Raw genomic sequence first — 56463 nt, forward strand, 5'->3', positions numbered from 1 at the left:
GCTCATAGATCCCTTCCCCGGCCTCGATGAGATAGATAAGGCTACCGTCCGGGGCGCAGATCGCCGGGATCGGCGTTTCGTTCGGCCCGGCATCGCCCTGCCAGGTGGCATACCCCAGCGCGCGGGCGCGGGCAACAATCGGCGCACTGCGATCGACCCGCAGCGCCATGGCGCAGAGCGAAACGCCGTGGCGTTGATAGAAATGATCGGCCCAGCTGTGGGGCTGATGGTTGATGACGATCCGCGCCCCGCCGTTGCGCCACAGCGTCACCTGTTTGGAGCGGTGGCTTCCCTCGCGCTGAAAACCCAGCGCCTGCAGATGCTGCCCCAGGCGCTGCGCCTCGGCGGCGCTGGCGGCAAACTCGATAAACTCCAGCCCGTGATAGACCGGCAGCGGCGGCGGTGAAAACAGATCGGCATCGCACGTCGGGAGCCGACGGCGGGTTTGCTCCTCCAGCCACAGCAGCGAACGATAACCATCTTTGGCCGTCGCGCCGTTCGGCGAGGCGCGAAAACCGTCATTAAAGATCTCCAGCGACCAGGGGCCGCGATAGCCGCAGCGGGTGACCTGCTCGGCAAACGGCTCCAGCGGCAGCTCGCCCTGCCCGGGGAAGCAGCGGAAATGGCGACTCCATTCCAGGAGATCCATTTTCATGTACGGCGCATCGGCGAGCTGAACAAAGGTGATTTTCTCCACCGGTACCGACGGCAGCGCGTCCAGCGTGTCGCCGCGGGCCAGAATATGGAAGCTGTCGAGCACCAGGCCCAACGCCGGGCTGTCCACCCGCCGCACCCGCTCCCAGGCCTGCTGCCAGCGGTTCACATGGGTTCCCCAGGCCAGGGCCTCATAGCCGATGGTGATCCCCTCTTCTTCCGCCAGCGTGGCCAGCGCCCGCAGATCCGCGACCTGCAATTCGCTATCCGCCGAGCAGTCCGGCTGCACATTGCTGCACAGCAGCAGCGTGTCACAGCCCAGCTCGTGCATCAGGGCAAACTTGCGCCGAGCGCGGGCCATATTCGCCGCAAACTGCGCCCGGCTGGCGCCTTCAAAATCGCGAAAGGGTTGAAAAAGCGTGATTTTTAACCCTAAATCGGCGGCAAGCTGGCGGATTTCCGCCGGCGTCCCCGTATAATAGAGCAGATCGTTCTCGAAAATTTCCACACCCTGATAGCCCGCCGCCGCAATAGCGTGCAGCTTCTCAGGCAGGGTGCCGGAAATCGAAACGGTGGCGATAGAGCGCAGCATAAGGTCCTCGGGTCAACAACTGACGTGAGCCTTGAATATGTATCATTTGGTTCATTTGCGCCATACTAGGTTGCTAAATTGTGATCATTATGTGTATTTTTTGTCACCCAAGAAAAAGGAGTTGCCATGACCGTCGTTGCTCATGATGAAGCACAATCCCTGAAGGCGCGGATTTTCAGCGCCGCTATCGCTGTTTTTGCTGAACACGGGCTGTCAGGCGCCCGCATGGAGCAGATCGCCACCGAGGCGCAGACCACCAAGCGCATGGTGGTTTACTACTTCAAAAGCAAAGAGCAGCTCTATCAGGAGGTGCTGCAGTATGTGTATGCGCGGATCCGCGAAACCGAGCAGCAGCTGGGGCTGGAGAATGTGCCGCCGGTGGAGGCGCTGGTGCGGCTGGTGCGCTGGAGCGTGCGTTATCACGCCACCCACGCGGACTATATGCGGGTGATTTGCATGGAGAATATGCAGCGCGGCAAGTGGTTACAAACCTCGGGTGAACTGAAACCGCTGAATCGTACCGCCCTGTCGATTCTGGAAGACATTTTACAGCGCGGCCAGCAGCAAGGCGTCTTTCAGGCGGGGCTCGAAGCACGCGATGTGCACCGGTTAATCAGCAGCTTCAGCTTTTATCAGGTGTCGAATTTCTACACCTTCAGCAGCCTGTACCTGGACGACCCGTTGCCCGCCATCGACGACGAAGCGATGGTGGCCCACCACTGTGACATTGCCGTCCGGGCGGTGATCCGCTTCGTGATTTCCTGACCCGCCGGCGAAAGACGTTAATGCCCTGAAAGGGCGTGAATGACTTTCTCCATGGCCTCCACGGTGAGCGCCGAACGCTGAATTTTGGCGTTCGCCAGCGAGGTGCGCAGTACGCCGGCAATGACAATGTGTTTCGGCTCCTGGCCCAGGTCTCGCATTTCCAGCACCACTTTACCCACCACGCGGCACATTTCCTGGTACAGCTCGTCGTCTTTGGCTTTATTTCCCATCTGGTTTTGCTCGCACTTTATTATTATCAATCAATTCATTATTGATAGATTTTTTCCGCAACGCAAATTATCCCCGGCGGAATGGGCCAATGGCGCATTTTACTGGTTCATCACGCGAGAAAAAGCGCCTTCCGCTGCCCCTTTGCCTGCCCGGTGATGAAAAAATGTGTTGCGTACTTTTATGCATAACGTGCCGGTTTTGTTACGCGTTTTGTCCATAATTTGAAACGAGGTTTTTATTTTCCTTTTTGATTTCGGCAGCGTATAATGCGCTTCGATTCTTTCTTGAATGGTTTCAGCGCATTGGACTGCATGATAAAACGCATAACACCTTGCCACATTTCATGGGCTGAACCGCCAGCACACATTCTTCTGCACGCTCCGGGGTTGTCACCTATCCTTAGGGCGTGGCTTAGCAACTTTCGTAATACAGGTTTGGCTCCCCGGCAGTGCGCCCGCGGAGCGAGAATTCCATATCCTTCACAACTTAAAGACTAAAACTGTCATGAAAAAGACCAAAATTGTTTGCACCATCGGTCCGAAAACCGAATCTGAAGAGATGCTGACCAAAATGCTGGAAGCCGGCATGAACGTGATGCGTCTGAACTTCTCCCACGGTGACTATGCGGAACACGGTCAGCGCATCCAGAACCTGCGCAATGTGATGAGCAAAACCGGTAAGAAAGCCGCTATTCTGCTGGACACCAAAGGCCCGGAAATTCGTACCATCAAGCTGGAAGGCGGCAACGACGTCTCATTGAAAGCAGGCCAGACCTTCACCTTCACCACCGATAAATCCGTCGTCGGCAACAACGAAATCGTTGCTGTGACCTACGAAGGCTTCACGTCTGACCTCACCGTCGGCAACACCGTTCTGGTGGACGATGGCCTGATCGGCATGGAAGTGACGGCTATCGAAGGTAACAAAGTTATCTGTAAAGTGCTGAACAACGGCGACCTTGGCGAGAACAAAGGCGTAAACCTGCCGGGCGTCTCCATCGCCCTGCCGGCGCTGGCTGAGAAAGACAAACAGGATCTGATCTTCGGTTGCGAACAGGGCGTGGACTTTGTCGCGGCCTCCTTCATCCGTAAACGTTCCGACGTCGTCGAGATCCGTGAGCACCTGAAAGCCCACGGCGGCGAAAACATCCAGATCATCTCCAAAATCGAAAACCAGGAAGGCCTGAACAACTTCGACGAAATCCTCGAAGCTTCCGACGGCATCATGGTTGCTCGTGGCGACATGGGCGTTGAGATCCCGGTTGAAGAAGTTATCTTTGCCCAGAAAATGATCATCGAAAAATGTATCCGCGCGCGCAAAGTGGTTATCACCGCGACTCAGATGCTGGACTCCATGATCAAGAACCCGCGTCCGACCCGCGCTGAAGCCGGCGACGTGGCCAACGCCATCCTCGACGGTACCGATGCAGTGATGCTGTCCGGCGAATCCGCGAAAGGTAAATACCCGCTGGAAGCCGTCACCATCATGGCCACCATCTGCGAACGTACTGACCGCGTGATGACCAGCCGTCTGGACTTCAATAACGACAACCGTAAACTGCGCATCACCGAAGCGGTGTGCCGCGGCGCGGTAGAAACCGCTGAGAAACTGGAAGCGCCGCTGATCGTTGTCGCCACCCAGGGCGGTAAATCCGCACGCGCTGTGCGTAAATACTTCCCGGACGCCACCATCCTGGCCCTGACCACCAACGAAACCACCGCTCGCCAGCTGGTGCTGAGCAAAGGCGTTGTGCCACAGCTGGTGGAAGAGATCGCCTCTACCGATGACTTCTATCATCTGGGCAAAGATCTGGCGCTGAAAAGCGGCCTCGCGCGTAAAGGCGACGTGGTGGTGATGGTTTCCGGCGCATTAGTGCCGAGCGGTACCACTAATACGGCTTCCGTACACGTGCTGTAATAATTTACAGGTTAATTGGTTTTTTTTAATAAAGCGCCTCTCGGGGCGCTTTTTTTTATTCATTGATTAGCTCTTCCTATTAAAAATGCAAATCGGAATTTACTATTTAATAAGAGATTATCTAAGATGAATCCGATGGAAGCGCGCTGTTTTCACTCGCCTTTTTCAGCGATTTTGTCCAATTCGATGCTTCTTTGAGCGAACGATCAAAAATAAGTGCGTTCAGGTAAAAAAAATATTCTCATCCCAAAAAACTTTGTGTAATACTTGTAACGCTACATGGAGATTAACTCAATCTAGAGGGTATTAATAATGAATCGTACTAAACTGGTACTGGGCGCGGTAATCCTGGGTTCTACTCTGCTGGCTGGTTGCTCCAGCAATGCTAAAATCGATCAGCTGTCTTCTGACGTTCAGACTCTGAACGCTAAAGTTGACCAGCTGAGCAACGACGTGAACGCAATCCGTTCCGACGTTCAGGCTGCTAAAGACGACGCAGCTCGCGCTAACCAGCGTCTGGACAACCAGGCTCACTCTTACCGTAAGTAAGAGTTCTGGTAATAAAAATGGCGCACTCTGTGCGCCATTTTTTTTGCCCTCAGCATGAGGGCTACTGGGTAAGCAGGCTGTTGTCTGACGGCGTGTTCTGCGCCGACAGCGTAGCTGGCGCACTCCCCGTCCCCGTGGACACCACCACCGGATATCCCGCCCTTCTCGACATCGCTTTTTTCAGCTGTGCATCATCGACCGCTTTATCCTCTGCGAAGGCGTGAAACGCCGCAGGCAGCGTGTAGGCGATGGTCCGGGTGTTTTCCCCTTCCGTCTGCGAAAGCGGCCTGTGGACCTCGACATAGCGTTTACCATCCGGTTCGACGGCAAACTTCACCGGCTGATTGATAATCCGTACCGGCGTCCCGGTTTTCACCTGGTTGAACAGCGCTTTGATGTCATCGGCGTTCATTCGCATACAGCCTGAGCTGACGCGTAAACCGACGCTGTCCGGCGCGTTGGTGCCATGAATCAGATATTCGCCGTTGCCATAGGCCAGACGCAGCGCGTAGCGCCCCAGCGGATTGTACGGCCCGGCCGGGACCACCGCCGGTAACGTCACCCCTTTCTCCAGCGAACGCGCCCGAATGCCCGCGGTGGGCGTCCAGGTCGGGTTGGGGATCTTCTGCCCGATGCGGGTGGTCATCTCAGGCGTTTCCAGCCCTAACTGGCCGATACCCAGCGGATAGACCTGCACCTGATTCTCTCCCGGCGGGAAGTAATACAGCCGCAGTTCCGCAAGGTTGACGACAATCCCCTCTCGCGGTACGTCGGGGAGCAGCATCTGGGAGGGGATCAGGACCTGAGTACCAGGCTTCGGCTGCACCGGCGCGATGGTATCGTTGGCTTCGAGGATCAGCATCGCCGCGGTATCGAAATGGCGGGCGATCGCCTGCAGGTTGCGGTCTCCCTCCTGTACGGTCCAGTACTGGTTCTGGCCAATCAGCCGGCTGTTGGCGGGAGGAAGCGGGTAGTCGACGGCCCAGGCGGCCGAGGAGACGCCAAGCGCGCTGAGAAGGGCTAAGGTGATCATCGTTTTGCGTTTCATACTGAGATTCCTTCTTTCGCTGATAAAACGCCAGGAGACTGAACGGCGGCAGGAGCAGAACCCCTACCGGACGTAACAGAATGAAATCTACCTGTTTATTCTAGCTAATATTTGCGGCTTTCGCGCGGATCGCACGGATCATGGCTTCAAGCCCTTGCGAGCGGGAAGGCGTCAGGTGTTGGGTGAGCGCCATTTTTTCAAACCACGGGCGCACGTCGAACTCAGTGATGTCCTGGGCGGTCATCCGATCATAAAGGATAAACACCACCGCAATCAGCCCTTTGACGATCGCCGCATCGCTGTCACCGCGCAGGGTGATAACGCCGGAGGGGTCCTGCGCCATCACAATCCACACCTGGCTTTGGCAGCCCTGAATAATGTTCTGCACGCTATGTTCTTCCGGGCTTAGCGGCGCCAGCCGCTGGCCCAGCTCAATGATATAGAGATACTTCTCTTCCCAGTTGGCGCAACGGCTAAAATTGCGCAACAGTTTGTCTTTGTCTGGTAGTGCCGCCATCGTCACGTCCTTTACCCTAATAATTTGTGGATCCGCTGCAGGCCGGCCACCAGGCGGTCCACCTCTTCCGTGGTATTGTACATCGCCAGCGAGGCCCGACACATAGCCGGTACCTGATACCGGGCCATCAGCGGCATGGCGCAGTGGTGCCCGGTTCGCACGGCGATACCGTAGTTGTCGAGGAAGCTGCCGACGTCATAGGCGTGATGCTGGCCGAGGTTAAAAGCGATCACCCCTTTGCGCTGCGCCGGCCCGTAGAGGATCAGATCCGGCACGGCGCGCAGAGCCTCCAGCGCATAGCGCATCAGGGTCTGCTCGTACTCCGCGATCTGCGTCAGCCCCAGTTGGCTGACGTAGGTCAGCGCCGCGCCGAGGCCAATGATCCCCCCGGTATTCGGCGTACCGGCCTCAAAGCGCCACGGCGCCCGGTTCCAGGTGGTGCCTTCCGTCAGGCTGACGGTGGCGATCATCGACCCGCCGCCTTCCCATGGCGCCATCGCCTGCAGTAGCTCGGAACGGCCATAGAGCACGCCGATCCCGGTCGGGCCATACAGCTTGTGTCCGGAGAAGACGTAGAAATCGCACCCCAGCGCCTGCACATCTACCGGGTGGTGCATCACCGCCTGGGCGCCATCCACCAGCACTTTCGCGCCATGCTGATGCGCAAGGGCAATCAGCGCCGCCAGCGGGTTTTCCGTCCCCAGCACGTTGGAGACCTCGGTTATCGCCAGCAGGCGGGTGCGCGGGTCAAACAGTCCCGGGACAACATCCAGTTGCAGTGTGCCGTCCGGGTTCAGGGGGATCACCCGCAGCTCAGCCCCGACGCGGGCGCACAGCATCTGCCACGGCACAATGTTGGCGTGGTGCTCCATTTCGCTGATGATGATGTTATCCCCGGCGCCGACGTTGGCGTTTCCCCAGCTGTTGGCCACCAGGTTGATACCCTCGGTGGTGCCGCGGACGAACACCACTTCCTCCGCCGACCCGGCGTTAAGGAAGGTGGCCGCCTGCTGACGCACGGCTTCCATCCGCGCGGTGGCTTCCGCGCTGAGGGTATGGATGCCGCGGTGCACCGCCGCGTAGCCGTGGCGATAGAATTCCGCTTCGGCGCCGATCACCGCCTCCGGCTTCTGGGCACTGGCGGCGCTGTCGAGATAGGCCAGTGGCTGACCGTTGACCTCCCGGTTCAGTACCGGAAAATCGGCGCGAACCCGTTCTACTGAAAATGTCATACAGTGCCTCCCGGCAAACGCTGTCCAATCCGCGCCAGCACCTGCTCTCTGAGCGCATCGCTGCGGATAGCCTCGGTGAGCTCGGCGGCGAAGGCGTAGAGGATCATCTGCTGCGCCGCCTGCTGTTCGATACCGCGCGAGCGCAGATAGAACAGCTGTTCTTCATCAATGCGCCCGACGGTCGCCCCGTGGCTGCATTTCACGTCATCGGCGTAAATCTCCAGCTGCGGTTTAGTGTCGACCTCCGCCAGCCGCCCAAGCAGCAGATTGTTATTGGTCATCTGGCCGTCGGTTTTCAGCGCGTGCGGCGCGACGTTGATCAGCCCGTTAAACACCGCCCGACCCTTATCGCTGACGATGGTTTTGTGCAGCTGGCGGCTGTTGCAGTAGCCGACCTGATGGTCGAGCCAGGTGCGGCTGTCGCAGACCTCATTTTTCACCGGCATCGCCAGCGAATTGAGGCGCAGGTTGCTGTTTTCACCGCCCAGGCGGGTGCTGGTGTGATGACGCAGCACCTGGCCGCCGAGCAGGAAACTGCTGCTGAAGGCCGAGGCGTCGCGGCCCAGCAGCAGGTCGTTATGGGCGAAGTGGTAGCTGAGCGCGTTCTCAAACGCCAGCTTGATATGCTGGAGGTGCGCGTTATCGGCCACCGTCATGGTCAGTCGCCCGCCGGTGAAGTGCGGCTGCTCATTGAGGCTCAGGTAATGTTCGACCACAGTCGCCTCCGCCCCGCTTTCCAGCGCCAGGTGATGGCGATAATGGGCGGTATTCAGCGCATCGCCGGCCAGACCGCGGGTGATATGCATCAGCAGCAGCGGCTTATCCAGGCGGCGGTTGCGCGGTACGCGAAGGCGGGTCACCGTCTGCGCCAGGCTTTCGGTCAGATGGAGAAACACCTCCGGATGCAAAGCATCCGGCAGATGCTGGCGTTGGTTATCGACGCTGACCTCCACGCCGCTGGCGGCGAGATCGTCGCTCAGCTCAGGATGATAGCGGCCATCGATAAACACCAGCCGCCAGGCGTCCAGCGGCAGCGCCAGCGCATCACGCTGTTCAGCGCTGAGCGATGCCCCCTCGTCGGCGACAAAGTGACCGTTCAGTAGCGCATCCAGCGGGGTGTATTTCCAGTCCTCGTGCTTACGTGTCGGCAGCCCCAGGCGCAGCAGCTGCTGCAGATGCTGGGTGGCCTCCGCCGTACGCTGGCCGCCCTGCGCTTCAAACAGGTGGTGCCACTGCTGCAGCGCGTTACTGCTGTTCGGTAAGCCAGCCATAGCCCTGCTCCTCCAGCTGTTTGACGAGGGTGAAATCCCCCGACTTCACAATCCGCCCCTGATACAGAACATGGACGTAGTCCGGCTTGATATAGTCAAGAATGCGCTGATAGTGGGTGACAATGATGAAGGCGCGTTTGCCGTCGCGTAGCGAGTTGACACCTTCCGAGACAATCTTCAGTGCATCAATATCCAGCCCGGAATCTGACTCATCAAGAATGCACAGCTCCGGCTCCAGCACCGCCATTTGCAGAATATCGTTACGCTTTTTCTCACCGCCGGAGAAGCCAACGTTCACCGAGCGGGTCAGCAGATCTGCCGGCATCTGCAGCAGCCTGATTTTCTCTTCCATCAGGTCCTGGAAGTCGAAGCGATCCAGCGGCTCCTGGCCGCGATAGTTGCGCACGGCATTCAGCGCGGTCTGCAGGAAGAATTGGTTGCTGACGCCGGGAATTTCCACCGGATACTGGAAGGCCATAAAGATACCTTCTCCGGCGCGATCTTCCGGGGCAAGTTCCAGCAGGTCTTTACCCTTAAATTCGACGCGGCCGCCGGTCACCTCGTAATCCTCACGCCCGGCCAGGGTGGCCGAAAGCGTACTTTTCCCCGAGCCGTTTGGCCCCATAATGGCGTGGACCTCCCCCGGGCGCACCTCAAGGTTCAGCCCGCGCAGGATCGCTTTATCTTCGACGGCGACGTGTAAATCTTGAATACTTAACATCTTTTTTCCTTAATTATCAGCCGACGCTATGTTCAAGGCTAATGGCCAGCAATTTTTGCGCTTCGACGGCGAACTCCAGCGGCAGTTCGGAGAAGACGTCTTTACAGAAACCGTTGACGATCATCGAGATGGCATCGTCTTCGCTGATCCCGCGCTGTAAACAGTAGAACAGCTGATCTTCGCCAATCCGCGAAGTGGTCGCTTCATGTTCCAGCTGGGCGCTGTTGTTGCGGCATTCCACATACGGGAAGGTATGCGCCCCGCAGTCCGGGCCGATCAGCATCGAATCGCACTGGGTGAAGTTGCGGGCGTTAGTCGCGGTCGGCATGATTTTGACCAGCCCGCGATAGCTGTTCTGGCTGTGTCCGGCGGAGATCCCTTTCGAGATGATGGTCGAGCGGGTGTTCTTGCCGATATGGATCATTTTGGTGCCGGTGTCCGCCTGCTGGTGACCACTGGTCAGCGCTACCGAGAAGAATTCGCCGATCGAGTTATCGCCGCGCAGAATGCAGCTGGGGTATTTCCAGGTGATGGCCGAGCCGGTTTCCGACTGGGTCCATGACATCTTGCTGTTCTCCCCTTCGCACAGCGCACGCTTGGTGACGAAGTTGAGAATGCCGCCGGTGTTGTTGTCGCCGGGGAACCAGTTCTGCACCGTGGAGTATTTCACTTCCGCATCTTTATGGATGATGACTTCAACGACCGCCGCATGCAGCTGATAGCTGTCGCGCACCGGCGCCGAGCAGCCCTCAATATAGCTGACGTAGCTGCCTTCATCGGCCACCAGAATGGTACGTTCAAACTGCCCGGTCTTTTCGGCGTTGATGCGGAAATAGGTCGACAGCTCCATCGGGCAGCGGACGCCCTTCGGCACATAGATAAAGGTGCCATCCGAAGCCACTGCGGCGTTCAGCGCGGCGAAGAAGTTGTCATTGCCTGGCACCACGGTACCCAGATACTTTTTCACCAGTTCCGGATGGTCGTGGATCGCCTCGCCGAAAGAACAGAAGATGATCCCCTGCTCCGCCAGCTTTTCGCGGTAGGTGGTCGCCACCGACACGGAGTCGAATATGGCGTCCACCGCCACCTCGCGCCCTTCACGTACCGGCACGCCCAGCTGGTTAAAGGCTTCTTCCACCTCGCTGGTCAGGAAGGTGTTGGCCCCGGTCTGCTGCACCGCGCCCGGCTCTGAAGCGCAGGTCTCATCGCAGTTGCCGCAGGAGGGGGCGGAATAGTAGCTGTAGTCCTGATAATTCAGCTTATCGTAATGCGCCTTCAGCCAGTGCGGCTCCTCCATCTCCAGCCATGCCCGGAAAGCATTGAGCCGAAACTCCAGCATCCACTGCGGCTCATTGCGACGGGCGGAAATGGCCCGGACCACCTCTTCATTAATCCCTTTGGCCAGCTCATCGGTCTGCAGCCGGGTGAAAAAGCCCTCTTTATAATTGAGCGGGCCGCCGGTCCAGGTTTTGACATCGTCAGTTGCTTCAGTATTACGCGACATAGTTACTCCGCCTGCACCCCAAAACTTTCGCCACAGCCGCACTCGTGCTGCGCTTTCGGGTTATGAAATTTAAAGATTTCATTTAAACCTTCCCGGACGTAATCGAGCTCCGTGCCGTCAATGAACGGCATCGCCTGCAGCGGCGCCCACAGTTTCGCCCCGTCATGTTCAAAGAGCAGATCGTCGGCTGCCGGCTCGGCAATCATTTCGAGCACATAGCCAAAACCGGCGCAGCCGCTGGTTTTTATCCCCAGCCGCAGCCCTTTTTTGTCCGGTTGCTTGCGCATCAGATCGCGAATATGCGCGGCAGCGGCCGGCGTCATGGTCAGTCCCTGCCAGCTAAAATCGGCGGGATTAAAGGTTCCTGCTTGTACTTCCATCGATAGACCTCCAGGTTGGCGCCATCAAGGCATACCGCCATGTTAGTGATAATGATTATCACTTCAACCCATCTGCAGCAGGGGTATTGCCCCATTTAGCGCTTTTTATAAGCATAGACCCTCGCCCGGGGATTATCAGGGTGTGCAGGGTGAACTTAATCTTTTGATTTATAATATGTTATTCTGAAATCGTTCTATATTCGCACGCAATGGTAAAGATGTATCGAAAATACCGATTTATGCAATAGCAGATGACCCGGTTCCTGTTTATCGCACAGCCTGGAGAAGGAAAAGTGACAGTGTCACCTAAAGGCCAACAAGGCCGAGAAGGCGCAGGTTCTGTGGTTCAGGATAAGAAAGCGCCGGTCCGTGACGCTTTCGGAAAGCAACAATCGCCGCTCGCCAGGCCGCGATCAAGGGAATGAAAACTGTGATGAAACGGGTAAATGGATTGCCAGGCAGGGTCGCGGTTGGCTAGGTGCCTTTTCTGACCAGGCGGGCGGCCTGAACAAAAACCTCATCTTCCACCCCGTCCCCCTTCTGTCTGCCCAGTCTCACCAGTTCATCCACGATACTCCCCTGATTAATCTGCTTCTGTGTAGCCACTAAGCTAATGACCGCCGCGCCGATGGCCATGCCAATCAATGCCGTTTGTTCATCTTTATCTTTCATGGTGTCGCTCCGTCTGTCCTCCAGAGAAAGGCTAGCAAAAGATACCACCAGCTCAATTTCAAATTCATCTTCTTTACACCCCCCGGAAAACGCAGGCGCCGCGCTGACCTCTCCTTCCCCCTGGTGGCGATGGCGCAAAGCGCTGTCGCCTCATACCGGGTCTTTATTTTGCCAGCTTCACGTTGCGCGGAAATAAATAAAAATAACGCGCGCGCCGAAGAGTAATAAAAGGAAATAACAGCCTCAGCGATAAAACCAGATTATTCCAGCAGGGAATAGCTGGGATGCTAATATTTCATTTCCCCACCGGTTTTTAGAAGCCTATAGTTTTTTTGCCTGCAGAACATCCACTTAGGTTAAAAGACATAAGGACATAATAATGATTGTTTCAGCCCCCAGCGATTATCGCGAAGCCGCTCGTCGCCGTCTGCCCCGCTTCCTTTTTGATTATATTGACGGTGGCGCGGTGGCGGAAAATACCATGAACGCCAACGCCACCGAGCTTGCCTCGGTAGCCCTTCGCCAGCGCGTGCTGTGCGGGGCGGGCGAACCGACGCTGGCCACCACGATCCTTGATGCTTCATGGGCGATGCCCGTGGCGCTGGGGCCGGTCGGCGCCACCGGGATGTACGCCCGCCGCGGCGAAGTTCAGGCGGCCCGCGCCGCCTCCCACGCCGGGATCCCGTACACCCTGTCCACGGTGTCGGTCTGCTCCATTGAAGAGGTGGCGAGCCAGGCCAGCGGCGCACTCTGGTCCCAGCTGTACGTGCTGAAAGATCGCGGCTACATGCGTAATGCGCTGGAGCGCGCGTGGGCCGCCGGCATGAAAACCCTGGTATTCACCGTCGATATGCCGATCCCCGGCTCGCGGTATCGGGATAATCGATCAGGCATGTCCGGGCCGCACGCCACCCTGCGACAGTATCTCCAGGCCTGTACTCATCCACGCTGGGCAATGAGCGTCGGGCTGGCGGGCAGGCCCCTGTCGTTCGGTAATATCGAAGCCTACACCGGCCACAAAATGACCATGGACGACTACATGGGGTTCATCAGCAACAACTTCGACCCGTCCATCGCCTGGCACGATCTGGAGTGGATCCGCGACAGCTGGCAAGGGAAATTAATCATCAAAGGGATCCTCGATGCCGACGATGCGCGCAATGCCGTGCGCCTCGGCGCCGATGGCATTGTGGTGTCGAATCATGGCGGCAGACAGCTCGATGGCGCCATCCCCACTGCCCGGGCGCTACCAAGGGTGGTGGATGCGGTCGGCGACGATCTGACGGTGCTTGCTGATTCCGGAGTGCGCTCCGGCGTGGACGTCATTCGCCTGCTGGCCCTCGGCGCGAAGGGCGTGCTGCTCGGGCGGGCCTATATTTATGCCCTGGCCGCGGCGGGCGAAGCGGGCGTGGCGCATCTGCTGCGCTTATTTGCCGAGGATATGAAGGTCACCATGACCCTCACCGGCGCGACCTCGCCATCGGCCATCAGCCTCGATTGCCTTGACCGTCTCGAACAGGATCAACATCGCACTCATGCGGTGCCGGTATCCTTACCCGCCTGACGCTGCCCAGGGCCGGGCCTGACCGCGTTTATCGGCCAGGTCCGGCAAGAGGGAATTACCCCTGCGGGTGCAGCGCCGGGTGTTGCACTGCGTCAGCCGGGGGCTGAGGTCGGATGCGGAACCAGATCGCGTACATGGCCGGCAGGAAAATAAGGGTCATGATGGTTCCCCCCAGCGTCCCGCCAATCAGCGTATAGGCGAGCGTTCCCCAGAAGACCGAATGGGTGAGCGGAATGAACGCCAGGATCGCCGCCAGCGCGGTCAGCAGAACCGGGCGGGCGCGCTGTACTGTCGCCTCCACCACCGCGTGGAACGGATCGAGCCCTGCCTGTTCGTTATGGTGGATTTGGCCAATCAGGATCAGCGTATTGCGCATCAGGATCCCCGACAGGGCGATCAGGCCCACAAGAGCATTGATGCCAAACGGCTGATTGAACAGCAGCAGCGTCGGCACCACGCCAATCAGCCCCAGCGGCGCGGTCAGGAAAACCATGACCATCGCCGACAGCGAACGCACCTGCAGGATAATGATCAGCAGCGTGAGGGCGATCATGATGGGAAATAACGGCACCATCGCCCGCGTGGCTTTGCTTGACTCCTCGATCGACCCCGCCGTCTCGATGCGATACCCCGGCGGCAGCGAGTCGATAATGGGCTGCAGCGATTTCATCAGCGCGGTGGAGACATCCGGCGGCTGCAGGTTATCCGCGACATCTCCGCGGACGGTGATGGTCGGCGTGCGATCGCGACGGCGAAGCAGCGGGTCCTCCATTCTGATCGACACGTCGCCAATCTGTGACAAGGGAACCCGCTGCCCGCCGCTGCCCACCAGAGTGAAGTCGGCGATTTTCGCCGGATCCAGACGGATATCGCCCGCCGCGCGGCCGATGACCTGCACGGCGCGAATATCTTCCCGAACAGTGGTGATGGGGATCCCTGACAGCAGGAACTGCAGCTGCTGGGCGACGGACTGGGAGCTGAGTCCGCTCGCCTGCAGCCGGTCCTGATTGAGGCTGAAATGCATCACCGGCACCCGCGAACCCCAGTCGCTATTGACGGTGCGCATCAGCGGACTGGCCTGCAGCACCGATTTAACCCGTTCGGCGATGTCGAGCAAGGTGTGCGGATCGGGCCCCATCACCCGCCAGGCAACCGGATAGGGCGAATAAGGGCCAAAGACCAGCTGAGTGACGCGCACCCGCGCTTCCGGCGCCAGGCCATTGGCCACCGCCTCCCGCAGCCGCCGCTTGAGCGCCTCGCGGGCGTCCTGACCGTCGGTCAACACCACCAGTTTGGCAAAGGAGGGATCGGGCAACTCCGGGGCCATCGCCAGGTAAAAGCGCGGCGCGCCCTGGCCGATATAGCTGGTGACAATCTTCGCCTCCGACTGCTGCTGCAGCCAGTGCTCAATTTTCGCCGTCGCGGCGCTGGTCTGGATAATCGACGACCCGTAAGGCATCTGTACTTCAACCAGTACTTCCGGACGATCGGAGGTGGGGAAAAACTGCTTTTTCACCACGCTCATTCCCAGTATCGCCACCATAAACAGCACCACCACGCTGGCGGCCACGCGCCATTTGCGGGCGATAACCCGGGTCAGCAGCCGACGGAAACGCTGATAGCGCGGGGTGTCATACAGCGCGGCGTGACCTGCCGTCGCAGGCTTTCTGTCCGGCAACAGGTGCACCCCCAGCCAGGGGGTAAAAATCACCGCCACAATCCAGGAGGCAATCAGCGCGATACCGACGATCCAGAACACGTTGCTGGCGTACTCCCCGGCGGTGGACTGCGCAAATCCATTGGGCATAAAGCCTACGGCCGTTACCAGGGTACCGGCCAGCATGGGCGCCGCGGTATGGCTCCAGGCATAGGCGGAGGCTTTGAGGCGGTCGTACCCCTCCTCCATTTTGACCACCATCATTTCGATGGCAATGATGGCATCATCCACCAGCAGGCCCAGGGCGAGGATCAGCGAGCCGAGAGTGATACGGTCGAAGTTTTTGCCGGTCGCCTCCATCACCACAAACACCACGGCCAGAGTTAAAGGCACCGCCGCCGCGACCACCACGCCCACGCGCCACCCCATGCTGACAAAGCACACCGCCATCACCACCAGCAGGGCGACAAAGAATTTGATCATGAACTCATCGACCGCGGCGCTGATATTCACCGACTGATCGGTCACCTTGGTCAACGACATGCCGAGCGGCAGGCTCTGATTGATGCTGGCCGTTTCGGCGTCCAGCGCTTTCCCCAGCGCCAGACCATTCCAGCCCTCGCGCATCACCACCCCCAGCAGCAGCGCCGGTTCGCCCTGATTGCGGATCAGGAAGGTCGCGGGATCTTCATACCCTCGCTCAACCGTGGCGACATCGGCCAGTTTCAGCGTTCTGCCCCCGGCAATAATCGGCGTGTCGCGGATCTGCTGCAGGCGGTCGAACGCCCCGTCGAGGCGGATAAAGATCTGCCCGCCCCGGGTCTCAATGGCCCCGGCGGCGGTCAGCACATTCTGGCTGTTCAGCGCGGCAAAAATCGCCTCTGGCGAAAGGCCCAGGGTGGCGAGACGATCATGAGAAAAGGAGAGATAAATGCGCTCCGCCTGTTCGCCGAGGATATTCACTTTTTTCACCCCGGGTACATGTAGCAGCTGCTGGCGCAGGGCTTCAGCGTCACGCACCAGCTGCCGCGGCGGCTCTCCCCGCGCTTTCAGAGCAAAGAGGGCAAAGGTGACATCGGCGAATTCGTCATTCATCATCGGGCCGGAGACGCCGGCAGGCAGGTTTTTCGCCTCATCCCCGAGCTTTTTGCGCGCCTGATAAAACTGCTCCGGCACCTCGGACGGCGGGGTCTGATCCTGCAGCGACAAGGTGATCAACGCCATGCCAGGGCGGGTATAGGTCTCCGTGCGATCGTACCACTTCAGCTCCTGGAGCCGTTTTTCCAGCGGCTCGGCGACCTGATCCTGCATCTCCTGCGCGGTGGCGCCGGGCCAGACGGTAATGACCGTCATTTGCTTGACCGTGAAGGGCGGATCTTCCGCCCGCCCGAGTCCGAAGAACGCCACCAGCCCGGCGACGGAGATGAGGATAATTAAAAACAGGGTCACCGACCGCTCGCGGACGGCCAGCGCGGAGAGATTAAAACGCCCGGCGCTCATGGCTGGCTCCCGGCGGCATTATGCTCGCGTCGTTCCGCCAGACGCACCGCCTCGCCCTGGTGCAGAAGATGGGCGCCCAGGGCGACGATGGGCTCGCCGGGCTTCAACGGGCCGGTCACCCGCGCCGTTTCATCATTCAGGCCGAGCACAGTTACCGGTTGCCAGGAGACGGTGGCCGGACGGGAGGCAATGCGCCAGACGCCAGGGCCGTTGCCCGGATCGTAGACCGACGCCAGGGGCACCTCCAGCACCTGGCCTGGCGCCTGGTCGCTGCCGATACGCAGGGTCACGGTAGACCCCAGCGGCGCATTCGCCAGCGCCCCGTTCAGCACATAGCGCGCTTCAAAGGTGCGGGTGGTGGCGTCAGCCGCGTCCGAAAGCAGTCGCAGGGTCGCCGTGACCGGCTGAGATTCGCTGCCATAGCGTGTCGCCAGCGCCTCGCTGCCGACCGCCGGGCGCAGCGTCTCCGGAAGCTGCACCCGCGCTTCGCGCTGCCCCGCCCGCGCCAGGCGGATCACCACCTGTCCGGCGCTGACCACCTGCCCCGGTTCGGCAAGCGTTTCCACCACCACGCCGTCAGCGTCCGCCAGCAGTCCGGCATAGCCGGTGGCGTTTTGCGCCACATTGGCCTGCGCCTGGGCCGCGCTGAGGTCGGCTCTCGCCGCCTCTGCCGCTGCGTTAACCTGGTCGAATTCCGCGGCCGAGACGGCGCCGCTCGCCACCAGGCCGCGATAGCGGGCCAGATCGTTGGTCGCCTTTTTGGCTCGCGCCCGCGCGGCATCCACGGCCCGCTGTTGAGACTGCGCCTGCAAGGTTAAATCAGCCGGATCCAGACGCAGCAGCAGTTGACCGCGCTTGACGCTCTGCCCGGTCTCCACCAGCCGGGCAAGGATTTTTCCCGATACCCGGAAGCCGAGATCGCTTTGGGTACGAGCGACCACCACGCCGGTAAAGGCCCGCGAGCTGGCCTCCGCGCGCTCGACGGTCGCCACCCGGACCAGCGGCGGCCGGGTGCGGGGATCGTCATAATCGGCAGGTTCGCCGCAGCCCGCGAGGGCCAGCGGCAGGAGGCAGACGGCAAGATGGACGGCATTGAGCCTGAGCATGGGTCACCTTAATGAAAAGACCGGACAGTGACCGCATTCTCAGACTAGTGACCAATAAAGTCAATAGTCACTAATCAGGGGGAGAGACTTCTCAGGATCAGGGAGGCAAGCAGCACCGCCGCGGTGGGCGCGGTGTCGAGATTGTATTGCAACTGCACCGGGTTGATGAAAGGACACATCACCATATAGACCGCCAGGGTTGCCTCATCCAGCGGGGTTTTGCGCTCGAACTCACCCGCCTGGCGGCCTTCGACAAGGATTTGACCAATCAGCTGCTGCAGATGACCGGCATACTGTTCCGTTGAGGGCCATTTATCGCGCGCCGCGACGGCGGCGATGTCGTACAGTTTGCGATCCTCGAAAAACAGTTCACTGCCGGCCTCGGTCAGTGCCCGGAACAGGCGGCGCAGTTTCTCGCTGGCGGACGGCGCATCGGCGATAGCCGCGCTGACGGCCACCATGATCTTCTCCAGCCGGCTGGCGCAAATCGCCTCGCCAATCGCCTGCTTGGAGTCAAAGAATTTATAGATATAGGCTTTGGAAAAGCCTATCGCTTTGGCGAGATCGGTGACCGTCGTTTTCTCATAGCCATAGCGACTAAAGTGCGCCATGGCCGCGTCAAGAATCTGGTCCCGAACGCTGTGGTCATGGGGACCACGGCTTGCAGGGGTGGGGGTATTTTTCGTCATCCGTTTAGCTTAATGCGATCGCTATCGTTTGACAACGAGTGACGTTATTATGATTTGGTCACAATAACGTCCGTTCTGTGAACCTCTCGCCGCGTCACGCCTCGCGCACCTCGGTGTTTATCGCGCCGGCGGGCAGACAACCCAGGCCTTGCAGCGTCTGAAGCACCGCGCTGTCGAGTGGGGTATGCGGCTCCGCGCCTAAAAAATCAACCAGTTTATCGTTGCGCAGGCGTACCGGCAGACGCCAAAGATAGTGCATCTCGACCATTTCGCGCAGGGTGGCGTTGAAGGGCGCCGCCAGCTTTACCAGCCACCAGGGAAAAGACTTCACTGCCGCTCGGCCGCCATAGCGGGCGACCACCCGCTGGATCGCCTGACTCATTTCGCGGCCGTCCGGGTCCCAGTGGCCCTGCATATGAAAGCGAGCAAACGGCTCAAGCTCATGCCTGCGGGCCAGCAGCGCGGCGATGGTGTCGGCGACGTCGGGCAGATAAGCCCACTGATGCCCGACGCCGATCGCCCCCGGGCGGCTAATGACGCGGGGAAGCTGACCAGGCTTGACCAGCCCCTGAGAAAACCAGTTATTTCCGGCGCGTGGACCAAAAAAATCGCCCGCCCGAACAATCAACGCCCGGCCACCGCGCTGCACGTAATCCTCCAGCGCCAGCTCCATCTCCACCCGGATGGCACCTTTGCGGGTCACTGGCTGTTGTGCGGCCTCTTCAGCAATCAGCGGAAAGGCATCCGGTCCATAGTTATAGACCGTGCCGGGCAGGACAACTAACGCCCGCTGTTGTTCGGCGGCCTGCAGGGTGTTGTGCAGCATGGGCAGTACCTGCTGCCGCCAGTGCCGGTAGCCCGGCGGATTGACCGCATGGACGATAACGTCGCAACCGGCAGCCGCCGCCGCAACCTGCCCGGCATTCAGCGCGTCGCCGGCTATCCACTGCATGCCATCTGCGGGACCGCGAATCTGAGCGCCGCGCTTCAGCGCCCGAACCTGCCAGTTGTCCGCCACCAGCCGGCGCGCCACTTCCCCGCCAATGCCCCCGCTTGCTCCCAGAATAAGTACCTTGCCGCTGCTGTTCATCCTCTTTCCCCGTTCGCTAATGGATGCTTGACAGCCTACCTGCCGCTCATATCAAATGAAATTGCATACCATCATCGAGCAGCTATACATTTTTGTATGAATACCTCTATTCACTGGGAGTGGTACCGAACCTTTCTCGCCGTCCTGCAGGAAGGTTCCTTATCGGGCGCATCGCGCACCCTGAACATCACCCAGCCGACGGCGGGGCGCCATATTGCCGGGCTGGAGGCCGCGCTCGGCCAGGCCTTATTTACCCGCTCGCAGACCGGCCTGCTGGCGACCGACGCGGCGCTGGCGCTGCGGGTGCACGCCGAGGCGATGGACAATACCGCCCGGGCGCTGGAACGCACGGCGGCCAACTTCAGTCGCGACAAAACCGATCTGCGTGGCGTGGTGCGGGTGGCAGCCAGCGAGGTGGTCGGCGCCGAGGTGTTGCCGCCGCTGGTTGCCCGGCTCAGGCAGGCGTGCCCGAATATCGTCATCGAACTGATGCTCTCCAATCGGTTTCAGGATCTGCTTCACCGGGAGGCGGATATTGCGGTGCGGATGGTCGCCCCGCAGCAGGAGCAGCTTATCGCCCGCCGTCTCGGCAGGATCGAGCTTGGGTTACATGCCACCGCCGCCTACCTGACGCGCCAGGGGCTGCCCGCAACCCTCGACGATCTGGCCAGCCACGCGCTGATTGGTTTCGATAGCGCCACCCCACTTGTTCGCCGGGCCCTGCAGGCTTACCCCCGATTTCAGCGCGAAGCGTTCGCGATGCGGACCGATAGCGACCTCGCCCAGTTGAGCCTGATCCGCGCCGGGGCGGGGATCGGCATCTGCCAGGTGCCCCTTGCGGATGGCATTATTCCCCTGCAGCGAGTGCTGGCGGCCGACTTTTCCCTGAATCTCGATACCTGGCTGGTAATGCATGAGGATCTGCGCCACAGCCCAGCCTGTAAGCGGGTATTTGATTTTCTCGCCCAGGGGTTGCAGGCGTATATTCGTGGCCCACTGGCGAGCTGATCCGCCCCATCGCGCGGGCATTTCATTGCCTGCCGAAATAGTCACTCATTGACACTGTAAATATGGCATTGTATAAAACCCCGCCCCAATAATGAGTTTCATTTGCATTACTCCCATTTGCTGGTCATCCACTCGCCTGTTTACAAGGATAGCGTTTAATGAAGAAGGTCCTCTGCGCGTTAGGCTTGATGTTCACCGCCGTCAGTTCCGCGCTGGCAACAACCTACCCCCTGACGATTGAAAACTGTGGCTATCAGGAGACCTTCACCCGGCCGCCGGAGCGCGTGGTCGCGCTGGGGCAAAATACGGTCGAAATTCTGCTGCTGCTCGGGCTGCAAAAGCAGGTGGTCGCCAGCGCCTTCTGGCCGACCAGCGTTTTACCGCAGCTGGCTGAGCAAAACGCGAAGATTAAAACCCTGACGGTGGAAATTCCGAGCCTGGAATCCGTGCTGGCGCAAAATCCCGATTTCGTTCCCGCCCAGTTACCTCTGCTACTGGGGCCGGAAAGCAAAGTCGCTAAGCGTGAAGATCTCGCTACCGTCGGCGTAAACAGCTACGTCTCACCGGGGATGTGCGCCACCAAAAAGGCCACCGGCGATATGTATGGCAGCCGGCAAAAGCTGTGGGATATGACCTGGCTGTATCAGGAAATTAGCGATTTTGCCCGCATTTTCAACGTCGAAGATCGTGGTCAGGCGCTGATTGCCGATTTCAAAAAACGTGAAGCCGACCTGCGCCAGGAGTTTGGTAAAAGCAAAAAGGATCTCTCCTTCGTCTTCTGGTTCTCCAGCGCCTCACCTTCAGCCGATGCCTATGTTGGCGGCAAAAACAGCGCCTCCGGTTTTATCGCCAGCGTGCTGGGCGGCCATAATGCGATAACCTCCGAGACCGAGTGGCCCACGGTGAGCTGGGAGAGCATCATTGCCGCCAACCCGGATGTGATCGTGGTCTCCAGCCTGGATCGTAACCGCTGGGCGCTGGATAAGGCCGAGGAGAAGATCAAATTCCTCAAAAGCGATCCCGCCGTCAGCCAGCTGGAGGCCGTGAAAAAAGGCCATATCGTGGTCATGGACGGTCAGGCGATGAATCCGACCATCCGCACGCTTTATGGCGCGGAACAGGTGGGCGAACAGCTGAGAAAAATGGGGCTGAACTGATGAGCGTCGCCGTGCTTCAGACACGCCGCAGCATGCTGCTCACCGGCTGGTGTTTACTGGCCGTGATCGTGCTGGCGCTGGTGATAGCGGTGGGCGTCAGCGTCGGCGAGCTGGCCATCCCGCTGCAGAATGTTTTTTACGCTATCAGCAACAGAACCGGCTTAACCGCTGAGCCTCTCAACCGTATCTATGAGAGCGTTATCTGGGATTTCCGCCTCAGCCGCGCGCTGGTCGCCGCCTGCTGCGGCGCAGGCCTCGCTATCTGCGGCGTCGTGCTGCAAAGCCTGCTGAAAAATGCCCTCGCGGAACCCTACGTCCTCGGCGTCTCCGCCGGAGCCTCCACCGGCGCGGTGTCGATCGTGGTGTTGGGCCTTGGCGCTGGCGCGATTTCCCTCTCGGCAGGCGCCTTTGCCGGGGCCTTCGCTGCCTTCGCCTTTGTCGCCTTGCTGACTAACGGCGCGCGCGGCGGCAATGAGCGTACGATTCTGGCGGGCGTTGCCGCATCGCAGTTATTTAACGCCATCACGGCTTACACCATCAGCACCTCCGCCAGCGCGCAGCAGGCGCGCGATGTGATGTTCTGGCTGCTGGGCAGCTTCAGCGGCGTCCGCTGGCCCGAATTCCAGTTGGTCATCGTGGTGGTGCTCGCGGGCCTGGCGGTCTGCCTGTGGTATGCCCGGGCGCTGGATGCATTCACCTTCGGCGATGATGCCGCCGCCTCGCTGGGGATTGCCGTGCCACAGGTACGCCTGATCCTCTTCACCACCGCGGCGCTGATCACCGCCACCATCGTCAGTATGGCCGGCTCGATCGGCTTTGTCGGCCTGGTGGTGCCGCACGTGATGCGCTTCTTCTTTGGCCCGCTACACCGGACGTTGCTGATCGCCAGCGCGCTGGCAGGGGCGATATTGATGGTACTGGCGGACATTGCGTCGCGCCTGCTGATTGCCCCGCAGAGTCTGCCCGTTGGGGTGGTAACCGCCCTGGTTGGGGTGCCTTTCTTTGCCGTGATTATCTACCGCTCAAGGAATAAGTGATGAGTATTTGCGCTGAAAATATCACCTGGAAGGCAGGCAAAAAGGTCATCGTCAATAATGTCTCGCTGCGGGTGTCGCGCGGCGAAACGGTCGGACTGCTGGGGCCCAACGGCTGCGGCAAATCCTCGCTGCTGCGCGTTCTGGCGGGCCTGCGCCGCCCGGATGCGGGTCGCGTCACCCTCGACGGCCAGGACATCACCCGGATGGCGAAAAAGCAGCTCGCCCGCCGCGTGGCTTTCGTCGAGCAACACGGCATGACCGAGGCCAATATGCGGGTGCGCGACGTCGTGCGCCTGGGGCGCATACCCCACCACTCCCCGTTTTCAAACTGGAGCGCTCAGGATGACGAGGCGATCACCGCCGCGCTGCAGCGGGTGGCGATGCTGGAAAAAAGCGAGCAGGGATGGTTAAGCCTCTCCGGCGGCGAGCGGCAGCGGGTGCATATCGCCCGCGCGCTGGCGCAGAGCCCGAGCGAAATCCTGCTGGATGAGCCTACCAACCATCTGGATATACACCATCAGATGCAGTTAATGCAGTTGATCAGCGAGCTGCCGGTGACCAGCATTGTGGCCATTCACGATCTGAACCATGCCGCGATGTTCTGCGATTCGCTGATCGTGATGCAGCAGGGGCAGATCCTCGCCAGCGGGACGCCGGAGGAGATTTTGTCCGAAGCGCTGCTGTGGGACGTTTTCCGGGTGAAAACCAAAATCGAGATCTCCCCTTACCACGGTAAAAAACACATTCATTTCATCGTTTAGGTTGGGCGGATATGCCTCTCTTCTCCCTGCGCCCTGCGGCAACCCTCTGGCCTCCCGTGTTACTGGGAAGTCAGTTCGTTTTTAATATTGGCTTTTACGCGGTCGTTCCTTTCCTCGCCCTCTTCCTGCGCGACGACATGCTGCTCTCGGGGGGACTTATCGGCCTGATCCTCGGGCTGCGCACCTTCTCTCAGCAGGGCATGTTTATCATCGGCGGGACGCTGGCCGACCGCTATGGCGCTAAGGCCATCATCCTCGCCGGCTGCGTCGTTCGCGTCGCCGGTTATCTGCTGCTGGCGTGCGCTACGTCGCTGTGGCCCATTATCCTCGGCGCCTGCCTGACCGGCGTCGGCGGCGCTCTGTTTTCCCCGTCGATCGAGGCCCTGCTGGCGCGGACCGGTACCCACAGCCAGGCCAACGGGAAACGCAGCCGCGCCGAGTGGTTTGCGCTGTTTGCGGTGTGCGGTGAGCTGGGGGCGGTTATCGGCCCGGTGGCCGGAGGGCTGCTGAGCGGGATCGGCTTTCGGCATATCGCCCTCGCCGGCGCGGGAATCTTTCTCCTGGCGCTGCTGGTGCTCTTTTTCTGTCTGCCCGCCGACGGGCACACGACAACAACGCGCAGACGAGTCCCATGGTGGATGCCTTTGCGCCAGCCGCGCTTTGTCGCGTTTATTCTCGCCTACAGCTCCTGGCTGTTGAGCTACAACCAGCTGTACCTCGCCCTGCCGGTGGAGATCCAACGTTCCGGCGGTCGTGAGCAGGATCTGGCGCCGCTCTTTATGCTGGCCTCGCTGTTGATTATCACCCTGCAGCTCCCTCTCGCCCGCTTCGCCCGACGAATTGGCGCCGTGCGCATCCTGCCGGTGGGCTTTCTGCTGCTGTCGGCTTCTTTTGTCAGCGTGGCGTTATTTGCCGCCACCCCGCCCGCCGAAGGCTGGTTGCGATTAGTACCGTCGGCCTGCTTTGTCACGCTGCTCACCCTCGGCCAGATGCTGCTGGTGCCCTCAGCCAAGGATCTGATCCCGCTGTTCGCTGAGGAGTCGACGCTGGGCGCCCACTACGGGGCGCTCGCCACCGCGGGGGGGTTCGCGGTGTTAGCCGGGAATTTGCTGCTCGGTCATTTGCTTGACCAGGCGCTCACCCCCTCGTCGCAGGCGGTTTATCCCTGGCTCCTGCTGGCGCTGTTTCCACTGTGCAGTGCCGTGGCCCTGCGGACGATCTGCCGCCCACTGGCGGCAACATGACGCTGAGCGGGCAACAGCCCGCTCAGGAGGTGAACCGGCGATGAGTGACACCGCCAGGGGAAGATAACGGGAATGCGCCCCGCCTTACTTTGCCGCCAGCTCGCGGCGAACGATTTCGGCGCCGGCGCTCAGGGCATGCAGTTTGCCGGTCGCGACATGGCGCGGCAGCGGCGCCATACCGCAGTTGGTGGACGGGTAGAGTTTGTCGGCATCGACGAACGCCAGCGCCTTGCGCAGGGTTTCAGCCACCTCTTCCGGGGTTTCGATAGCATGACTGGCGACATCGATCGCCCCGACCATCACCTTTTTACCGCGGATCAGTTCCAGCAGATCCATCGGCACCCGCGAGTTGTGGCACTCGAGAGAGATAATATCGAGGGAGGATTTCTGCAGCTGCGGGAAGGCCTCCTCATACTGTCGCCACTCAGAACCCAGCGTTTTTTTCCAGTCGGTATTCGCCTTGATGCCGTAGCCGTAGCAGATATGCACCGCCGTTTCACACTTCAGCCCTTCGGTCGCTCTTTCTAAGGCGGCGATCCCCCAGTCGTTGACTTCATCAAAGAAGACGTTGAAGGCCGGCTCATCGAACTGAATAATATCGACTCCGGCGGCCTCTAACTCTTTCGCTTCCTGATTAAGGATTTTGGCGAACTCCCAGGCCAGCTTTTCCCGGCTTTTATAGTGGTTGTCATACAGCGTGTCGATCATGGTCATTGGGCCTGGCAGCGCCCATTTGATCGGCTGGCTGGTGAGCTGACGCAGATAGCGCGCGTCCTCCACGAAGACCGGTTTCTGGCGCTCCACGGCGCCCACCACGGTTGGAACACTGGCCTCATAGCGGTTACGAATTTTCACGATCTCGCGTTTGGCAAAATCAACGCCGCTGAGGTGCTCAATAAAGGTGGTGACAAAGTGCTGCCGCGTTTGCTCGCCGTCGCTGACAATATCGATCCCGGCACGCAGCTGGTCGTCGAGGGACAAACGCAGGGCATCGCGCTTGCCGGCCAGTAATTCCTCGCTGGACAGTTTCCAGGGCGACCACAGGGTCTCTGGCTGCGCCAGCCAGGACGGTTTCGGTAAACTGCCGGCGGTCGATGTCGGAAGCCATGTTTTCATAATAAGTAGCCTTTTATTTTGGTTTAGCAAAGCGCGAAGTTAGCAGACCATTGCTCAAGCAACGTCTTGTGCGGGTTGATAAAATGTTGTTGTGTAAATTTACCCTGCTCTATCGCCAACAGGCTGCGCTCTTCCCGGTCATAAACAATTTTTGTTAATGAATGATCCAGGTGGTTGAGATTGGGTTGATAGTATTGCCCCGCCGAGGAATTGGCATTGTAGATCTCCGGGCGGTATATTTTCTGGAACGTCTCCATCGTGCTGATGGTCGCGATCAGCTCCAGGCTGGTGTAATCGCTGAGCAGATCGCCGGTAAAATAAAAGGCTAACGGCGCGACACTGTGCTTCGGCATAAAATAGCGCACCTGCAGGCCCATTTTGCTGAAATAGCGCTCCGTCAGCGACACGCCATCCTGAGCATATTCAATGCCGAGGACCGGATGTTCATTACCGGTACGCCGGTAAACATCTTTGCTGGAGACGCTCAGGCAAATCACCGGCGCCTTGCTGAAGCTGGCCTTATAGGCGCTGGATTGCACGAAATCCTTAAAGATATTGCCATGCAGCTCGCCAAAGTTATCGGGCACGCTAAAGCTACCCCGGTTTTTATTATGTTCCAGCAGCAGCACGCTAAAATCATAATCCCGCACATAGGAGGAGAAGTTATTACCGGCGATACCGGCATGGCGCTCTCCGCTCTTTTTATCGACAATATGCGTTTGCAGGATCTCTATCACCGGGAAGCTGGCGCCATTCTGAGCAATATTCATCTCGACAGAAATAATATCCAGTTCCACCGCATAGCGATCGTTATGAGGATTATCCCAGTGCGCCAGGGTATTAAACCGGTTATTCATCATGATTAACGTATTGCGCAGATTTTCCTGACGGTTCTCCCCTCTGGCTAAATTGGCAAAGTTGGTGGTAATACGCGTATTTTCCGCGGGGTTATAGTTTTCATCAAAACGACTGCGCTTAATCGTATAGGTAAATTCGTTAGTCATGGCGATTGTCCATTCTGGTGTTGGGTATGAAGCTGAATGAGCAGATTGCCATTCCACAAGCAACGCGGGGTCAGGCCTGGCGCGCTTCAACCGATAAATGTTGTTGATTCGTTAATGAGTCTATTTTTGCCAGAGTCGGCGGTGGAGGGAAAGCGACTTAAATTCATTGCAACATGAGCCATCCTCATGTTGCTCCGCTGAGCGCTGGTTGCAAGGTGTGGAACCGGTCGTGGTCATGGCGCTATGGTCAGGCGCGGGCAACTCAGGCAACGTCTGGCGAATAATCATTTGTCCAGTGAATATATGCCAGGGTACAATCTTTAACCACTATAATACGTGCTTTGACGTCGCCGCCGTGCCGTACCCGTTTGCTGGAGCTTTTGTCGTAAAGAATGATTGTTGATATCAGTATTATGTCGATGTGCATGGCCGTGCTGCTGATTATGAGCGTACTGCTGAACTAAAATGCTTCCCCAATGACACAAGCTCTCATCTGACCTTCACATTCGCGAAGAAAAAAGGAGATTCAGAGGATTCGCGTCGCATGGGATTGTCCCGCCTGCCGCCGCCCTCTACTCTTTTGGTACTTGCTAATCGAGGAATACCAGATGAAAAAAGCTTTGACTGCCCTGTTCGCCATCGCCGCGGTTGCCGCCGCCAGCGCCTTTGCGGCCGATAAAACCGACGTCCCGGCGCCCGCCGTTGATAACGGGGCCCGCCCCCCGCTGGAGATGGGCCGTGGCCCCCTGCCGCCGTTCCCGCCGCAGCTTCCGCCGCACAGACCGGTGCTGTTTTCGGCCACGGTAGCGACCGATACGCCGGCAGAAACCATTAACAAACTGACCGCGCTGATCCCGGCCAGCCCGGCGAAGCACTACGAAGTTCACGTTGAGGTGGTGCCCGTTACCGGGGATGCCGACGGGCAATAGCCCTTGCGCGGGTCGCCTGACCTGGGCACTGCAATAAAAAAAGCTGCCGCTTATCGCGGCAGCTTTGTTAACGAGAATGAAACAGAATGGCAGAGATTTAACTGCGCACTTTCCGGTAGATAAACAGCACGACCAGCGCGCCGATTACCGCGACCACAAAGCTGCCGAAATTAAACCCGTCGACCTTGCCAAAACCAAACAGGGTACTGATCCAGCCGCCAACCACGGCGCCGATGATCCCCAGAATAACGGTCACAATAAACCCGCCGCCGTCTTTCCCCGGCATAATCCACTTGGCTAAAATACCGGCAATAAGTCCAAAAATGATCCAGGAAAGAATACCCATGGTTAACCGTCCTCTTGTTACCTTTAAGCATTTAGTATTGAAAAGAGTAGCATATATAACGCGAGTGGATCGGCAATAATATATTTATTAGATAATTCCTTGCCGCTGCAGGGTGGTCCGTGCGACAAAATCTCTGGTCCTGACAAACCCGTTACCGTTTATTACCCTGAAAAAAGGGAGGCTATTCGCCTCCCGGTCATGGCTTATATTACTGCGGTGGTTAGCCGCGATGAACAGCATAATCGCGACTGTTCGTCGAAGATTTCGATTTGCCAGACCTGATGACGAGTGCCGACATGCAGCGCTTTACAGACCCCCCGCACCCGGCCCCCGCGCGCCGAACGAATGTGGTTGGCGTTAACCTCCAGCCCCACCACCTTCTGTTCGCCTTCGCTGCACAGATAACCCGCTACCGACCCCAGGGTCTCCGCCAGCACCACCGAGGCCCCGCCGTGCAGCAGGCCAAACGGCTGCTGCGTACGGCTATCCACCGGCATCGTGGCCTCCAGCGTATCGTCGGTAAAGGTCTCAAAGCGAATATCGAGCAGCCCTACCATGTTTCCCTCACCGAGCCGGTTGAGCTGCTCCAGCGTGGCCTGACGTTTCCAAATCATCCTATTATCTCCAGTAACGCCTGCAGCGGATGGCGAACGCCGCTGCCTTCAATGCGCTTCACCTGACTGCGGCAGGAGTAGCCCGTCACCAGACAGCGGTTACGCGGCAGCCGCTGCATCGCCTGCTGCCAGGAGAGCGCGTAAATGGCCAGCGAGTTGGCATGGTTTTTCACTTCATGGCCATAGGTCCCTGCCATCCCGCAACACCCAACGCTGACGTTTTCCAGTTTCGCGCCAAAGTGGGCAAAAATCTCTGCCCACTGTTTTGTCGCCGCCGGTAGCGCGGTCACTTCCGTACAGTGACCGAACAGGTACCAGGGCTCGCCTCCCTGTTCGGGACGGGCGGCGGTCGTCAACGCCTTCGGCAACCACTCATGGACTAACAGCACCTGGAAATCGCCGCGCTTGTCGCCAAGGGTTTGCTTATACTCATCGCGGTAGCAGAGCACCAGCGCCGGGTCGACGCCGACCAGCGGCATGCCAAGCTGCGCCACGCGATTGAGGAAGTCTGCTGTCTTCTGCGCGGTGCGCGCAAAGCGGGTGAGGAATCCTTTAATATGCTGCGCCTTACCGTTCGGAGAGAACGGCAGCAGCACCGGCTGATAGCCTAACGCTTCGACGAGGCGAATAAAGTCAGCCACCACCTGGGCGTCGTAATAGCTGGTGAAGGGATCCTGCACCACCAGCACCATCTTCGCTTTTTGTTCGTCGCTCAGCGTTTCGAGCTGCTCAAGGGTCATGTTGGCGGAGCGGTGGCCGGCCATCTGCTGCTTCAGCGACGGCGCCGAAAGCAACGGCAGATCAACCATCCCGATGTGCTTCTCCGACAGCTTTTTCAGCCACGGCTGGTTAATAAAAAAGTTAAAAGTCTTCGGCGCCTGCGCCATCAGCGGCGCATAGGATTCGACCGAGGCCACCAGATGGTCGCGTACCGGGCGCAGGTAGCGGCTGTGATACAGCTGCAGGAAGCGCGAACGGAACTCGGGCACATCGATTTTGATCGGGCACTGGGTCGAACAGGCTTTGCAGGCCAGACAGCCGGACATCGCCTCTTTGACCTCGTGCGAGAAGTCATATTCCCCTTTACGCGCATGCCAGCTGTTCCGCGTGCGCGCCACCAGCGAACGCAGGCTGACGCCCTGCTCCGGCAACGCCTTCTCCAGCTGGTTGGGATCGACGCCGCGGTCGGCCAGCAGGCGCAGCCATTCACGCACCAGCGTCGCGCGCCCTTTCGGCGAGTGGATGCGCTGGTTGCTGACTTTCATCGACGGACACATCGGACTCTTGACGTCAAAGTTGAAGCACAACCCGTTGCCATTACACTCCATCGCCCCGCGCCAGCTGCTGCGCACCGCGATAGGGATCTGCCGATCCCAGGTGCCGCGCTTCACCGCATCGACTTTCATCATCGGCGCGTCGACCCCTTCCGGAGGACAGATTTTCCCTGGGTTCAGGCGGTTATCGGGATCGAAGACCGCTTTGATCTTCCTAAGTTCGCCGTACAGCACCTCGCCAAAGAAGGCCGGGCTGTACTCCGCGCGGAAGCCTTTGCCGTGTTCGCCCCACAGCAGGCCGCCATACTTCGCCGTCAGCGCCACCACGTCATCGGAGATCTGCTTCATCAGCACCTCCTGCTGCGGATCGCACATATCCAGCGCCGGGCGCACGTGCAGCACCCCGGCATCAACGTGGCCAAACATGCCGTAGCTCAGGCCGTGGCTGTCGAGCAGCGCGCGGAACTCGACGATGTAATCCGCCAGATGCTCAGGCGGTACGCAAGTGTCTTCAGCGAAAGGAATAGGCTTGGCGGCGCCTTTGGCATTGCCCAACAGGCCGACGGCCTTCTTGCGCATGGCGTAGATCCGCTCTACGCCATCGAGATCGTGACAGACCTGCCAGCCGATGACGCCCGCCTCGCTGCCGGCCATCAGCTCATCCAGCCGCTGGCACAGGGTAGTGACTTGCTGGTCAATCAGCGTAGCGTCATCCCCGGCGAATTCGACGATATTGAGCCCGAGCATCTCTTTATCCGGCACGTCGGTGATCAGTTCGCTTACCGAGTGCCAGACGATATCCTCGCGCGCCAGATTCAGTACCTTGGAGTCGACAGTCTCCACCGACAGCGCTTTCGCCTGCACCATAAAGGGCGCATTACGCAACGCGGAGTCAAAGGAGTCATATTTAACGTTGACCAGACGGCGCACCTTCGGCAGGCGGGTGATATCCAGCCGCGCTTCGGTAATAAACGCCAGCGTGCCTTCCGAACCGGTTAAAATACGGGTCAGATCGAACTCGCTCATCTCATCGTTAAAGACATGGCGCAGATCGTACCCGGTGAGGAAGCGGTTAAGTTTAGGAAACTTATCAATGATCAGTTCACGCTGCGTCTTGCAGCGCTGGTAGACCGTGTTATAGATCCGGCCAATCGTCGATGGGGTGTTGCCCAGCGTCTCCGCCAGCGCTACTGGCACCGCCTGGGTGTCGAGGATATCGCCGCCCATCAGCACCGCTCGCAGACCGAGCACGTGATCCGACGTTTTACCGTACACCAGCGATCCCTGTCCGGACGCGTCGGTGTTTATCATCCCGCCCAGCGTGGCGCGGTTGCTGGTGGAAAGCTCAGGTGCAAAGAAGTAACCATAGGGTTTAAGAAACTGGTTCAGCTGATCTTTGATGACCCCGGCTTCAACGCGCACCCAGCCCTCTTCGGGGTTAATCTCAATGATGCGATTCATATAGCGGGACATATCGACAATAATCCCGCCGTTCAGCGCCTGGCCGTTGGTGCCGGTGCCGCCGCCGCGCGGCGTGAAGACCAGCGATGTAAAGCGCGGTTCGGCGGCGACGCGCGCCAGCAAGGCCACGTCCGCCGTAGAACGCGGGAAAAGGACCGCATCCGGCAGCAGCTGATAGACGCTGTTGTCGGTGGCCATCGTCAGCCTGTCGGCATAGCTGGTGGCGGTATCGCCGGTAAAACCCTGTTGCTCCAGTACCTGCAAAAAATTCAGCACCAGCTGAACTACCCCTGGTGCCTGAGAAATTTGTGGGATCATCACACTTGACCCTGCCTGACTATGTTGTGTTTGAAAATATTGTGTTGGTGCTAACTAAACGTTTGCGTAGCGCATTCAACTTTTTATCACATTTTTTTCATATGCGCCCACGTGTTTTCTGTGCAAAATCAGCCCGGCAATATTATTGATATTATTATCAGTACATGGATTTACGCGGCGCCAGCTTTTTGGCGCGACTGGAAAGGTAAAATTTCTCTATGATAAACCCCCATCAGCCTCGGGACATTCCGCAAATACTGCTGTCGGTGCTGTTCCTGGCCCTGATTATCATATCCTGCCTGTGGGTTGTGCAGCCGTTTATTCTGTCCTTCGCCTGGGCCGGTACGGTGGTGATCGCCACCTGGCCGGTGCTGCTGCGTCTGCAGCGCGTGCTGTTTGGCAAACGACTGCTGGCGGTGCTTGCGATGACCCTGCTGCTGTTTTTGTTATTCGTTATTCCTATCGCTCTGCTGGTCAACAGCCTGGTGGATAACAGCGTCCCGCTGATCAAACTTATCAGCAGTGGAAATGTGACGCTGCCGGATTTCGCCTGGCTGAACAGCGTGCCGCTGGTCGGCGATAAGCTGTATTCCGCCTGGCATGGTCTGCTGGATATGGGCGGCTCGGCGATTATGGCCAAGGTTCGCCCCTATATTGGCACTACCACCAGCTGGTTTGTCGGGCAAGCGGCGCACATCGGCAAGCTGCTGGTCTACTGCGGTCTGATGCTGTTGTTCAGCGCGCTGCTCTACTGGCGCGGCGAGCAGGTGGCCTATGGTTTCCGCTACTTCGCTACACGCCTCGCAGCCAAACGCGGCGATGCGGCGGTGCTGCTGGCCGGCCAGGCCGTGCGCGCCGTGGCGCTGGGCGTGGTGGTGACGGCCCTTACTCAGGCGGTGCTGGGCGGGATCGGCCTTGCCATCTCCGGCGTGCCCTACGCCGCTCTGCTGACCGTGGTGATGATCTTTACCTGTCTGGTCCAGCTCGGCCCTTTGCTGGTTCTGGTGCCGTCGATTATCTGGCTTTACTGGAGCGGGGACACCACCTGGGGCACCGTGCTGCTGGTGTGGAGCTGCGTGGTTGGCACCATGGACAACGTCATTCGTCCGGTGCTTATCCGTATGGGCGCCGACCTGCCGATGATCCTCATCCTTACCGGCGTCATTGGCGGACTGATCGCCTTCGGCATGATCGGTCTGTTTATCGGTCCAGTGCTGCTGGCCGTCTCCTGGCGTCTGTATGACGCCTGGGTACACGAAGTGCCGCCGCCGCCGAAAGACCCCGATGTCGTCCTCGAAGAGCTTAGCGAGCTGGAGGCTGGGCGCAAGTAATGCCCTGGCAGGCGGGGAGACCCGCCTGTTTCCTTGCCCGCCTATTGTTAAGCAAAATTTATTGATCGCCGGCAAAGCGCTGGCCCTGAGCGCCATTCCCCTCGCTTTCCTCCCCCGGTCCTTCACAACAATTTAACTATTGAGAGGAATCTGATCGACGGCAAAGGCCCCGCTGCCTACTATTAGCTCACGGTTATAAATCAACACCTTGATTTATAAGCATGGAAATCCCCTGAGTGAAACAACGAATTGCTGTGTGTAGTCTTTGCCCATCTCCCACGATGGGCTTTTTTTTGTCCTGCGCATCGCCACAGCGGACAGCCTGCAACAGGCAAAAAAAATCCCCGGCATCGCTGCCGGGGATCGGTGCTGTCAGGGCGAACTTATTTTTTCAGTTCCGCCAGACCTAACCAGGTTTGCACCACGGTATCCGGGTTGAGGGACAGACTGTCGATCCCTTCTTCCATCAGCCAGGCGGCAAAATCTTCATGGTCAGACGGCCCCTGGCCGCAGATGCCGACGTATTTGCCCTGTTTTTTCGCTGCGCGGATCGCCATCGACAGCAGGGCTTTCACCGCGTCGTTGCGCTCATCAAACAGCTCAGAGACCACGCCGGAGTCGCGATCCAGACCGAGCGCCAGCTGGGTCATGTCGTTCGAACCGATGGAGAAGCCGTCGAAGTACTCGAGGAACTGCTCGGCCAGCAAGGCGTTCGATGGGATCTCACACATCATAATGATCTTCAGCCCGTTCTCGCCGCGCTTCAGCCCCTGACGCTCCAGCTCTTCGACCACCGCTTTCGCCTGGGCGACGGTACGCACAAACGGCACCATCACTTCAACGTTGGTCAGCCCCATGTCGTTACGCACGCGCTTCATCGCTTCACACTCCAGCGCGAAGCAGTCGCGGAAGCTTTCGGAAACGTAGCGTCCGGCGCCACGGAAGCCGAGCATCGGGTTCTCTTCTTCCGGCTCATAACGCTCGCCGCCCACCAGGTTGGCATATTCGTTCGACTTGAAGTCCGACAAACGCACGATGACGCGTTTCGGGTAGAAGGCGGCGCCAAGGGTAGCGATCCCTTCGGTCAGACGGCCGACGTAGAACTCTCTCGGCGAATCGTAGCCTTTCATCAGCTCGCGGATTTCGTTCTGCAGGCCCGGCTCCTGGTCGTCAAACTCCAGCAGCGCGCGCGGGTGAACGCCAATCATGCGGTTGATGATAAATTCCAGCCGCGCCAGACCCACGCCTTCGTTCGGCAGGCAGGCAAAGTCAAACGCACGATCCGGGTTGCCGACGTTCATCATCACCTTCAGCGGCAGATCCGGCATCTCGCCAACGCTGGAGCTCTTGACGCTGAAGTCCAGCAGCTCGGCGTAAACGTAGCCGGTGTCGCCTTCGGCGCAGGAGACGGTCACGTTCTGGTTTTCCTGAATGCGATCGGTGGCATCGCCGCAGCCGACCACCGCCGGGATCCCCAGCTCACGGGCGATAATCGCCGCGTGGCAGGTACGTCCGCCGCGGTTGGTGACGATCGCCGAGGCTTTCTTCATGATCGGTTCCCAGTCCGGGTCGGTCATGTCGGTGACCAGCACGTCGCCAGGTTCGATGCGGTTCATCTCGCTGATATCGTGGATCACCTTCACCGGGCCGGCGCCAATGCGGTGGCCGATGGCGCGCCCTTCGGCGATGATCTGCCCCTGAGCGTGGAGGGTATAACGCTCCATCACCTGGCCGCGGGAACGCACGGTTTCCGGACGCGCCTGGACGATAAACAGCTTACCGGTGTGGCCATCTTTCGCCCACTCGATATCCATCGGACGGCCGTAGTGCTTCTCGATCTGCACCGCCTGCTTCGCCAGCTCCTGCACCTCCTCGTTGGTTAACGAGAAAACATCGCGCTGCGCCTGCGGCACATCTTCGATACGCACCTGCTTGCCGTGTTCCTGAGTCGGCGCGTATACCATGCGGATCTTTTTCGACCCCATGGTGCGGCGCACGATGGCCGGGCGGCCAGCGGCCAGCGTCGGCTTGTGGACGTAGAATTCATCCGGGTTCACCGCGCCCTGCACCACCATCTCGCCGAGGCCCCACGCCGAGGTGATAAACACCACCTGGTCAAAACCGGACTCGGTATCGATAGAGAACATGACGCCGGAGGAGGCCAGATCGGAGCGGACCATCCTCTGCACCCCGGCGGAAAGCGCCACGCCGCGGTGATCGTAACCCTGATGCACGCGATAGGAGATCGCGCGATCGTTAAACAGTGAGGCAAACACGTGCTTCACGGCAACGAGCACGGCGTCAAAGCCCTGCACGTTGAGGAATGTCTCTTGCTGCCCGGCGAAGGAGGCGTCCGGCATATCTTCCGCAGTAGCGGAAGAGCGCACGGCAAATGAGGCCTCGGCGTCATCGGCGGACAGCAGGTCATAAGCATCGCGAATCGCGTTTTCCAGTTCGCTCTGGAAAGGGGTGTCGATGATCCACTGACGGATCTGCGCGCCCGCTTTCGCTAATGCGGAAACGTCGTCAATGTCGGTTTCATCCAGCAGTGCATAAATGCGCTGGTTAACACCGCTTTGGTCCAGGAACTGATCAAAAGCATCAGCGGTGGTGGCAAACCCGTTAGGCACGGAAACACCCATACCGGACAGGTTTGTAATCATTTCACCAAGGGAGGCATTTTTGCCCCCAACTCTGTCTACATCATTCATGCCGAGTTGGTTATACCAAAGCACCAGCGGTGACGAGCCATTGTTGGACATCGAGACAATCCTTTTGTGATTTAATACCAGTGAAAAAAATTTCACGATCGACTGCAGGATTATCCTGACATATTTATGGGGCTGAAAAAAACGGTGAATCGTTCAAGCAAATTATTTTTTCATTTTTCGGACTGTTCCCGCGATATAGCTAACTTGATGATTTTTAGGAATTATGACGAAAAACGCTGGAAATAACGGCAAAAAGAAGAAAATGAACCACCCTTTTCATAAAAAACAAAAATAGCGTTTCAATTTTAACAAGAGACAAATCAAACAGGGATATGCTTAAATTTAATATCCGTATTCAGGCAATTAAACTCATTATACCGGATGGTCAAAATGGAAAGTGCTGTAGATCGCCACGTATTTTATATTTCTGACGGTACCGCCATTACGGCAGAAGTGCTGGGGCATGCCGTGATGTCGCAATTCCCGGTTGCCATCAGCAGCGTGACTCTGCCGTTTGTCGAAAACATCAGCCGCGCGCGGGCGGTAAAGGAGCAGATCGACGCCATCTATCAGCAAACGGGTATTCGCCCGCTGGTGTTCTATTCCATCGTGATCCCGGAAATCCGCGACATTATTCTGCAAAGTGAAGGTTTTTGTCAGGACATCGTGCAGGCGCTGGTGGCCCCGCTGCAGCAGGAGCTAAACCTCGACCCGACGCCAGTGGCCCACCGTACTCACGGCCTGAACCCCGGGAACCTGATCAAATACGATGCGCGTATCGCCGCCATCGATTACACCCTCGCCCACGACGATGGCATCTCCCTGCGTAACCTCGATCAGGCCCAGGTGATCCTCCTCGGTGTGTCGCGCTGCGGCAAGACGCCCACCAGTCTGTACCTCGCCATGCAGTACGGCATTCGCGCCGCCAACTATCCGTTTATCGCCGACGATATGGACAATCTGGTGCTGCCGGCGTCGCTGAAACCCCTGCAACATAAGATGTTCGGCCTGACCATCAACCCCGAACGGCTGGCGGCCATCCGCGAAGAGCGTCGGGAAAACAGCCGCTACGCCTCTCTGCGTCAGTGTCGGATGGAGGTGACCGAAGTGGAGGCCCTGTATCGCAAAAATAAAATCCCGTGCCTGAACAGTACCAATTATTCTGTTGAGGAAATTGCGACAAAAATCATGGACATCATGGGACTGAATCGCAGAATGTACTAACACACTAGTACATTATTAAAAATTTGTTTATGCTATCACCCGTGGCCTATACAGGATCATGCCCTGCTCTTGCAATAAGCAGGGATTGGTTTATCGTGATGCGCATCACTTCCCGGCATTTTCGCCGCGGAAGAAACAGATTTTTGAGACCCCAATGAATAAAACAGACGAATTGCGTACCGCGCGCATTGAAAGCCTGGTAACGCCCGCGGAACTGGCCCAGCGCCATCCCGTCACGGCCGACGTGGCCGCCCACGTTTCGGCCTCCCGCCGCCGAATTGAAAAAATCCTCAACGGCGAAGACCGCCGCCTGCTGGTGATTATCGGCCCCTGCTCCATTCACGATACCGACGCGGCGCTGGAGTATGCCCGCCGCCTGCAGGGCATGCGCGAGCGCTACCAGCCGCAGCTGGAGATCGTGATGCGCACCTACTTTGAAAAACCGCGTACCGTGGTGGGCTGGAAAGGCTTAATCTCCGATCCGGACCTCAACGGCAGCTACCGGGTCAACCACGGAATTGAGCTGGCGCGGCGCCTGCTGCTGCAGGTTAATGAGCTGGGGGTACCGACGGCCACCGAGTTTCTCGATATGGTGACCGGTCAGTTTATCGCCGATCTCATCAGCTGGGGGGCCATCGGGGCGCGCACCACCGAAAGCCAGATCCACCGTGAGATGGCCTCAGCGCTCTCCTGCCCGGTCGGGTTTAAAAACGGCACCGATGGCAATACGCGCATTGCGGTGGACGCCATCCGCGCCTCCCGCGCCAGCCATATGTTCCTCTCTCCGGACAAGCAGGGGCAGATGACGATTTACCAGACCAGCGGCAACCCGTACGGGCATATCATTATGCGCGGCGGCAAACAGCCAAACTATCATGCCGAGGATATCGCTGCCGCCGGCGAGGCGCTGCGTGAATTCGATCTGCCGGAACAGCTGGTCGTTGATTTCAGCCATGGCAACTGCCAGAAGCAGCACCGCCGTCAGCTGGAGGTGTGCGCCGATATCTGTCAGCAAATTCGCGCGGGCTCCACCGCCATCGCCGGGATTATGGCAGAGAGCTTCCTGCAGGAAGGCACCCAGAAAGTGGTCCCCGGCCAGCCGCTGACCTGGGGCCAGTCGATCACCGACCCCTGCCTGAGCTGGGATGACAGCGAAAGATTATTGAGCGAGCTGGCCGCCGCCACCGCTACCCGTCTGTAACCGCTCCGCCCGTCGCGCCTGCGGCGGGCAATTTCCTTCGGTGACTCCCCTACCAAATCCGGTAACACGATAAATAACGCTTGCCGTCAAAAACAACATTATTGATAATGATTATCATTGTTGCTTTGATTTTTATTTTGAGAGCTATGACGCGTATGGATAACACTGCCACAGCTGAAAAACCAAAAGACAATGCCCCCTATCCCGTGGCGACGGACAGGCAGATTAGCAGTCGGGTGCTGTTAGGTAGCGAAGGACGGGTAGTCATCGAACATGGCGGCCAGCGCTATCTGCTGCGCCAGACCAACGCCGGGAAGTTAATTCTGACCAAGTAAGCGCCCCGCTGAGCGCGGGGCGAGGCGAGTTAGCTCGAACAGCTGACTTCCAGACGTTTCCCCCAGTCCGGAGGGCGGCGGACGTAGTCGTCCTCGCGATCGGTAAAGGGGTCTGCCAGCGCGGCATGCAGGCGCTCCAGCTCGCCCATATCGCCCGCCTCGGCCTGCTCTATCGCCCGCTGCGCCAGCCAGTTGCGTAACACCAGCGCCGGATTTACGCCCTGCATCCGCTGCTGGCGCTGCGCGTCATCCACCTGTTCATCACGCAGGCGCGCACGATACCCGGCAAACCAGCTGTCGAAAGCCGCCCGATCGATAAACTCGTCGCGCAGCGGCGAGGCGGCGCTGAGCTGTTCGCTGTGGCTCAGCAGGCGGAACGTTCGGGTATAGTCGCTCTTCTCACGGATCATCAGGGCAAACAGCCCGTCCAGCAGGTCGTTATCCCCTTTCTGCTGGCTGAACAGGCCGAGTTTATCGCGCATCCGCTGGCCATAAGCGGTCAGCAAGGCGTGCTGATACTCATCCAGCGCCGCGTTTAACGCTTCAGCGCTGATAAACGGCGACAGCGATTGGGCGAGACGCTGCAGATTCCACAGCCCCACCGCCGGCTGGTTTTCAAAACTGTAGCGCCCCTGATAATCGGAGTGGTTGCAGATGAAGTCCGGTTGAAAATCGTCAAGGAAGCCATACGGGCCGTAGTCGATGGTCAGACCGAGAATCGACATGTTGTCGGTATTCATCACCCCATGGGCAAAGCCCACGGTTTGCCAGCTGGCGATGGTCTGCGCGGTGCGCGTGACAACGTCACGGAACCATAACAGATACTTGTCTGCCTCATCCTGCAGCTGCGGCCAGTGGTGGCGAATGACATAGTCGGCCAATTGCTGGACCTTCTGCGGCTCACGGCGATAGTAAAAATGTTCGAAATGGCCGAAGCGGACATGGCTCTCGGCCACCCGCATCAGCATCGCGCCAGGCTCCACGCGCTCGCGGTAGATCGGGGTATCGCTGGTCACCATCGCCAGGGCGCGCGTCGTCGGGATCCCCAGGGCGTGCATCGCCTCTGACGCCAGACTTTCTCGGATCGTCGAGCGCAGTACAGCGCGCCCGTCCCCCATCCGCGAATAGGGGGTCAGGCCGGCGCCTTTCAGATGCCAGTCGTAACGGCGACCATCCGCAAGCTGCTGCTCACCGAGCAGGATCCCGCGTCCGTCGCCCAGCTGGCCGGCCCAGGCGCCAAACTGATGGCCGCTGTATACTTGCGCCAGCGGCGACATGCCCGGAAGCAGCGCTTCTCCGCCCCAGACACCGGCCCCATTTTCAGGCGCGAACAGGGCGTCGGGCACCCCCAACTGTTGCGCCAGCGGGGCGTTACGCCAGATGAGTCGGGCGTTATCCAGCGGCGTCGGTGACAGGGAAGTGTAAAAATCCGGCAGTTCATCCCGCCAGTGGGTGGTAAAAGAAAGGGTCATGGTTCCTCCTACCTTCAGTGTAGTGCCTCAAACAGCGGATTAACACGGGCGGAGTGCAGGGTTATCGGCATAAAAAAGGGAAGCGCTCGCTTCCCTCTTGCTTCTGAATGACGTCAGATACGCCGCGCCTGCCAGAACTTTTTGTTCCAGTAGACGTTATCCAGCGAGGAACGGGTGACGCCCTGGCTGGTGGAGGCATGGATAAACTGGTTGTCGGTATCGTAGATGCCAACGTGCAAACCGCTCTCCCCTGAGCCGGTTTTGAAGAACACCAGATCGCCGGGCAGCAGATCGCGCTTATCGATACGGGTGCCGATTTCCGCCTGCTCGCGGGTTTCACGCGGCAGCTGGAGGGCAAATTTATCGCGAAACGTGCGCACCACGAAGCCGGAGCAGTCGACGCCGCGCGGCGTCATGCCGCCGTAGCGATACGGTGCGCCACGCCAGCTACGCAACTGCTCGTTCAGATTCGCCACCACCGTGATGGAGTCAGCCAGCCGTGGATTCGGCGGCGGTGCCCGATGGCTGCTGCAGCCGGCTAAAATTAACGCCGCCGCCAACATGAACCAGAAGCGCATTTCAGATGATCCCTCTGTCCCTAGTCTCTTTATCGCAATAATTTAGCTTGTTTATCAATATAGTGACAAGATAACTGCGTGCTACTGTGACGCGATGAGCATAATATGACCGGCCACCTCCACGCGCTGGAACGGGATCGCATAGGCAGCGGTTAAATTTTCCTCATTCAGCACCTCGGCGGTCTCTCCGCAGGCGATGGCTTCCCCCTGGCAGAGCAGCCAGCTTTGTCCGGCATGGCGCAGGGTATGGTTGAGATCGTGGCTGCTCATCACCACCGCAATCCCCGCCGCGCTCAGCTCACGTAACAGCCGATCCAGCGCCGCCTGCTGGGCCACATCCAGACTGTTCATCGGCTCATCCAGCAGCAGCAGTTGACCCGCGGGATGACTCAAGGGATCGATCTGCAGGATCACTGCCGCCAGCCGCACGCGCTGCCACTCACCGCCCGAAAGCTGATTAACCTGACGGTCCAGCTTATTGTCCAGACCAAGCCTGGCCGCGATATCGCTCAGACGGGCGCTATCGCCCTGCTGCTGCATATGCAGCGCCAGGTAGTGCCACACCGGCATGGCGAACGGCGGGGTCTGGTGTTGACATAGATATCCGCGACGGCGCGCCAGCTCCGTCGCCGGCCACTCGTCAAGCCGCCGTCCGTTAAAATGAACCGTGCCGGGGCCGTCGGACAGCCCCGCCATGCGGGTCAGCAGCGTGCTCTTCCCTGCGCCGTTCGGCCCCACCAGGTGGACGATCTCCCCGGCGCGAAAGGCCGCAGAAAACGGGGCCAGACGCCCCGCCGCTTCTACATCCTGTAGCTGCATCAGAAACGCCATTATTTCGCCAGCGCTCCTTTAATCGCCGCCACCAGCTGCGGATCGTCCGGCGTCATATCCGGAGAGAAGCGCTCAATAACGTTGCCCTGGCGATCGACGAGGAATTTTTCGAAATTCCACAGAATGTCGTCCACATACAGCGGCGCCCGGCCTTTGCTGGCCATCCGCTCATAAAAACCGCTGCCTTCCGGGGCCACCGCTTTCGGCGCGGCGGCAATCAGTTTTTGATACAGCGGCGCGCGATGTTCACCGTTGACGTCAATTTTGCTGAACAGCGGGAAGGTGACGCCGTAGGTGGTGCTGCAGAAGGTCTTAATCTCTTCTTCACTGCCCGGCTCCTGGCCGAGGAACTGGTTGCAGGGGAACCCCAGTACGCTAAAGCCCTCGCCGGCAAATTGCTTTTGCAGATCCTCGAGTTGCTCATACTGCGGCGTCAGGCCGCATTTCGAGGCCACATTGACGATCAACAGCACCTTGCCGGCAAAGGATGCCAGGGTGGTTTTCTCGCCATCAATGGTCGTCACTTCGGTATTCAGAATGTCATGTTGCATAGCCTGTCCTCAATGGATAAACCGGTTTCCGGTGAAGGTGATCCCTATCTACTGTAGCGGATTCAGCGGCCGCCATTCTACTGCCAATCCCCCCGAGTTGTCGCATGATGTAACAGCGCTTCGCTGGCCGCCGGCAACATGAAATCCTCTCAATTGGGCAGTCGACCATTTCCGTGTACAGTGTCCCGGTAATGTAATATGGTTTCGTTACTTGTTAATTTAAGAGAGTTTTATTGATGAAGAAGTTGTTTAGCCTGGCGTTAATCGCCACCTCTGTCGCCCTGCTGAGCGCCTGCTCTCCGGATGAAGATAATAAAGTGAAAGTCGCTATCAATACCGGGCCGGACGAAGCCATCTGGAAAGTGGTGGAGCAGGTTGCGAAGGATAAATATCATCTCGACGTCGAAGTGGTCTCCTTCAATGATTATGTGCTGCCCAACGAAGCACTGAACAACAAAGATGTGGATGCCAACGCCTTCCAGACCCTGCCGTACCTTGAGGCGCAGTCGAAAGAGCGCGGCTATAAATTTGCGGTGGTCGGTAAAACCTTTGTCTTCCCTATCGCCGCCTATTCTCACCGGATCAAAAACATCAGCGAACTGCCCGAAGGGGCGACGGTGACCATTTCTAATGAAACCACCACCCTGGGCCGCAGCCTGCTGCTGCTCCAGGCGCAGGGGTTACTCAAGCTGAAGCCGGGCGTCGGCTATTTACCGACCACGCTGGATATCATCGACAACCCGAAACAGCTGAAAATTGTTGAAGTGGATACCCCACAGCTGACCCGTACCCTTGATGATCCGAACGTTAGCTTGTCAATCATTAACACCAACTTCTCCGCCCAGGCGGGCCTGTCGGCCGCCCGCGACGGTCTGTTTATGGAGGGGCCGGATTCTCCTTACGTGAATGCGATTGTCGCCCGCGAGGATAATAAGGACAGCAAGAAAATTCAGGAGCTGAAAGCCGCCTTCCAGACCAGCGAAGTCGCGGAAAAAGCGAAGGAAGTCTACAAAGGCGACGCGATCAAAGGCTGGTAAGCCTGAACCGGCGCCGTCCCTGCCGACGGCGCCGCGCTATCCCCGCCCCCGCGAACGCAGCAGCAACCAGATAAAGACCGGCGCGCCCAGCGTCGCCGTCACCACGCCAATCGGCAGCTCTGCGGCGGAAAGCGCCAGTCGGGCAATGATATCCGCCCCCAGCAAGGCGCTCGCCCCGGCCAGCATGCAGGCTGGGAGCAACACCCGGTGATCGCTTAAACCACATAGCCGCAGAATGTGCGGGATCACCAGGCCGATAAAGCCAATGGCTCCCGCCAGCGCGACGCTAACGCCGACCAACCAGCCGGTCGCCACCACCAGCAGCTTGCGCCATAGCCACAGCGGCAGCCCGAGCTGACGAGCGGAGACTTCGCCCAGCGCCAGTAAATTCAGGGGTTGCGACTGCAGACAAACCCAGCAAAGCACCGGCAGGAGGGCTATCATCAGCCACAGCTGCTGCCAGTCGACGCCGCCAAACCCGCCCATCATCCAGTACATCAGCTGACGCAGGTCAAAAGAGGTGGAGAAGTAGACCGCCCAGGTCATCAGGGCACTGCAGATGATCCCCAGCGCCACCCCCGCCAGCAGCAGACGGCTGGTAGAGAGATGGCGGCGGGCAAAACGCAGCAAAATAAAGGTGATCAGCAGCGCGCCGAGGATCGCGCACAGGCCGAGCGCCCAGCCGGGCAAGACTCCTTTGCCCAGCAGGACGGCGGCAATCAGCCCGACGCCCGCCCCGTTGGAGACGCCCAGCAGACCCGGCTCCGCCAGCGGATTTTCAAACAACGCCTGCATAATCGCCCCGGAGAGCGCCAGCGCCGCCCCCACCAGCACCACCGCCAGGGTTCGCGGCAGGCGGATCTGCCAGATGAACAACTGGCCTTTCGCGCTCAGCCATTCCCCAGGCGGGATCCATTGATCGCCCGCGCACAGGCTGACCAGCAGGGTGACCAGGAGCAACAGCGTTAATCCGAAGAGCCAACGCCGGCTGCGGCGCTGTTGAAGATGGGCGAGAGTCAGCATAGATTCCATTACGCAGTGGGAACAAGAGGCTGATTTTACGGTGGGTGTCGCGGTGAGAAAAGGAAAACCTCGCGGCCGTTCGTCGACGCGGAGGAAGACCTCCCCCGCGTCTGCGTTCGTTCGTTACACCAGGATCTGAAACAGTAGCGCAAAGAGAATGATATTCGCCACCACGATTGCCCAGCCGTTATAGAGCATATATTTCAGATGCGTGGACTGCGCCAGCCCCATCTGGCCGAACATGTCCGATGAGGGAAACGGACCGAACCAGTCCACCTGAGAAGAGGCGAGCAGCACCGCGGTGGTCCCCTGCGGCGGCACGCCGGCGGCCATCAGCATCGGGCCAAAGATTTTATGGGTAAACGTCATTTGCGCCACCGCCGCACCGGGCACATGGCCGATAATATTGAACGCGAAGATGCTAAAGCACAGCCAGGCCGGGGAGATCCCCTCGAGCAGCGGTTGGGTATACTCCAGCAGCCCCTGATAGGCATGCAGACCATCCATCAGTTCAAGGATTGGGTTATACAGCCAGTAGAGGATAAACATCCACACCAGACGGCCGCAGCCGTGATACAGCGCCTGCAGGATCTGCGTCGGTCGCAGGCCACCTACCAGCCCGGTCATCAGCGCCACCAGCAGCATCACGATAATCGCAAAGCTGAAGCCAGCTTTGATCACCACGCCAACGACCGCCATCACAATGATCGTCGCGGCGAAGGCCAGCGCGCTTAATTTACGCCGACGCTGCTGCGCGGCGCTGAGATCGTCTTTTGGCTTCTCCGAAAGATCGACGTCATAGCGCAGTTTGCCTTCAGTCATCTTCTGGATCCGCCCCGCCATTATCCAGCCGGCCAGCAGCGTCACCGCACTCATCGGCAGACCGACGTACAGCAGATAATCCGGATAGCTCAACCCGCCGAGGCTGAGGATTGTCACGGTGCTGGGGGTGAAGGGCCCGGTAAAGAGCCCAACGGAGCCGGCGGTCATCATCAGCGCGGCGACCGTCGGCGGCGTTAAGCGTACCGCTGCCGCCACCGGAATGATCACGGCCACGATAATGGCGTTACCACCGGCCATGGTGCCCAGCGAACCACAAATTAAAATCGATGACACCACAATGCCGAACTTAACCCGCGTCTGGCTCGACAGCCCAATACGATGAACCACGAATTTCACCAGCTCAACCGCTGCGCCGGTGCGGGTGGCCACTTCCCCCACGCCGGCGCCGAGCATAATGATAAGCCCTACCGTGGCGATAAATGACCCGGTGGATTTCGCCAGCATCGTGCCCATTTCCGGCAGGCCGGTCGAGGTCATTATCATGGCGATAATGATCGAGGAGATCACCGCCAGCACAATATCAACGCCGATCAGCGATAATATCGCTAGTGCCACCAGCGGCGTAAATCCCAGCAGGCCAAGCTCACTGCCCGGTCGACCGTGGCACCACAGCGCGATCAACACGAACAGCAGCAATAACAGACCAGTAATAACGTTTTTCCGCGTGATATTTCGTCTGACAGGCGCATTGCCTGTGAGCGTTGAGTCACTCATAACACTCCTTAATGCCAATCAATCCGACCGTAAGGGTCAGGAGGTGTATTGGGACCTGCTCAGAAAACATCCCCCCTCTTTTTCTTTATTGGCCGCGAGCCTGAGGGTGCGTTTGGGTACAAAGGAATAGATTCTGAGAGCGTAATATTCCGCCATCAGGCGGGGTCTACAGCACAATATGTAACCGGAGCGCTGATTGGAGATTAAATTTATGTTAACTTTGTGTTAGTGGATAATGACTTTTTATCGGTAGGCTATAACCCTGAGTTAACTGTTCATGAAACTGCGTCATCTGGAAATCTTTCACGCCGTAATGACCTGCGGCTCGCTGTCACGGGCGGCGGAATCGCTCAGTATCTCTCAGCCAGCGGCCAGCAAAGCGCTAAAAAGTGCCGAGATGAAACTGGGTTTTACCCTCTTTCAGCGGGTGCGCGGCAAGCTGCTGCCGACCAGCGAGGCGATCACACTTTTCGAAAAAGCGCAGAGCATTTATCAGGACCTCGATAACCTGCGCCTGTTGGCCGACAACCTGGCTCGCGATCCGCGCGCCAAAATCACCTTAGGCTGCCTGCCGAGCCTGGGGTTAAGCCTGGTGCCAGAGCTGGTGACCGACTTTTATCAGCAAAACAGCAACCTGGTGATGACGCTCACCACCGAGCACACCGAGACGCTGGTCAGAAAACTGGATTTGCGCGAGATAGATTTGGCGCTGACGCTACAGCCGGTGCAGCAGGGAGAGATCCTGACCACCCTGATTGCCGAAGTACCGCTGGTGTACATCGACCGTCATTATCGTCAGGGGGCGGTGGACATCGGCCAGATCGACCAGCAGCGCTGGATCTCGCCAGGGCCGCACTCGCTCTCGGCGGCCATCGCCACCCGTCGCGACTTTTCCACCACCCGGCTTAACGTTCAGACCTACTATATGGCTACCGAGTTCGTGAAGCGCGGCATGGGCTGCAGCATCACAGATATCTTTTCCGCCCAGCACAACCTGGCTCCAGAGATGATCCACCCCATTACGCCGCCGATTGCCATCAACCTCTGCCTGCTGCGCCGGGCCGATGTTTCGCTGAGTCCAATGGCGCAAAAGTTCGTCGATTTTCTCTGCCAGCGTCTGCGCCAGCAACTCAAGGAGATTAACCTGCGGTTATACCCTGACCATAAAAAGTCAATTGCGCCGCTGGGGTAAATGCTTTGACATAACCCGATAAATTGATTAGCGGTGGATATATCGGGTTATGAACAAACGCATTGTCATTATCGGCGGCGGCGTGGTCGGTCTGGCCACGGCCTGGGAACTGATTAAGCGCGGCCATCAGGTGCAATTACTGGAGCGCAATGCTGAACCGGGCAGTGCCACCAGTTTTGCTAACGGCGGACAATTAAGTTATCGCTACGTTGCCCCCCTTGCCGATAGCGGCGTTCCCCTGCAGGGAATTAAATGGATGGGCAAAGCCGATTCACCGCTGAATATGCGTCTTAAGATGTCTTTCCAGCAGTGGCGCTGGCTGCTGCAGTTCCTGCGTGCCTGTAATAGCCAGACCAATAAAATGAACGGCGATCATATTTTGCGCCTGTCGTTGCTCAGCCGTCACGTCATGCAGTCGTGGCTGGATGAGGATAATCTTGCCGATTTTCACTGGCGGCGCAGCGGTAAATTAATTATCCATCGCCGCGAATATGATTTTAATAAAGCGGCAAAAGGGATAGATCCTCAGTATCAGCAAGCGCTGAATGCTGAAGCCTGTCTGCAGCTGGAGCCGGCACTCAGACATATCAGCCCTTCGCTGCAGGGCGGGATTTATTCGCCGGGCGATGAAACGGCAGATTGCCATCAGTTCTGCCTTGCCCTGCTCGACAAGCTCAATGCCAGCAACGACTTTAGCCTGCTGACCCACTGTGAGGTGCAGCAGCTGAATAAGCGCGGCGGACGCATCAGCGCCCTGGAGACCAACCGGGGAACCATCACCGGCGATGATTATGTCGTTGCCGCCGGTAACGGCAGTGGTCCTCTGCTTGGGCATCTGGGCGTTCGCGTGCCGCTGTGCGCCCTGAAGGGGTACAGCCTGACCCTGCCCTATCCTGAAAAAGCAGGTATTGCCCCTGACATCAGCGTCACCGACTACGGGCACAAAATCGTTTATGCCCGCCTTGGCCAACAACTGCGCATCGCGGCGATGGTGGACATCGGCTACGACGGCGACCAACTGCGCGAGAGCCGCATTCAGGCGCTGAAAAACATCGTCGCCCGTAGCTTTCCCGAACTCGAAGGGCTGGACAAGGCCAAAGCCTGGACCGGCATGCGCCCGTCAACACCAGCAGGCCCGCCGATGCTGGGTCGCGCCGGATACCCCAATCTGTGGATGAACCTGGGCCAGGGTAGTCTCGGCTTTACCCTCGCCGCCGGCAGCGCGGTGGTGCTGGGCGCGTTAATCGACAATCAGGCACCCACTATTTCTTTAAAAGGTCTCACATGGAAACAAACCGCATGACCATTATTCGCAATAATCCACAACCTCGCCTTTCCGCCAGCGTTGCGTATGGCAATCTGTTGTTCCTCTCCGGGCTGACGCCAAAAAGCAGCGAAGACGATATCGTTTTACAAACCCGTGAAGTGCTGGAGAAGATCGATGCCCTGTTGGCGGCTGCCGGGAGCGATAAGCGGCAAATTCTCTCCGCGCAGATCTGGCTGAAAGATATCGAACGTGATTTTGTCGCATTCAATGACGTGTGGGTACAGTGGATGCCGGAAGGCCAGAGCCCGGCGCGAGCAACCGTTCAGGCAGAGATGGCGCGACCGGATATCCTGGTGGAGATCATGCTCACCGCCGTCAAAGCGTAAGGACGTGTAGAAAAGAAAAAGGCCGCAATGCGGCCTTTTTAATTAGTTCAGATTATTTGTCTTTCGGCGACGCGTTTTCGACACGGCTTTTCAGCTTCTGACCGGGTCTGAAGGTCACCACGCGCCGGGCTGTAATGGGAATATCCTCCCCCGTCTTCGGGTTACGTCCCGGGCGTTGGTTTTTATCCCGCAAATCGAAGTTGCCGAACCCGGAGAGTTTGACCTGTTCTCCGTTTTCCAGAGCACGACGGATCTCTTCGAAAAACAACTCGACCAGTTCTTTGGCATCCCGCTTGCTAAGCCCAAGCTTATCAAACAGATATTCTGACATTTCAGCTTTTGTAAGCGCCATAGGTTCAATCCCTCAATGATGCCTGGAATCGCTCTTTTAATGCCTCTACACATCTGGCAACGGTAGCGGCAATCTCCTCTTCTTCGAGTGTACGGCTGGTATCCTGCAGGATCAGGCTAATCGCAAGGCTCTTATACCCTTCCGCCACACCTTTACCACGGTACACGTCAAATAAGTTTACGCCAACTACCTGATTTACGCCAACTTTCTTACATTCGGCTAAAACATCGGCAGCAGCCACGTTTTCCGCGACCAGCACCGCGATGTCGCGACGGTTCGCCGGGAAGCGGGAAATATCGCGCGCCTGAGGCACCACGCGGTCTGCAAGCTTGTTCCACTCCAGTTCGAATACCAGAGTGCGACCGTTCAGATCCAGTTTACGTTCCAGTTCCGGATGAACAACCCCAATGAAACCAATGCGTTCACCTTTAAGATAAATCGCTGCGGATTGGCCTGGATGCAGCGCGGCGATCGCTTCGCCACGGAACTCGATGTCGGCCAATTTACCGGTTAAATCCAGTACGGATTCCAGATCGCCCTTCAGATCATAGAAATCGACCGTCTCTTTCGCCAGCGTCCAGTGCTCTTCGTAGCGGTTACCGCAGATCGCCCCGGCCAGCATCACATCCTGACGAATGCCCAGCGGTGCCTGAGTATCCGGCACGAAGCGCAGGCCACTCTCAAAGATGCGCACGCGGCTCTGCTGACGGTTCTGGTTGTAGACCACGGTACCCAGCAGGCCGGTCCACAGCGACAGACGCATCGCCGACATTTCGCTGGAGATCGGGCTTGGCAGGATCAGCGCCTCTTCCCCGGCGTGGATCAGCTGCTGGATTTTCGGGTCAACAAAGCTGTAGGTGATCACTTCCTGATAGCCTTTGTCGTTCAGCAGCGTTTTTACGCGCTTCAGCGACAGGTCGGCTTCACGATGGGTACCCATGATCAGACCCGCCTGTACTGGCGCATCAGGAATGTTGTTGTAGCCATAAACGCGAGCCACTTCTTCGACCAGATCTTCTTCGATCTCCATGTCGAAACGCCAGCTCGGGGCGACTGCCTGCCATTCGTCCTGACCCACCGTCACTTCGCAGCCGAGGCGCTGCAGAATGTCGGTGACCTGCGCGTCATCGATATGGTGGCCAATCAGGCGATCCAGTTTGCTACGACGCAGGGTAATGGTGGCGCGTTTTGGCAAGGTCTCTTCGTTTGTCACGTCGATCACCGGGCCAGCTTCACCGCCGCAGAGGTCGATCAGCAGACGCGTGGCACGCTCCAGCGCTTTATACTGCAGCGCCGGATCGACGCCGCGCTCATAGCGATGAGAGGCATCGGTGTGCAGGCCATGACGGCGCGCGCGGCCGGTAATGGACAGCGGGCTGAAGAACGCGCATTCCAGCAGCACGTTCTGGGTTTCGTCGTTAACGCCGGAGTGTTCCCCGCCGAAGATCCCGCCCATCGCCAGCGCTTTGTTATGGTCAGCAATAACCAGGGTGTCACTGTCGAGCTTCGCTTCAGAACCATCGAGCAGCACCAGGGTTTCACCCTCTTTCGCCATGCGCACCACGATCCCGCCTTCGATACGGTCGCGGTCAAAGGCGTGCATCGGCTGGCCCAGCTCAAGCAGGACATAGTTAGTCACGTCAACCACCGCGTCGATGGAGCGGATCCCGCAGCGGCGCAGCTTCTCTTTCATCCACAGTGGGGTCGGCGCTTTGACGTTGATGCCTTTCACCACGCGGCCCAGATAGCGCGGGCACGCCTGCGGCGCGTCAACCTGAATCGGCAGCACGTCGTCAATGGTCGCGGCAACCGGCGTGATTTCCGGCGCGTTCAGCGGCGCTTTGTTCAGCACAGCGACATCGCGCGCCACACCGATGATACCCAGGCAGTCGGCACGGTTTGGCGTGACGCTGATTTCGATAGTGTTATCGTCAAGCTTGAGGTATTCACGAATATCAGTGCCGATCGGCGCATCCGCCGGCAGTTCGATGATACCGCTATGGTCGTCGGAAATACCCAGCTCGGAGAAAGAGCACAGCATCCCTTCTGACGGTTCGCCGCGCAGCTTCGCCGCTTTAATTTTAAAATCGCCTGGCAGCACGGCGCCGATGGTCGCCACGGCGACTTTCAGCCCCTGACGGCAGTTTGGCGCGCCGCAGACGATGTCCAGCAGGCGTTCACCGCCCACGTTGACTTTGGTGACGCGCAGTTTGTCAGCATTTGGATGCTGGCCGCACTCCACCACTTCACCGACCACTACGCCGTTGAAGCTGCCGGCAACCGGCTCAACGCCGTCGACTTCGAGGCCCGCCATGGTGATCTGATCGGAAAGCGCTTCGCTGTCGATCGCCGGGTTAACCCACTCGCGTAACCACAGTTCACTGAATTTCATTGTTCTGTCCTGCCCTTATTTAAACTGTTTGAGGAAACGCAGATCGTTTTCGAAGAACGCGCGCAGATCGGTCACGCCATAACGCAGCATGGTCAGACGCTCCATCCCCATACCGAAGGCGAAGCCGGAGTAAACTTCCGGATCGATACCGACGTTACGCAGCACGTTCGGGTGTACCATCCCGCAGCCGAGCACTTCCAGCCATTTGCCGTTTTTACCCATCACGTCAACTTCTGCGGACGGCTCGGTGAACGGGAAGTAGGACGGACGGAAGCGCACCTGCAGGTCTTCTTCAAAGAAGTTGTTCAGGAAGTCGTGCAGCGTCCCTTTCAGGTTGGTGAAGCTGATGTTTTTATCAACAATCAGACCTTCCATCTGGTGGAACATCGGGGTATGGGTCTGGTCGTAGTCGTTACGATAGACGCGGCCCGGCGCGATAATACGGATAGGCGGCTGCTGGTTTTCCATGGTGCGGATCTGCACGCCGGAGGTCTGCGTACGCAGCAGGCGAGTGGCATCGAACCAGAAAGTGTCGTGGTCAGCGCGCGCCGGATGATGACCCGGAATATTCAGCGCATCGAAGTTGTGGTAATCATCTTCGATTTCCGGGCCAGTCGCCACGGTAAAGCCGAGCTCACCGAAGAAACTTTCAATACGGTCGATGGTGCGAGTGACCGGATGCAGGCCGCCATTTTCAATGCGGCGTCCCGGCAGCGAGACGTCAATGGTCTCTGCGGCCAGACGCGCATTCAGCGCTGCGCCTTCCAGATCAGCTTTGCGCGCGTTCAGCGCCTGCTGCACCTGCTCTTTCGCTTCGTTGATGACCGCGCCGGCTGCCGGACGCTCTTCCGGCGGTAACTCGCGCAGGGTGGTCATTTGCAGGGTCAGATGCCCTTTTTTACCCAGGTATTCCACGCGGACGTTGTCCAGCGCAGCAACATCTGATGCCTCGTTAATGGCTGCCTTGGCACTGGCAACCAGCTCTGCGAGATGTGACATGGTTTTCCTCATTATGTCGGTGCAGACACCGGTTATAGTGAAATTAATATCCCGAATCCATATACGAAAAAAGCCTCCACAGGGGAGGCTTTCTGGCGCTGTTTTCCGTTTCTTCTTTCACGCGCTAGCCTCCTGAGTTCAGGTGCTAAAGTAAAAAAAGAAGCGGAAAATAGCAGCATTCATGCTTGCATTACCTTGTCTGGTAAGAAACGTCAGACCTGTATTGAAAAGCCTGCGCCAATAAAAGTCAATGTATTGATGGTGTTGAAACGAAAAGAGGGAGACAAGCTCCCTCTTTCAACTGGCTTATGCCAGAGCTGCTTTCGCTTTTTCGACCAGAGCGGTGAACGCTACTTTGTCGAATACGGCGATGTCAGCCAGGATCTTACGGTCGATTTCAACAGAGGCTTTTTTCAGGCCATTGATGAATTTGCTGTAAGAAATACCGTTCTGACGTGCTGCTGCGTTGATACGTGCAATCCACAGTTGACGGAACTGACGTTTACGTTGACGACGGTCACGGTAAGCGTACTGACCAGCTTTGATAACAGCCTGGAAGGCAACGCGGTATACGCGAGAACGCGCACCGTAGTAGCCTTTAGCTTGTTTCAAAATTTTCTTGTGACGTGCACGTGCAATTACACCACGTTTTACGCGAGCCATGTGTGCTCTCCTGTATCTATTCTAAGTTAAAAAAGTTAAACGTTAACGACTTATGCGTACGGCAGGCACGCGATAACCAGGCCCAGATCGCCTTTGGAAACCATGGCTTTCGGACGCAGGTGACGTTTACGCTTGGTAGCTTTTTTAGTCAGAATGTGACGCAGGTTAGCGTGCTTGTGCTTAAAACCACCTTTACCGGTTTTTTTGAAGCGCTTAGCAGCACCGCGTACGGTCTTAATTTTTGGCATCTTAATAACTTCCACTTCGCATTGTTAATAAACGAAACATAGGCGAACAACATCAGTGAAGCCCTAAGGCTCCACTGACATCGCTACTTGAAGGCCTTACTGTTTCTTCTTAGGAGCGAGCACCATGATCATCTGGCGGCCTTCGATCTTCGTAGGGAAGGATTCGACTACTGCCAGTTCACTCAGATCGTCACGGACGCGCGTAAGCACTTCCATACCGATCTGCTGGTGGGCCATCTCACGACCGCGGAAACGCAGTGTGATCTTAGCCTTATCGCCATCTTCGAGAAAGCGAACCAGGCTGCGGAGTTTTACCTGGTAATCACCATCATCGGTCCCAGGACGGAATTTAATTTCCTTAACCTGGATAACTTTTTGCTTTTTCTTCTGTTCCTTAGAAGACTTACTCTTTTCATAAAGGAACTTGCCGTAGTCCATGATACGACAAACTGGCGGTTCGGCGTTAGGGCTGATTTCAACTAAATCTACTCCGGCCTCTTCAGCCTTTTCGAGAGCTTCTCTCAGACTCACAATACCCAAAGCTTCGCCTTCCAGACCTGTCAAGCGAACTTCCAGGGCGCGAATCTCGCCATTGATACGATTCGGACGTGCCGTTTGAACTCGTTTTCCGCCTTTAATACCTTATTCCTCCAGTTGTTGAAGACTGCGGCTGCGAATCTCTTGTTGCAGCTTCTCAATCACTTCACTTACGTCCATGCTGCCGAGGTCTTTCCCGCGACGGGTGCGCACGGCCACTTTGCCGGCTTCGACTTCTTTGTCGCCACAGACCAACATATACGGGACACGACGTAAAGTGTGCTCGCGGATTTTAAAGCCAATCTTCTCATTTCTCAAGTCTGCTTTTACACGAATGCCCGCATTTTGTAGTTTACGCGTCAATTCGTTAACGTATTCAGCCTGAGAATCGGTAATATTCATGACCACTACCTGCACTGGTGCAATCCAGGTTGGGAAGAAGCCAGCGAACTCTTCGGTCAGGATGCCAATGAAGCGCTCCAGGGAACCGAGAATCGCACGGTGAATCATGACCGGTACCTGACGCTCGTTATTTTCGCCCACATAAGAGGCGCTTAAACGCTGCGGCAGAGAGAAGTCCAGCTGTACCGTTCCGCACTGCCATGCGCGATCGAGGCAGTCATACAGGGTAAATTCAATTTTCGGGCCGTAGAACGCCCCTTCGCCCAGTTGATACTCAAATGGGATGTTATTTTCTTCCAGCGCCACCGCCAGATCCGCTTCCGCGCGATCCCAGGTCTCATCGCTACCGATACGTTTTTCCGGGCGAGTTGACAGTTTGACGACGATCTTCTCGAAGCCAAAGGTGCTGTACATATCGTAGACCATACGAATACAGGCGTTCACTTCATCGCGAACCTGATCTTCAGTACAGAAGATATGCGCATCATCCTGGGTAAAGCCGCGAACGCGCATCAGACCGTGCAGCGCGCCAGACGGTTCGTTACGGTGGCAGCTACCGAATTCCGCCATACGCAGCGGCAGATCGCGGTAGGATTTCAATCCCTGGTTGAAGATCTGCACGTGGCCCGGGCAGTTCATCGGCTTGATGCAGTATTCACGGTTCTCAGAAGAGGTGGTGAACATCGCATCTTTGTAGTTGTCCCAGTGGCCGGTTTTTTCCCACAGCACACGGTCCATCATGAACGGACCTTTGACTTCCTGATACTGGTACTCTTTCAGTTTAGAACGAACAAAGGTTTCCAGTTCACGGAAGATAGTCCAGCCGTCGTTGTGCCAGAACACCATCCCCGGCGCCTCTTCCTGCATATGATACAGGTCAAGCTGCTTGCCAATTTTACGGTGGTCACGCTTGGCGGCTTCTTCAAGACGCTGCAGATAGGCATTCAGCGCTTTTTTATCTGCCCACGCGGTACCGTAGATACGCTGCAACATTTTATTGTTGCTGTCGCCGCGCCAGTAGGCACCGGCGGTTTTCATCAGCTTGAAGTGATGACAGAAGCGCATATTCGGTACGTGCGGGCCGCGGCACATATCGATATATTCTTCATGATGATACAGACCCGGCTTATCATCATGAGCAATGTTTTCGTCAAGAATAGAAACTTTATAGGTTTCGCCGCGCTTCACGAAGGTTTCACGCGCTTCGTGCCAGCTGACTTTCTTCTTGATGACATCGTAGTTTTTCTCGGCGAGCTCATGCATACGTTTTTCGAGCGCGTCGATATCTTCCTGAGTCAGGGTGTGGTCGAGGTCTACGTCATAGTAGAAGCCATTATCAACAACCGGACCGATAGCCATTTTGGTGTTGGGCCACAGCTGTTTAATGGCATGGCCTAACAGGTGCGCACAGGAGTGACGAATGATCTCCAGCCCTTCTTCATCTTTCGCAGTGATAATAGAGAGAGTGGAATCGGTTTCGATCGGGTCGCAGGCGTCTACCAGTTCACCGTTTACCCGCCCGGCAATGGTGGCTTTCGCCAGGCCTGGACCGATATCCAGCGCAACATCCATGGGGCTAACAGCGTGGTCAAAATGGCGTTGACTGCCATCAGGAAGCGTAATTACAGGCATTTTATGTCCTTATTTGCAGTGGTGCCCCACACGAAAGAGCACATACAAAACTATATAATCATAATTATCATCAGGTTAAGGCGCAGTTCCCGCTTCACTCTGCGAAAATAGGAGGACGACCGGATAGACCGTTCCCGCCTGCCACCGCCTGCTGATAACACCGGGGAGTAGTTTACACATCATTGGTACGTGATTAAAGCCGCAAGCGTATAAATGATGGCGGAATGTGGAGAAAACAAGAGAGATTGAGATAAAAAGACGAATATCCTGCTACTGCAGGCAAGAATAATCCCCGGCAAAGCCGGATAATATTATTCGGACGTGATAGAAGAGACGCAATGATATTGCATACTTAGTCTTTAACGCAGCGCGTTAAACCGGTACCGCTTCACCCGGCTTAATTGACGTATGACGAAATAAAGGTCTGGTATATTATGACCACTCGCCGGCCACCAGCGTATGCACATTAAAGGCATCGCTCATGGATTGTCCGGTAGTTCGGGAACCGGGGGCGATATTCGAGCCAGCCTCAACGTCAGTCGCTTTGGCGATGCCAACCTGAGTATGGTCCTGGTTGCCTGATGGCGGAACGGGCGTGGCAGCGGATGCGCCAA

At 58.1% G+C, this 56463-nt stretch carries 55 protein-coding genes, 1 other RNA gene, 1 pseudogene and 1 other annotated feature (1 of these 58 only partly in view); of the genes and pseudogenes, 21 read left to right on the forward strand and 36 right to left on the reverse strand.

Annotation, left to right across the window (positions count from 1 at the left end; genetic code table 11):
- Positions 1 to 1246, reverse strand: a 1246-nt coding sequence (locus tag CW267_RS16565; RefSeq protein ID WP_101148641.1) for a sugar phosphate isomerase/epimerase and 4-hydroxyphenylpyruvate domain-containing protein, incomplete at its 3' end; no start/stop codon positions are given.
- A 126-nt stretch (positions 1247 to 1372) separates the two neighbouring features.
- On the opposite strand from CW267_RS16565, the gene CW267_RS16570 reads away from it, so the two are divergent.
- Complete coding sequence (locus CW267_RS16570; RefSeq protein ID WP_008804472.1) at positions 1373 to 2011, forward strand: TetR/AcrR family transcriptional regulator; 639 nt, start codon at positions 1373 to 1375, stop codon at positions 2009 to 2011.
- Between the two features lie 17 nt (positions 2012 to 2028).
- Here the strand turns inward: CW267_RS16570 and fumD are convergent, their stop codons facing one another.
- On the reverse strand, positions 2029 to 2241 hold the full coding sequence (gene fumD, locus CW267_RS16575; protein WP_012541399.1) for a fumarate hydratase FumD: 213 nt from the start codon (positions 2239 to 2241) through the stop codon (positions 2029 to 2031).
- A gap of 236 nt (positions 2242 to 2477) precedes the next feature.
- Positions 2478 to 2609, reverse strand: coding sequence for a hypothetical protein (locus CW267_RS30655; RefSeq protein WP_004217210.1), 132 nt, complete (start codon positions 2607 to 2609; stop codon positions 2478 to 2480).
- Between the two features lie 137 nt (positions 2610 to 2746).
- Here CW267_RS30655 and pykF point away from each other — a divergent pair, with 137 nt between their 5' ends.
- Both pykF and CW267_RS16585 read left to right on the forward strand, forming a co-directional pair.
- Positions 2747 to 4159: a pyruvate kinase PykF gene (gene pykF / locus CW267_RS16580; protein ID WP_012541397.1), complete on the forward strand. Its 1413-nt coding sequence runs from the start codon at positions 2747 to 2749 to the stop codon at positions 4157 to 4159.
- Between the two features lie 312 nt (positions 4160 to 4471).
- Entirely contained in the window at positions 4472 to 4708 is a 237-nt protein-coding gene (locus tag CW267_RS16585) for a major outer membrane lipoprotein (protein ID WP_007374746.1), read from the forward strand.
- A gap of 61 nt (positions 4709 to 4769) precedes the next feature.
- Here CW267_RS16585 and ldtE read toward each other — a convergent pair whose 3' ends face one another.
- From ldtE to CW267_RS16625, 8 genes are all read right to left on the reverse strand, one after another.
- Positions 4770 to 5756, reverse strand: a complete 987-nt coding sequence (ldtE, locus tag CW267_RS16590; protein WP_008804469.1) for a L,D-transpeptidase LdtE — start codon at positions 5754 to 5756, stop codon at positions 4770 to 4772.
- A 100-nt stretch (positions 5757 to 5856) separates the two neighbouring features.
- On the reverse strand, positions 5857 to 6273 hold the full coding sequence (sufE, locus tag CW267_RS16595; RefSeq protein WP_039103818.1) for a cysteine desulfuration protein SufE: 417 nt from the start codon (positions 6271 to 6273) through the stop codon (positions 5857 to 5859).
- An 11-nt stretch (positions 6274 to 6284) separates the two neighbouring features.
- The gene (sufS, locus tag CW267_RS16600; protein ID WP_008804467.1) at positions 6285 to 7505 is read right to left on the reverse strand and encodes a cysteine desulfurase SufS; all 1221 of its coding nucleotides are present in this window, start codon (positions 7503 to 7505) and stop codon (positions 6285 to 6287) included.
- Entirely contained in the window at positions 7502 to 8776 is a 1275-nt protein-coding gene (gene sufD / locus CW267_RS16605) for a Fe-S cluster assembly protein SufD (protein WP_012541393.1), read from the reverse strand. Before sufD ends, sufS begins: the two co-directional genes overlap by 4 nt.
- Positions 8751 to 9497: a Fe-S cluster assembly ATPase SufC gene (sufC, locus tag CW267_RS16610; protein ID WP_004184415.1), complete on the reverse strand. Its 747-nt coding sequence runs from the start codon at positions 9495 to 9497 to the stop codon at positions 8751 to 8753. Before sufC ends, sufD begins: the two co-directional genes overlap by 26 nt.
- Before the next feature lie 16 nt (positions 9498 to 9513).
- The gene (gene sufB / locus CW267_RS16615) at positions 9514 to 11001 is read right to left on the reverse strand and encodes a Fe-S cluster assembly protein SufB (protein ID WP_008804465.1); all 1488 of its coding nucleotides are present in this window, start codon (positions 10999 to 11001) and stop codon (positions 9514 to 9516) included.
- A gap of 2 nt (positions 11002 to 11003) precedes the next feature.
- Positions 11004 to 11381: a Fe-S cluster assembly scaffold SufA gene (gene sufA, locus CW267_RS16620; protein WP_008804464.1), complete on the reverse strand. Its 378-nt coding sequence runs from the start codon at positions 11379 to 11381 to the stop codon at positions 11004 to 11006.
- A gap of 474 nt (positions 11382 to 11855) precedes the next feature.
- Entirely contained in the window at positions 11856 to 12053 is a 198-nt protein-coding gene (locus CW267_RS16625) for a hypothetical protein (RefSeq protein WP_004203090.1), read from the reverse strand.
- On the opposite strand from CW267_RS16625, the pseudogene CW267_RS31355 reads away from it, so the two are divergent.
- Positions 12052 to 12129, forward strand: a pseudogene (locus tag CW267_RS31355) (hypothetical protein); the annotation flags it as partial. The gene CW267_RS16625 and the pseudogene CW267_RS31355 overlap by 2 nt on opposite strands.
- A 303-nt stretch (positions 12130 to 12432) precedes the next feature.
- Positions 12433 to 13617 (forward strand): FMN-dependent L-lactate dehydrogenase LldD, encoded by a 1185-nt coding sequence (lldD, locus tag CW267_RS16635; protein WP_032733206.1) that lies wholly within the window; start codon positions 12433 to 12435, stop codon positions 13615 to 13617.
- Between the two features lie 55 nt (positions 13618 to 13672).
- Here the strand turns inward: lldD and CW267_RS16640 are convergent, their stop codons facing one another.
- From CW267_RS16640 to CW267_RS16655, 4 genes are all read right to left on the reverse strand, one after another.
- Complete coding sequence (locus CW267_RS16640) at positions 13673 to 16774, reverse strand: efflux RND transporter permease subunit (protein ID WP_100780943.1); 3102 nt, start codon at positions 16772 to 16774, stop codon at positions 13673 to 13675.
- Positions 16771 to 17880 carry an efflux RND transporter periplasmic adaptor subunit gene (locus tag CW267_RS16645; protein WP_100780944.1) on the reverse strand — a complete coding sequence of 370 codons (1110 nt, stop codon included), beginning with the start codon at positions 17878 to 17880 and terminating at the stop codon, positions 16771 to 16773. Before CW267_RS16645 ends, CW267_RS16640 begins: the two co-directional genes overlap by 4 nt.
- A 74-nt stretch (positions 17881 to 17954) precedes the next feature.
- On the reverse strand, positions 17955 to 18569 hold the full coding sequence (locus tag CW267_RS16650; RefSeq protein ID WP_004143215.1) for a TetR/AcrR family transcriptional regulator: 615 nt from the start codon (positions 18567 to 18569) through the stop codon (positions 17955 to 17957).
- Positions 18570 to 18663: 94 nt separating this feature from the next.
- Complete coding sequence (locus CW267_RS16655) at positions 18664 to 19659, reverse strand: NAD-dependent epimerase/dehydratase family protein (RefSeq protein WP_044649664.1); 996 nt, start codon at positions 19657 to 19659, stop codon at positions 18664 to 18666.
- Positions 19660 to 19755: 96 nt separating this feature from the next.
- Here CW267_RS16655 and CW267_RS16660 point away from each other — a divergent pair, with 96 nt between their 5' ends.
- The 5 genes from CW267_RS16660 (at position 19756) to CW267_RS16680 (ending at position 24866) form a co-directional block, all read left to right on the forward strand.
- The gene (locus CW267_RS16660; RefSeq protein WP_100780945.1) at positions 19756 to 20667 is read left to right on the forward strand and encodes a LysR family transcriptional regulator; all 912 of its coding nucleotides are present in this window, start codon (positions 19756 to 19758) and stop codon (positions 20665 to 20667) included.
- A gap of 158 nt (positions 20668 to 20825) precedes the next feature.
- Positions 20826 to 21824, forward strand: a complete 999-nt coding sequence (locus CW267_RS16665; protein WP_012967850.1) for an ABC transporter substrate-binding protein — start codon at positions 20826 to 20828, stop codon at positions 21822 to 21824.
- Entirely contained in the window at positions 21824 to 22861 is a 1038-nt protein-coding gene (locus CW267_RS16670) for a FecCD family ABC transporter permease (RefSeq protein ID WP_012541383.1), read from the forward strand. Before CW267_RS16665 ends, CW267_RS16670 begins: the two co-directional genes overlap by 1 nt.
- Positions 22861 to 23622, forward strand: coding sequence for an ABC transporter ATP-binding protein (locus CW267_RS16675; protein WP_008804455.1), 762 nt, complete (start codon positions 22861 to 22863; stop codon positions 23620 to 23622). Before CW267_RS16670 ends, CW267_RS16675 begins: the two co-directional genes overlap by 1 nt.
- A 56-nt stretch (positions 23623 to 23678) precedes the next feature.
- Positions 23679 to 24866 carry an MDR family MFS transporter gene (locus tag CW267_RS16680; RefSeq protein ID WP_164875702.1) on the forward strand — a complete coding sequence of 396 codons (1188 nt, stop codon included), beginning with the start codon at positions 23679 to 23681 and terminating at the stop codon, positions 24864 to 24866.
- An 84-nt stretch (positions 24867 to 24950) separates the two neighbouring features.
- On the opposite strand, the gene CW267_RS16685 is transcribed toward CW267_RS16680, so the two are convergent.
- Together CW267_RS16685 and CW267_RS16690 are read right to left on the reverse strand one after the other, a co-directional pair.
- Positions 24951 to 25982: a methionine synthase gene (locus CW267_RS16685; RefSeq protein WP_008804453.1), complete on the reverse strand. Its 1032-nt coding sequence runs from the start codon at positions 25980 to 25982 to the stop codon at positions 24951 to 24953.
- 23 nt (positions 25983 to 26005) lie between these two features.
- Complete coding sequence (locus CW267_RS16690) at positions 26006 to 26986, reverse strand: DUF1852 domain-containing protein (protein ID WP_100780946.1); 981 nt, start codon at positions 26984 to 26986, stop codon at positions 26006 to 26008.
- 608 nt (positions 26987 to 27594) lie between these two features.
- Here CW267_RS16690 and CW267_RS16700 point away from each other — a divergent pair.
- Positions 27595 to 27915, forward strand: coding sequence for a hypothetical protein (locus CW267_RS16700; protein ID WP_012967847.1), 321 nt, complete (start codon positions 27595 to 27597; stop codon positions 27913 to 27915).
- 97 nt (positions 27916 to 28012) lie between these two features.
- Here the strand turns inward: CW267_RS16700 and CW267_RS16705 are convergent, their stop codons facing one another.
- The 3 genes from CW267_RS16705 to CW267_RS16715 form a co-directional block, all read right to left on the reverse strand.
- Complete coding sequence (locus tag CW267_RS16705; protein WP_002909014.1) at positions 28013 to 28261, reverse strand: GlsB/YeaQ/YmgE family stress response membrane protein; 249 nt, start codon at positions 28259 to 28261, stop codon at positions 28013 to 28015.
- A gap of 203 nt (positions 28262 to 28464) precedes the next feature.
- Positions 28465 to 28875, reverse strand: coding sequence for a 1,4-dihydroxy-2-naphthoyl-CoA hydrolase (menI, locus tag CW267_RS16710; RefSeq protein ID WP_008804450.1), 411 nt, complete (start codon positions 28873 to 28875; stop codon positions 28465 to 28467).
- A complete protein-coding gene (locus tag CW267_RS16715; protein WP_080928531.1) occupies positions 28872 to 31928 on the reverse strand; it encodes an FAD-binding and (Fe-S)-binding domain-containing protein in 3057 nt (1018 codons plus the stop codon). Before CW267_RS16715 ends, menI begins: the two co-directional genes overlap by 4 nt.
- A gap of 218 nt (positions 31929 to 32146) precedes the next feature.
- Between CW267_RS16715 and ydiK the strand changes: the two genes are divergently transcribed.
- Positions 32147 to 33259, forward strand: coding sequence for an AI-2E family transporter YdiK (gene ydiK / locus CW267_RS16720; RefSeq protein ID WP_023322844.1), 1113 nt, complete (start codon positions 32147 to 32149; stop codon positions 33257 to 33259).
- A gap of 189 nt (positions 33260 to 33448) precedes the next feature.
- Positions 33449 to 33556: antisense sRNA RprA (rprA, locus tag CW267_RS16725), an RNA gene on the forward strand.
- 86 nt (positions 33557 to 33642) lie between these two features.
- Here rprA and ppsA read toward each other — a convergent pair.
- Complete coding sequence (ppsA, locus tag CW267_RS16730; protein WP_012541376.1) at positions 33643 to 36021, reverse strand: phosphoenolpyruvate synthase; 2379 nt, start codon at positions 36019 to 36021, stop codon at positions 33643 to 33645.
- Between the two features lie 75 nt (positions 36022 to 36096).
- Here ppsA and CW267_RS30660 point away from each other — a divergent pair, with 75 nt between their 5' ends.
- The 4 genes from CW267_RS30660 (at position 36097) to hemP (ending at position 38730) form a co-directional block, all read left to right on the forward strand.
- Entirely contained in the window at positions 36097 to 36216 is a 120-nt protein-coding gene (locus tag CW267_RS30660) for a hypothetical protein (protein ID WP_012541375.1), read from the forward strand.
- Between the two features lie 144 nt (positions 36217 to 36360).
- Positions 36361 to 37194, forward strand: coding sequence for a pyruvate, water dikinase regulatory protein (locus CW267_RS16735; RefSeq protein WP_002909061.1), 834 nt, complete (start codon positions 36361 to 36363; stop codon positions 37192 to 37194).
- Positions 37195 to 37348: 154 nt separating this feature from the next.
- Positions 37349 to 38395 carry a 3-deoxy-7-phosphoheptulonate synthase AroH gene (gene aroH, locus CW267_RS16740; RefSeq protein WP_008804446.1) on the forward strand — a complete coding sequence of 349 codons (1047 nt, stop codon included), beginning with the start codon at positions 37349 to 37351 and terminating at the stop codon, positions 38393 to 38395.
- Between the two features lie 155 nt (positions 38396 to 38550).
- Positions 38551 to 38730, forward strand: a complete 180-nt coding sequence (gene hemP / locus CW267_RS16745; protein WP_012967843.1) for a hemin uptake protein HemP — start codon at positions 38551 to 38553, stop codon at positions 38728 to 38730.
- A gap of 29 nt (positions 38731 to 38759) precedes the next feature.
- On the opposite strand, the gene selO is transcribed toward hemP, so the two are convergent.
- The 4 genes from selO to CW267_RS16765 form a co-directional block, all read right to left on the reverse strand.
- Positions 38760 to 40202 carry a protein adenylyltransferase SelO gene (gene selO, locus CW267_RS16750; RefSeq protein WP_022065340.1) on the reverse strand — a complete coding sequence of 481 codons (1443 nt, stop codon included), beginning with the start codon at positions 40200 to 40202 and terminating at the stop codon, positions 38760 to 38762.
- Between the two features lie 113 nt (positions 40203 to 40315).
- Entirely contained in the window at positions 40316 to 40780 is a 465-nt protein-coding gene (locus tag CW267_RS16755) for an NlpC/P60 family protein (RefSeq protein ID WP_002909082.1), read from the reverse strand.
- Between the two features lie 81 nt (positions 40781 to 40861).
- Positions 40862 to 41611, reverse strand: coding sequence for a vitamin B12 ABC transporter ATP-binding protein BtuD (gene btuD, locus CW267_RS16760; protein WP_023297831.1), 750 nt, complete (start codon positions 41609 to 41611; stop codon positions 40862 to 40864).
- Positions 41611 to 42162, reverse strand: coding sequence for a glutathione peroxidase (locus tag CW267_RS16765; protein WP_008804442.1), 552 nt, complete (start codon positions 42160 to 42162; stop codon positions 41611 to 41613). Before CW267_RS16765 ends, btuD begins: the two co-directional genes overlap by 1 nt.
- Before the next feature lie 236 nt (positions 42163 to 42398).
- Between CW267_RS16765 and CW267_RS16770 the strand changes: the two genes are divergently transcribed.
- Entirely contained in the window at positions 42399 to 43199 is an 801-nt protein-coding gene (locus CW267_RS16770) for a MetQ/NlpA family ABC transporter substrate-binding protein (RefSeq protein ID WP_002909085.1), read from the forward strand.
- Between the two features lie 36 nt (positions 43200 to 43235).
- Here CW267_RS16770 and btuC read toward each other — a convergent pair whose 3' ends face one another.
- Together btuC and CW267_RS16780 are read right to left on the reverse strand one after the other, a co-directional pair.
- Positions 43236 to 44222 carry a vitamin B12 ABC transporter permease BtuC gene (btuC, locus tag CW267_RS16775; RefSeq protein ID WP_032733215.1) on the reverse strand — a complete coding sequence of 329 codons (987 nt, stop codon included), beginning with the start codon at positions 44220 to 44222 and terminating at the stop codon, positions 43236 to 43238.
- A 123-nt stretch (positions 44223 to 44345) separates the two neighbouring features.
- Complete coding sequence (locus tag CW267_RS16780) at positions 44346 to 45779, reverse strand: gluconate:proton symporter (protein ID WP_008804440.1); 1434 nt, start codon at positions 45777 to 45779, stop codon at positions 44346 to 44348.
- 277 nt (positions 45780 to 46056) lie between these two features.
- Between CW267_RS16780 and CW267_RS16785 the strand changes: the two genes are divergently transcribed.
- The 3 genes from CW267_RS16785 to CW267_RS16795 are packed head-to-tail and all read left to right on the forward strand — an operon-like array spanning position 46057 to position 48624.
- Positions 46057 to 46971 (forward strand): LysR family transcriptional regulator, encoded by a 915-nt coding sequence (locus tag CW267_RS16785; protein ID WP_039103912.1) that lies wholly within the window; start codon positions 46057 to 46059, stop codon positions 46969 to 46971.
- 49 nt (positions 46972 to 47020) lie between these two features.
- The gene (locus tag CW267_RS16790) at positions 47021 to 48274 is read left to right on the forward strand and encodes a D-amino acid dehydrogenase (protein WP_100780947.1); all 1254 of its coding nucleotides are present in this window, start codon (positions 47021 to 47023) and stop codon (positions 48272 to 48274) included.
- The gene (locus tag CW267_RS16795; RefSeq protein ID WP_100780948.1) at positions 48271 to 48624 is read left to right on the forward strand and encodes a RidA family protein; all 354 of its coding nucleotides are present in this window, start codon (positions 48271 to 48273) and stop codon (positions 48622 to 48624) included. The genes CW267_RS16790 and CW267_RS16795 overlap by 4 nt, the downstream gene beginning before the upstream one ends.
- A 52-nt stretch (positions 48625 to 48676) precedes the next feature.
- On the opposite strand, the gene ihfA is transcribed toward CW267_RS16795, so the two are convergent.
- From ihfA to CW267_RS16835, 9 genes are all read right to left on the reverse strand, one after another.
- The gene (gene ihfA / locus CW267_RS16800) at positions 48677 to 48976 is read right to left on the reverse strand and encodes an integration host factor subunit alpha (RefSeq protein WP_002909098.1); all 300 of its coding nucleotides are present in this window, start codon (positions 48974 to 48976) and stop codon (positions 48677 to 48679) included.
- Between the two features lie 4 nt (positions 48977 to 48980).
- Positions 48981 to 51368: a phenylalanine--tRNA ligase subunit beta gene (gene pheT, locus CW267_RS16805; protein ID WP_012967834.1), complete on the reverse strand. Its 2388-nt coding sequence runs from the start codon at positions 51366 to 51368 to the stop codon at positions 48981 to 48983.
- Between the two features lie 15 nt (positions 51369 to 51383).
- Positions 51384 to 52367 carry a phenylalanine--tRNA ligase subunit alpha gene (gene pheS, locus CW267_RS16810; RefSeq protein WP_008804435.1) on the reverse strand — a complete coding sequence of 328 codons (984 nt, stop codon included), beginning with the start codon at positions 52365 to 52367 and terminating at the stop codon, positions 51384 to 51386.
- 63 nt (positions 52368 to 52430) lie between these two features.
- Positions 52431 to 52555, reverse strand: a sequence feature (Phe leader region).
- Positions 52506 to 52550, reverse strand: coding sequence for a pheST operon leader peptide PheM (pheM, locus tag CW267_RS30665; RefSeq protein WP_001386830.1), 45 nt, complete (start codon positions 52548 to 52550; stop codon positions 52506 to 52508). (Overlaps the previous feature by 45 nt.)
- Before the next feature lie 118 nt (positions 52556 to 52673).
- Entirely contained in the window at positions 52674 to 53030 is a 357-nt protein-coding gene (gene rplT, locus CW267_RS16815; RefSeq protein ID WP_000124850.1) for a 50S ribosomal protein L20, read from the reverse strand.
- A gap of 50 nt (positions 53031 to 53080) precedes the next feature.
- Positions 53081 to 53278 (reverse strand): 50S ribosomal protein L35, encoded by a 198-nt coding sequence (gene rpmI / locus CW267_RS16820; RefSeq protein WP_001124225.1) that lies wholly within the window; start codon positions 53276 to 53278, stop codon positions 53081 to 53083.
- A 96-nt stretch (positions 53279 to 53374) separates the two neighbouring features.
- Entirely contained in the window at positions 53375 to 53917 is a 543-nt protein-coding gene (gene infC, locus CW267_RS16825; protein WP_012967832.1) for a translation initiation factor IF-3, read from the reverse strand.
- Between the two features lie 3 nt (positions 53918 to 53920).
- Positions 53921 to 55849, reverse strand: coding sequence for a threonine--tRNA ligase (gene thrS, locus CW267_RS16830; RefSeq protein ID WP_008804433.1), 1929 nt, complete (start codon positions 55847 to 55849; stop codon positions 53921 to 53923).
- Between the two features lie 432 nt (positions 55850 to 56281).
- A protein-coding gene (locus CW267_RS16835; protein WP_012541368.1) for a hypothetical protein crosses the window boundary here: on the reverse strand, positions 56282 to 56463 show its 3' portion. 52 nt of this gene lie beyond the right edge of the window; only the last 182 of its 234 coding nucleotides appear in the window; its start codon lies off the right edge, out of view — the gene reads right to left on this strand; the stop codon is at positions 56282 to 56284.

Source organism: Klebsiella sp. X1-16S-Nf21 (assembly GCF_002837615.1).
Taxonomy (GTDB): Bacteria; Pseudomonadota; Gammaproteobacteria; order Enterobacterales; family Enterobacteriaceae; genus Klebsiella; species Klebsiella variicola.

Coding starts and splice junctions, on each gene's coding strand:
- sufE (WP_039103818.1), bottom strand. CDS start 6,273: ATGGCGGCACTACCAGACAAAGACAAACTGTTGCGCAATTTTAGCCGT.
- CW267_RS16585 (WP_007374746.1), top strand. CDS start 4,472: ATGAATCGTACTAAACTGGTACTGGGCGCGGTAATCCTGGGTTCTACT.
- thrS (WP_008804433.1), bottom strand. CDS start 55,849: ATGCCTGTAATTACGCTTCCTGATGGCAGTCAACGCCATTTTGACCAC.
- CW267_RS16685 (WP_008804453.1), bottom strand. CDS start 25,982: ATGAAAACATGGCTTCCGACATCGACCGCCGGCAGTTTACCGAAACCG.
- CW267_RS16700 (WP_012967847.1), top strand. CDS start 27,595: ATGAAAAAAGCTTTGACTGCCCTGTTCGCCATCGCCGCGGTTGCCGCC.
- CW267_RS16650 (WP_004143215.1), bottom strand. CDS start 18,569: ATGACGAAAAATACCCCCACCCCTGCAAGCCGTGGTCCCCATGACCAC.
- rpmI (WP_001124225.1), bottom strand. CDS start 53,278: ATGCCAAAAATTAAGACCGTACGCGGTGCTGCTAAGCGCTTCAAAAAA.
- sufS (WP_008804467.1), bottom strand. CDS start 7,505: ATGACATTTTCAGTAGAACGGGTTCGCGCCGATTTTCCGGTACTGAAC.
- CW267_RS16715 (WP_080928531.1), bottom strand. CDS start 31,928: ATGATCCCACAAATTTCTCAGGCACCAGGGGTAGTTCAGCTGGTGCTG.
- lldD (WP_032733206.1), top strand. CDS start 12,433: ATGATTGTTTCAGCCCCCAGCGATTATCGCGAAGCCGCTCGTCGCCGT.
- CW267_RS16645 (WP_100780944.1), bottom strand. CDS start 17,880: ATGCTCAGGCTCAATGCCGTCCATCTTGCCGTCTGCCTCCTGCCGCTG.
- CW267_RS30655 (WP_004217210.1), bottom strand. CDS start 2,609: ATGTGTGCTGGCGGTTCAGCCCATGAAATGTGGCAAGGTGTTATGCGT.
- CW267_RS16675 (WP_008804455.1), top strand. CDS start 22,861: ATGAGTATTTGCGCTGAAAATATCACCTGGAAGGCAGGCAAAAAGGTC.
- CW267_RS16785 (WP_039103912.1), top strand. CDS start 46,057: ATGAAACTGCGTCATCTGGAAATCTTTCACGCCGTAATGACCTGCGGC.
- pheS (WP_008804435.1), bottom strand. CDS start 52,367: ATGTCACATCTCGCAGAGCTGGTTGCCAGTGCCAAGGCAGCCATTAAC.
- CW267_RS16690 (WP_100780946.1), bottom strand. CDS start 26,986: ATGACTAACGAATTTACCTATACGATTAAGCGCAGTCGTTTTGATGAA.
- CW267_RS16655 (WP_044649664.1), bottom strand. CDS start 19,659: ATGAACAGCAGCGGCAAGGTACTTATTCTGGGAGCAAGCGGGGGCATT.
- CW267_RS16770 (WP_002909085.1), top strand. CDS start 42,399: ATGAAGAAGTTGTTTAGCCTGGCGTTAATCGCCACCTCTGTCGCCCTG.
- CW267_RS16705 (WP_002909014.1), bottom strand. CDS start 28,261: ATGGGTATTCTTTCCTGGATCATTTTTGGACTTATTGCCGGTATTTTA.
- ppsA (WP_012541376.1), bottom strand. CDS start 36,021: ATGTCCAACAATGGCTCGTCACCGCTGGTGCTTTGGTATAACCAACTC.
- btuD (WP_023297831.1), bottom strand. CDS start 41,611: ATGGCGTTTCTGATGCAGCTACAGGATGTAGAAGCGGCGGGGCGTCTG.
- selO (WP_022065340.1), bottom strand. CDS start 40,202: ATGACCCTTTCTTTTACCACCCACTGGCGGGATGAACTGCCGGATTTT.
- CW267_RS16790 (WP_100780947.1), top strand. CDS start 47,021: ATGAACAAACGCATTGTCATTATCGGCGGCGGCGTGGTCGGTCTGGCC.
- sufA (WP_008804464.1), bottom strand. CDS start 11,381: ATGGAAGTACAAGCAGGAACCTTTAATCCCGCCGATTTTAGCTGGCAG.
- CW267_RS16780 (WP_008804440.1), bottom strand. CDS start 45,779: ATGAGTGACTCAACGCTCACAGGCAATGCGCCTGTCAGACGAAATATC.
- fumD (WP_012541399.1), bottom strand. CDS start 2,241: ATGGGAAATAAAGCCAAAGACGACGAGCTGTACCAGGAAATGTGCCGC.
- sufC (WP_004184415.1), bottom strand. CDS start 9,497: ATGTTAAGTATTCAAGATTTACACGTCGCCGTCGAAGATAAAGCGATC.
- CW267_RS16640 (WP_100780943.1), bottom strand. CDS start 16,774: ATGAGCGCCGGGCGTTTTAATCTCTCCGCGCTGGCCGTCCGCGAGCGG.
- sufD (WP_012541393.1), bottom strand. CDS start 8,776: ATGGCTGGCTTACCGAACAGCAGTAACGCGCTGCAGCAGTGGCACCAC.
- CW267_RS16570 (WP_008804472.1), top strand. CDS start 1,373: ATGACCGTCGTTGCTCATGATGAAGCACAATCCCTGAAGGCGCGGATT.
- CW267_RS16670 (WP_012541383.1), top strand. CDS start 21,824: ATGAGCGTCGCCGTGCTTCAGACACGCCGCAGCATGCTGCTCACCGGC.
- aroH (WP_008804446.1), top strand. CDS start 37,349: ATGAATAAAACAGACGAATTGCGTACCGCGCGCATTGAAAGCCTGGTA.
- CW267_RS16755 (WP_002909082.1), bottom strand. CDS start 40,780: ATGCGCTTCTGGTTCATGTTGGCGGCGGCGTTAATTTTAGCCGGCTGC.
- CW267_RS30660 (WP_012541375.1), top strand. CDS start 36,097: ATGGGGCTGAAAAAAACGGTGAATCGTTCAAGCAAATTATTTTTTCAT.
- pheT (WP_012967834.1), bottom strand. CDS start 51,368: ATGAAATTCAGTGAACTGTGGTTACGCGAGTGGGTTAACCCGGCGATC.
- CW267_RS16660 (WP_100780945.1), top strand. CDS start 19,756: ATGAATACCTCTATTCACTGGGAGTGGTACCGAACCTTTCTCGCCGTC.
- ydiK (WP_023322844.1), top strand. CDS start 32,147: ATGATAAACCCCCATCAGCCTCGGGACATTCCGCAAATACTGCTGTCG.
- CW267_RS16665 (WP_012967850.1), top strand. CDS start 20,826: ATGAAGAAGGTCCTCTGCGCGTTAGGCTTGATGTTCACCGCCGTCAGT.
- rplT (WP_000124850.1), bottom strand. CDS start 53,030: ATGGCTCGCGTAAAACGTGGTGTAATTGCACGTGCACGTCACAAGAAA.
- sufB (WP_008804465.1), bottom strand. CDS start 11,001: ATGTCGCGTAATACTGAAGCAACTGACGATGTCAAAACCTGGACCGGC.
- btuC (WP_032733215.1), bottom strand. CDS start 44,222: ATGCTGACTCTCGCCCATCTTCAACAGCGCCGCAGCCGGCGTTGGCTC.
- hemP (WP_012967843.1), top strand. CDS start 38,551: ATGGATAACACTGCCACAGCTGAAAAACCAAAAGACAATGCCCCCTAT.
- ldtE (WP_008804469.1), bottom strand. CDS start 5,756: ATGAAACGCAAAACGATGATCACCTTAGCCCTTCTCAGCGCGCTTGGC.
- pykF (WP_012541397.1), top strand. CDS start 2,747: ATGAAAAAGACCAAAATTGTTTGCACCATCGGTCCGAAAACCGAATCT.
- CW267_RS16735 (WP_002909061.1), top strand. CDS start 36,361: ATGGAAAGTGCTGTAGATCGCCACGTATTTTATATTTCTGACGGTACC.
- menI (WP_008804450.1), bottom strand. CDS start 28,875: ATGATTTGGAAACGTCAGGCCACGCTGGAGCAGCTCAACCGGCTCGGT.
- CW267_RS16795 (WP_100780948.1), top strand. CDS start 48,271: ATGACCATTATTCGCAATAATCCACAACCTCGCCTTTCCGCCAGCGTT.
- CW267_RS16765 (WP_008804442.1), bottom strand. CDS start 42,162: ATGCAACATGACATTCTGAATACCGAAGTGACGACCATTGATGGCGAG.
- CW267_RS16625 (WP_004203090.1), bottom strand. CDS start 12,053: ATGAAAGATAAAGATGAACAAACGGCATTGATTGGCATGGCCATCGGC.
- ihfA (WP_002909098.1), bottom strand. CDS start 48,976: ATGGCGCTTACAAAAGCTGAAATGTCAGAATATCTGTTTGATAAGCTT.